The organism is Myxococcus eversor (assembly GCF_010894455.1).
GTDB classification, from domain to species: Bacteria; Myxococcota; Myxococcia; order Myxococcales; family Myxococcaceae; genus Myxococcus; species Myxococcus eversor.
This window is the reverse complement of record NZ_JAAIXY010000014.1, coordinates 1-57,671: the sequence shown is the minus strand read 5'-3', so window position 1 is coordinate 57,671 and position 57,671 is coordinate 1. Positions and strand designations below refer to the sequence as shown.

Below are 57,671 nucleotides of genomic sequence, written 5' to 3'. Positions count from 1 at the left end.
CGTGCTTGAGCGTCAGCGCCACTTCGTTCAACCGGTTGTGGTTGATGCGCGTGCCGATGTGCTCCTCCATCCACATGCGACCGCCACCGGCGCCGCAGCAGAAGCCCTCGCGCTTGCTGCGCTGCATCTCCACCACTTCCAGCCCGGGGATGGACTTGAGCACTTCGCGGGGCGCGTCATACACGCCGTTGTGCCGGCCCAGGTAGCAGGGGTCGTGGTACGTCAGCTTGGTGTTCATCACCGCGGACAGCTTGATGCGCTTTTCGCGCAGCAGCTCGTTGATGAGCTCCGTGTGATTGATGACGCGGTACTCGCCGCCGAACTCCGGGTACTCGTTCTTGATGGTGTTGAAGCAGTGCGGGCACTGGGTGATGACCGCCTTCACGCCCATCGAGTTCCACGACTCGACGTTCGTCTTCGCCATCGTCTGGTACAGGTACTCGTTGCCCATGCGGCGCGCGGAGTCGCCGTTGCACATCTCCTGCTTGGACAGCGTGGCGAAGCTCACGCCCCCCTCCCGCATGATTTTCACCAGCGAGCGGCTGACCTTCTTCTGCTTGTCGTCGTAGCTGCCCGCGCAGCCCACGAAGAACAGGTATTCGTACGGCCCGCCGTCGTCACCCCACGTGGGCAGCGCCAGGTCCTCGGCCCACTCGTCGCGACGGTCCTGGCCCAGACCCCAGGGGTTGCCCTGGCGCTCCATGCCTTCGAACACGCGCTGGATTTCGGGGGGGAAGTCCGCCTTCACCTGCACCTGGTAGCGGCGCATGTCGATGAGGCGCGGCACGTTCTCGATGAACACCGGACACGCCTGCTCGCACCAGCCGCAGCTGGTACAGGCCCAGATGGTCTCGGAGCTCAGCGCGCCGCCGACAATCTCCTGCAGCGGCTCCTTGATGCGGTTGGGGCCGTAGCCTTCCTCCACCCACTGCTCGTGGTCCCAGATCCAATGCTTCAGGTCCTGGTTGACGGCCTTGTGCGTGAGCGGCTTGCCGGTGATGTACGTGGGGCAGTGTGTCTGGCAGCGGCCGCACTCCGTGCAGGAGTACAAGTCCAGGCCCTGCTTCCAGGTGAGGTCCTTCACCGTGGCGGTGCCGAACTCCTCCTTCTCCAGATTCGGCGTGGGCAGCTTGCCGGTGGAGTGGGTGCGCTGGAAGAAGACGTTGGGCAGGCCGGTGATGATGTGGAAGTGCTTGCCGATGGGCAGGAAGTTCAGGAACGCCAGGACGATGACCAGGTGGAGCCAGAAACCACCGATGCCCAGCACGTGCGCGGCCGTGGGGCCCAGGGGCATCATCACCATGCCGACGAGGCTGGTGACAGGCTCCCACCACACCAGTGCTGACGGGGCCGCGGGCACCTGCGTGGCGCCCATGGGCACCTGCTGCGCCGCCGCTTGCGCCGCCACCATGTGGCTGCCGCCGAAGATGAACTCCGACACCATCAGCCCGGAGATGAAGCCCAGGATGAGGTACGCCTCCCAGGACTGGGACATGCGGTCCGGCTTCACCTTCCAGCGCGTCCACACGTAGTAGCCGCAGCCCACCAGGGCCAGCGCCGCCACCAGGTCCTTGATCAGCAGATATCCACGGTAGGCGCCCAGCAGCGCCCCGTTGTCCATCCAGAACGGGTGGCTCAGGTCGGTGAAGAGCTCCAGCGCGCCGGACGAGAAGCCCATCGCGAACATCATGATGGTGCGAATCTGCAGCACCATGAAGGCCGCGTAGATGAGCACGTGCATCAAACCCGGGGTGAACTCCTCCGGGTCGACCATGCGCTTCTGACCGAGCCCGAAGAGCACGAGCCGCTTGATGCGCAGCGGGATGTTGTCGAGCCGGTTCTCCGTCTTCTTCATCGCGAGCAACACGCCCACGCGACCAGACATGGTCATCACGAAGATGGGGATGGCGATGGCAAGCAATAGGCCGGTGATGATGGGACTCATTGGGACTCGGAGGACCTCTGGGGGGACGCGGCGGAAGGCCCGTTGCCGCGACGCGGCAAAACTGGAGTGCCCGTCAACCCTAACAGGGGTGATTCTCGAATCAAGCGCTGAGCGGGCGGGGTGTCCGGGACTGAAGCACGGAAGCGGCGCCACGAGCGAGCAAGCTTGCTCGCTCCACGGATTTACTGACACCCGCACTGTCAGGCTACCGCCTTGAAAATGCCGCGGTGTTGACTGCTGTGTGGTTCCCTCCGACGCCAGTCCGACCTACCTTGTACGACGGCCTCGCAGCCTGTCAGGCACTGAACTCCTTCTCAACCCACTGAAATAATTGGGACAAAGCTTGGAGGGCGGGCGGGCAGGCGAGGGGCCGGAACGAGGGATGGAACTTTGATGCCCCAAGGGCTTTACAACGCGGGGCGACATGGTCACCATGGTCGGTAAATCGGTCAACGAGTTTTGAGCCGGGCACCGCATCGTGCGGACCCACGCGGACCGAACAGGGGGGCGCCCACGAGGAGGCGAGCCGAAAGGCCGTCCACCTTCCCTGAAGCGGAGCGCCCAAAAGGAGTCGGACATGGTTCACGATGACACCACCTACATGGACGATGAAGGGCTGCCGTATGTGGACCTCGCCGAAGATGGTGAGAGTGAGTCCGTGATTTCCGTGGATGGTTCTCCTGGTGGCCGCATGTGGGGCTATTCCGAGGAGAAGTGGGGCGGCTGGAGCGCGGCGGAGTGATTCGCGGCCCCCGCGGCCCGCGGATGCGCGGGGGCGCTTCTTTCGTACTGGTGGTTCGGCTCGTGCGGTGGCGCCCTGAGTGGGTGGCTCCCGGGCCGGTGTTTTCCCGGTGACGCCCGGTGTCCGGGGCGCCCGTCATCTTCTCCTTCAGGCTGTCGTCGTTGAGCGCGCCCTGGCGTCGTGCGCGAAGCTTCCGCATGCGCGCGCGTGGGGCGGGAGGCTCGGATGAAGGTGCTGTGGTGCTGGCGCTGCAAGTTGGACGTGCCGATGCTCGACGAGGAGGAGTTCGCGCGGGTCGCCGGACTGTACCGGGCGGCGTTTTCTCCACGGAGCCCGGCGGAGGCGCCGAGCGCGGAGCGGCGCTTCATCATCGAGGAGCGGTTCCGGCCCGTGTGTGAGGAGTACGAGCGGCTCACCGGGTTTCGCGAGACGAACGCCAACGCGGTGATGCACCACCGGCTCAGTCAGTATGGGCCGCCCTGTGCGCACTGCGGCAAGCCGCTCCGGACGCCCGAAGCGCGGCACTGCGCGGCCTGTGGCGTGACTCGCTAGTCGCCCCCCCGCACGCGGTCAGGATCTACCCCCACGTCGGGTGTGAAGGGCGCTACCTCTTGCTTCCGAGGTGTATCTGCCCACATCCTCGACGTGGAAGCCTTCCCCTGCGGATGCATGCCTTCGGGTGTTGTGGCCCATGAGACTTCGGTCGTGAGGGACGTCGTCGCTCACGGGGCGGTTCGCGGCAGGATGTCTCGTGAGAGCGCGCGGGAGCACGGATGAAGCAGACGGCCTTGGCAGTGGAGCGCGACGGGGAGAACGGCCGCGAAGTCCTGCTGCTCGTCACGCTGGAGGCGGACGCGGACGCGCCTCGCGCCCCCGTGACGGCGAACCTGGTGCTGGACCGCAGCGCGTCCATGCGCGGTGTCCCGCTGCTCGCCGCCGTGCAGGCCGCGCAGTCCCTGGTGGAGCGCGCCAGTCCTCGCGACTACCTGGGCCTGCTGACTTTCGACGCGGAGCCGGAGCAGTTGTTGCCCGTGCGCGCGATGGACGCCGCCGCCAAGACGACGTTCCTCAAGGCGCTGTCACGGCTGGAGTCCGGTGAGGGCACCGCGCTGCACGAGGCCGTCGAGCGGGGCGCGGAGGCCGTGCGCCGCGTGCTCGTCCCCGGCGCGCGTCCGCAAGTGTTGATGCTCACGGATGGCGAGCCGTCCGTCGGCCCCTCGCACCTCTCCGAGTTCAAGACGCTGGGCGCGCGCGTCGTGGAGTCCGGCGTCGTGCTGCACGCGCTGGGACTGGGGCGGCACTACCTGCCCGACATCCTGGAGGCGCTCACTGGCCCCTCCGGCACCGGCTTTGTCCACGTGGATGACCCGGAGGGCCTGCCGCAGGCGGTGGGCTCGCTGTCCGCGGAGCTGTTCGGCGAGGTGGGCTCGGACGCGCGCGTGTATGTGTTGCCCTCGGGCTTCTCGGAGCTGCGCTGCCGCCACCGCTACTCCTCGCGCGTCGAGGGCGACGCCATGAGCGCGTCCCTGGGCGCGGTATCCCAGTCCTTCCCGCGCCGCGTCCTCTTCGCCGGCAAGCTGAACGCGGCCGACTGGAGCCTGGGCGTGACGACCTCGTACATGGAGGGCACCGATACACGGCGCCTGCCCGTACCGGTGGCGCGCGTGCTGCCCGACAGCGAAGAGGGCCGCTTCGTGCGCGCGGTGTCCGCGGAGCTGGAGCTGGTGGCCGCCGAGGCCGCCGCCTGGAAGGCCCTGGGCCGCCGCCAGCAGTCCGTCGCGGAGGCGGCGCTGGAGACCGCGGACCTCGCTCTCTACAAGCTCGCGCGACTGGGCTCGCAGGAAGTTCCGCCGCAGCGACACATGGAGCGACTGGCGGACCTGCGCCGCATCGTCGAGCGCCGCGCCGCGCAGCCCCAGGCGCTGGTGATGCGCCGCGCGCACTCCGAGGTCTCCCGCGTCACCCTGAGCCGCGTGGGCCCCGCGCTTCCGCTGCCCGCCCTGGCCCCCTGGAAGTCGGAGGACTGAGCCTCTCCTACACGGGTCGCCCGGCTGCCCACCTGTCCGGTGCGGCCTGGGTGTCCACGCCGCGTCACCCGGGGTGTCCCACGGTCCGTCGCACGCCCCAGGCGCGGGCGGGCGCGGGGAATGTCCCCCTGCCTGGAAGGTTCTCCCTCGGAAGCGGGGCCCGTCGGATGCTGGCGAGCCGGCTTCGGGTGGGTTAACGGGAGACGCATGAAGCACTCGGTGTCCAAGAGGCTCGCCCTGGCGGGCGGTATCGGCATGTGGCTGGTGGCGGCGGTGGCGCAGGCGGCGCTGCCTCCGTCCGCGGTGGCCACGGGCGCGCCCGACGAGGGCAACCCGCGCTTGGAGGCCGCGCTGCTGGTGGATGCCGCCCAGGTGAAGCCCGGAGACACCTTTCGCGTGGGAGTGCGCTTCCGGTTGGACCCGGGTTGGCACATCTACTGGAAGAACCCGGGCGACTCCGGCCTGGAGACAGACATCACCTGGGACACGCCGGGCACCACGGTGGGCGCGCTCCAGTGGCCCTTTCCGAACACCTTCCGCACGCCCGACGGCTTCATCGTCACCCACGGCTATGACGGCGAGGTGCTCCTCTTCGCGCAGGCCACGGCCTCCGAACAGGCCACCGGCGCGCTGAACCTGTCGGCCGCGGTGAATGCGCTGGTGTGCGAGGTGCACTGCATCCCCGCCGACCTGATGCTCACGCGCTCGATTCCCCTCGGGCCGACGACGCTCGTGGACGCGGAGTCGACGCCGACGTTCGACGCGGCGAAGGCGCGGGTGCCTCGCCCGGTGGCGGACACCGGCCACACCGCCGCGCTCGCGCTGGACGTGAAGCAGCTCACCGCGGGCCAGGAGTTCACCGGCACCTTCACGGTGTCGCTGCCCGGTGGCGCGGCGGTGCCCTCCTCGGAGACGGACGCCTTCGTCCCCGAGCGCATCCCCGGCGTGGACAAGTTGACGCTCACGCAGACTGCTCCGGGGCGCTTCGCGCTGAAGGGCAAGGCGGAGCCGGATGCACCGAAGGCCGAGCCTCGACTCAAGGGCGTGCTTCGCCTGGGGACCGCGGCCACCGGTTATCAGGCGCTGGAAGTCGACGTGCCCATGGCGCCCTTCGCGGCGACCGTGGGCGCGGCGGCTGCGCCCGTCGTGGCGAAGGCGCCCTCCATCAAGGATTCGCTCGCGGCGGTGAAGCCGGTGTCGAGCGCCACGAAGGCCGCGCCCGCGGAGTCGACGATGGGCCTGGGCATGGCGCTGTTGTTCGCGTTCCTGGGCGGCGCGCTGCTCAACCTGATGCCGTGCGTGTTCCCGGTGCTGGCGCTCAAGGCGTACGGCTTCACGCGCATGGTGCGCCAGGAGCAGGGCCGGGTGGGCGCGCACGCGGCGGCATACGCGGGTGGCATCGTCGCGAGCATGCTGGCGCTCGCGGGCGCGGTGCTGGCGGTGCGCGCGGGCGGCGCGGGTGTGGGCTGGGGCTTCCAGTTCCAGGAGCCGCTGTTCGTCGCGGCGGTGAGCGCGGTGCTGGTGGCGTTCGCCCTCAACCTCTTCGGTGTCTTCAACGTGGGCATGGATGGCACCGCGCTGGCGGGCAAGGTGGACCAGAGCCACGGCCTGCTTCACAGCGCGGGCGAGGGCGTGCTCGCGGTGGTGCTGGCCACGCCGTGCTCGGCGCCGCTGCTCGGCACGGCGGTGGGCTTCGCCTTCGCGGCGGGTCCGCTCACGGTGCTCGCTGTCTTCACCGCGCTGGGCCTGGGACTCGCGCTGCCCTTCTGTCTGTTGGTGCTGGTGCCGGGGCTCGCGAAGAAGCTGCCGAAGCCGGGCGCGTGGATGGAGCGCTTCAAGCAGGTGCTGGGCTTCGCGCTCCTGGGCACGACGGTGTGGCTCGTGTGGGTGATGGGCGGGCTGGCGGGGGTGGACGGCATGGCGCGGCTGTTGGCCTTCCTCGTCGCGGTGGGCCTGGGCACGTGGGTGTATGGCCAGTCGCAGCTCCAGGAGGGAGGGCGCCGGTGGGGCACGCTGGCGGTGGCCGCGCTGGTGCTGGTGGGCTCGGGTGTGGCGGCGCTGCGCTTCGAGGAGGCGGCGCCGGCGGCTCGGGCGTCTTCCACGGTGGCGCAGGCGCAGCCGTGGAGTGACGAGGCGGTGGCCTCCGCGCTGGCGGCGGGGCAGCCGGTGTTCATCGACTTCACGGCGGACTGGTGCCTCACCTGCAAGTTCAACGAGCGCACCGTGCTGTCGCGCGAGGAGGTTCGCGCGGCCTTCACCGAGCACCGGGTGGCGTTCTTCGTGGCGGACTGGACGCGCCGCGATGCGCGAATCACAGCGCGGCTGGCGGACCATGGCCGCGCGGGCGTGCCCATGTACCTGGTGCTCAGCCCCGGCGCGCCGGACAAGCCGGAGGTGTTGCAGGAGTTGTTGACGGTGGACGCGGTGGTGGACTCGGTGAAGCGCGCGTCGGAGTGCTCGCCGCTGCGCCGGCAGGACGGCTCGAAAGTGCTGTGCGCCGCTGGATTCCCTCGGCCTTGAAACGCAGTCATCCGCAGTCAAGCAGTGCCCAATCAGGAGGAACGCCATGAAGCAGGTCTTCACCGCTCTCGCGCTCGGCTCGGTTCTCGTGGGTGTCCCCGCTTTCGCGGACGCGGAGGTCGGCAAGCCGGCCCCGGCCTTCACGCTGAAGGACGAGACGGGCAAGGAGCATTCGCTGTCGCAGTACAAGGGCAAGGTGGTGGTGCTGGAGTGGACCAACCCCGAGTGCCCCTTCGTGCAGCGCCACTATCAGGCCGACACGATGGCCAACACGCTGAAGGGCTTCGACGCCAAGAAGGTGGTGTGGCTGGCGGTGGACTCGACGGCGCACAACACGCCGGAGAAGTCCGCCACGTGGAAGAAGACGGAGGGCTTCACGTACCCCGTGCTCCAGGACGCCAGCGGCGCGACGGGCAAGACGTACGGCGCCAAGACGACGCCGCACATGTACGTCATCGACACCGAGGGCGTGGTCCGCTACGCGGGCGCCATCGATGACGACCCGCGCGGCAAGAACGACAAGAAGGTCAACCACGTGCAGACGACCGTGGACGCGGTGCTCAACGGCAAGCCGGTGCCCGCCTCCACCACCACGCCGTATGGCTGCTCGGTGAAGTACAAGAGCTAGCGCACGACGGACACAGCCAGGCTGTGACGAGGGCTCTCTTCCCGCTGGGAAGGGGGCCCTTCGTGCGTCTGGAGTCGCGCGCTCGCGCGCGGGTAGCAGCACGGTGGGAGGACCGCGAAGTCCACTGACCGCGGAGCAACCATGCCCGGATGCGATTGCTCCGGCATGGATTGCAACTCGATGACCGTGGCAATGAAAGTGCGCCCTTGCCTGGCACCGCCGGGGGCAGGGCTGGGGTGTCTTCCCGTGTCTGGGGTTGGACGTGCCTCACTCCTTCTCCCGGTGTGGAGATGCACCGTCATGTGGAGATACGAATCCCCCGCGCGCCGCTCATGGGTGGCCGCTCTGGTCCTGGCCGCGTCACTGGGCATCGGATGCAGTGAGCCCCAGCGCACGCGCAACGGGCCCGAGGCACCGGGGTCCGCGATTGTCCTGGGCGAGGACTTCATCGAAGTTCCCCGCGAGCTGACCTCCGAGCAACACACGCAGGTGACGCAGAGGCTCGACGGAGTGGTGGACCCGACGGGGCGGACGTTCTACCTCGCCATCCGCAAGAGCGAGCTGAAGCAGCGCTGGTTCTTGTCCGCCACGCTCCGACAGCTCAACGCCGAACCCGATTTGTTCGGCTTCCCCGTGGTGCTCAATCCGCGCGTGGTGCGTTTCCACGAGCAGAATGGAAGGCTCTATCTCTTCGATGCCCGCGACGGGTTGGTGAGGAACGACATCTTCAAGCCGGACTCGTTGGTGGAGGCGTATCCCATCGTGACGAACCACACTCCGTTCAATCGCTTGCCGGGCTCGGACCAGTACGTGCTCATCGACCCAGCGGCGGGGCTCAACCGGGTCGGCATCCTCGGTGACCGTTGGTATGGGACCGCGGAAATCGGGTTCACGCTCGAGCTGCTCTTCTCCCAGCGCTTCCGTCGTGTCTCGGATGGAGTCCTGTTCGAGCAGGTCTTCACCGGGTACATGTCGCTCCCCGACGACCGCGGCGACTACCTGGAGCCGAATCACTTCCGTGGAGCGGGCACGTTGTCCATGGCACTGCGCAAGTACAGGGAGGGCGAGGGCTTCACGGAGATGCCAGCTCCGGAGCGACCGCACTACTTCCTCGGCGAGGGACGCTTCATCCCCAACACAGGGGAAGTGGAGCAGATGGCCGTCAAGTGGAACATCCGTCCTGGGATGAAGCCCATCCGCTGGTTCATCACCCCCACTTTCCTGTCGCTCAAGGAGGACGCTCGCTACCGGGATGCCGACATGGTGGGCGCAGTGAGGCGAGGCATCGAAGGCTGGAACGCGGTGTTCGGTTTCAAGGTCTTCGAGGCCGTGCTGGGCGACACCGGAATGGACATCGGAGAGGATGACAAGAACTTCGCCATCTACGACCCCGGGATCAGCGGCGGTGGGGCTGTCGCGGACTGGAGCTCGAATCCCAATACGGGCGAGGTCCGCAGGGCCACCATCTTGATCAACGCCGCCATGATTCATGATGCCGAGGCGTTCTTCGCGGGGACGCCGGAGGCCCGCTCTTCTCGAAACGCCCGTGAGGAAAGCTCGAGGCCTCGTCTGTCCTGGGGCGGATTCACCCACGAGCCCGCCTGTGAGCTGGACGCGGCGTCCTTCCACTCAGGCTTTTCCGCCCAGGTGTCCCCTGAGGAGGTCATCGCCGAGGGATCTCCGCTCACCACGCACGAGAAAGTGGAGCGCTACGTCACATACATCATGCTGCACGAGGTGGGGCACACGCTGGGCCTGCGTCACAACTTCAATGGGTCACGGGTGTACGACGGCACGCCCAATACGCCGCGCTCGAGCACCGTCATGGACTACGCCGCCATGCCCGATACCCTTCACGTGACGGCGCCTGGCACGTATGACGTGGCGGCGGTGCGTTACCTCTATGGACTGTCCACGGAGCTGCCCACGGACTTGTTCTGCACGGACCAGGACATCCTGGTCTGGGAGGACCCTGCCTGTTTCCACTACGACCGCTACGACGACCCGTTGACGCGCTTTCACACGCCCAACATGCGGGTCGTGGTGGGGCAGGTGCTGAGTGGTGCACCTGTTGGCGGCGAGTTCCGCTCGAACCTCTCCGCACTGGACCTCTTCGTCAGGGCTGGGGACGCGAGCGAGCAGGCCCAGGCCTACGACGTCCTCATGGAGCAGGTGCGGCCACCCCTCCAGATTCCCGCGGGCCAAGGTGCCGCGTACGCGGCCCGTGCCAATGACCTGGCTCGCCGCATCCTCAGCTACCTCTACCTGGATACGCGCAGTGGGCAGGTCCATCTGTTGAAGCCTCCTCCGACCACGCCCGCATACACGCAAGCCTTGTTCGCGGACGTGCGCGGCATCCTGTTGAACGTCGATGGGGTGCGGACCTTCTCCGTTCGCCGGGTCATGGTGGCTCTCCTGAAGACGCACCAGACGCTCGCGGCCTATGGCGTGTTGCAAGAGGTGCACACGGAGCTGACGGCGCGACTGCCGACGCTCAGTGGAGAGGAGAGACTCGGGACGATGGAGCTCTTGGGCCGCATCGAAGTGGCCAGCTCGCCCTACTTCCGTTGAGGTGAGCATGGTGCCGAGGGTCCTCTTTCCCCCAGGGAGGAGGGCCCTTCGTGTTCATGCCGGGCTTGCGCGGGTCTCTTGTCATGCCCAGCCGTCCGCCGGACCTTCTTCGGGAAGGGAGAAAAAGCGATGTCTGAGATAAAGAGCGACCCGCTGAAGAACGACGAACGCACTGAGGAAGAGGACGAGGAACTCCAACGCGAGGCCAGCGACGAGGAGGAGGGACCCGAACGCCGCGACGAGGATGAGGAACTCGAATACGAGCAGGTCAGCATCAGCGAGAAGGAGCGCTACGACGGCTAGGTCGTCAGCCTGCTCATGGTTGAAGCCTCGCTTCGGGTGATGACGCTGGACGAGACCCCACATCAGGCATGCAAGGGGTTCTTCGGGTGAGGCCGTCCGTGCCGATGCGCATCCTCGGCTCCAGGCGGCCCTCCCTTCACCCGGCCGACATCCCTGGGCAACAGCAGGAATGAGCACAGGGCGCCCAGCACGCACAGCCCCGCGGACACCCACAGCGCTTCACGAGTCCCCTGGAGGAACGCGTCACCCGTCTTGTTCGCGAGTCCTCCCAGGAGCGGCAGCAGCGCCACCGCCAGGAGTCCGGCGATGCGCGCCACGGCGTTGTTCACCCCCGAGGCGATGCCCGCGTGCCGGTCCTCCACCGCGCCGAGCACCACCGCCGTCAACGGCCCCACCGTGAGACTCAAGCCCAGGCCCAGCACGAGCACTCCCGGCAGCACCGTGCCCACGTAGCTTCCGTCGCGGTGGATGAGCGTGAGCAGCGCCATGCCCACGCCCGCGAGCAATGGACCCGCCGTCATCAACGGCCTGGCGCCGATGCGTCCCGCGAGCCTTCCCACCAAGGGTGAGAGCAACAGCAGCATCACGGTGATGGGCAGCAGGGACGCGCCCGCCGCGAGCGCCGAGTATCCGAGCTGTTGCTGCAGCGCGAGGATGAGCAGGAAGCCCACGCCGCCCAGCGCGAAGTACACCGTCAGCGTCGTGAGGTTCGCACCGGAGAAGGTCCGCGAGCGGAACAGCCCGAGCGGCAACATCGGGTTGGGTGCGCGCGACTCGATGAAGAGGAACGCGGCCAGCAGCACCGCGCCGAAGACGGCGGCGAGTACGGGGAACACGGACCAGCCATGCGCGGGTCCTTCGATGAGCGCGTAGATGACACCGCCGAGTCCCAGCGCGGCCGTCACCGAGCCGGCGATATCGAGCTTGCGTGCAGCGCCCGTGGGCCGGTCATCCGGCACGTGGCGCAAGGTCGCCCACGCGGTGAGCGCCGCCAGGGGGAGGTTGAGGAAGAACACCAGTCGCCAGGAGGCCACGTCCACCAGCCAGCCTCCGAGCAGTGGCCCCAGCGCGGTGGTGACGCCGGACAAACCCGCCCACGCGGCCACCGCGCGCTGTCGGTCCGCTTCGGGGAACGAGGTGCGCAGGAGCGCGAGACTCGCGGGCACCAGCAGCGCCGCGCCCATGCCCTGCACGGCCCGGAAGAGGGCGAGCGTCCAGGCGTTCGGCGCCAGGCCGCACAGCACGGACATGGCGGTGAAGCCCACCACGCCCAGCAGGAAGACGCGGCGCTGTCCCCACGCATCGCCGAGCGCGCCGCCGGTGAGCACCAGCGAACCGAGGGTGAGCAGGTAGGCATCCACGGCCCACTGAAGGCCGGTCATCCCCGTGTGGAGGTCTCGGCCCAGCGCGGGCAGCGCCACGTTGACGGCGGTGGAGTCGAGGAAGGCCATGCCGCTTCCGAGCACGCTCGCCAGGAGCACGCCGCGTCCCCGCGCACTGGCATAGGGCACGGTCGTTTCGCCGGGAGAAGTGTCGGAAGGCATACGGCTCAAGCGTGGGACGTGTGCCGCCGTCGCGCCACTCCGCTCGGTTGATGGGTACCAGCCACCCTGAGGGCGAGAGCCTGGTCGCATGGATGCCCGGCACGTGGATGGGTGGGGCCTTCGTGCACACCCTGTCCGCGGGCGATGGATGACCAGGGAGAGAGACGATGGCGACCGAGTGCAAGCACATCGAGCAGGCGGGCAACCCCGAGGCGAGGACCGACGGCTGCGAGGAGTGTCTGAAGATGGGGGCGCAGTGGGTCCACCTCCGGCGCTGCCTGGAGTGCGGCCACGTCGGGTGCTGCGACTCGTCGCCGAACAAGCACGCGACGAAGCACTTCCACCAGACGAAGCACCCCGTCATTCAATCGTTCGAGCCAGGGGAGACGTGGGTGTGGTGCTTCGAGGACAAGCTGATGATGGATGACCGTCCGGAGCAGGCGGACGCTCCACGGCTCTAGCCCTTCATCACCTCGACGCTCCGCTCGCGATTCGGTTACGGTGCGCGCCGTTTCGGCGAAGGCACTTCGGGACTGGAGTTGCCTGGCGGAGGGAGCGCGATGGGGGTGCGAAGTGAGGTGGCGACGACATCTCCCTTTCCAGGGGGATGGCGTCGGTTTGTTCCGTCCGGGGGACTCGTCCTGCTGGCGCTGCTCGCGGGCGGCATCGTCTTCGGTGCGATGAGGCTCACCTGGCCGGAGACCCCACTCCCCGTGCGTGAGCGAAGGTTGCTCCAGACGAGCGACATGCTGCTCGCGCTGGTGATGGCCGTGGGCACCTTCCTGGTTGCCTGGTGTCTGACCCTGGGTGCACGGCGAGAGGACCCGACGTCGGTGCGCCACCGGTGGCGGCTGTTCCTCGGGCTGTGGGCCGTGTTCGCCCTTCCCCTGCTGTTGTGGTGGGTGGGCGAATGGCCCGGCCACTTCCACAGTGACGCGCGTCAGTCGCTGCTCGTGTCCTCCCAGTATCACGTGGACCCCTGGCTGAGCTCCCTCTGGGGCATCTGGGCGCATGGGCTGCACCGTGCCACCGGGCAGTTCTCCGCCACCTCCCTCTTCAACGTCGTCATCCTCGCCGCGCTCCTGGCCGACTTCTTCTCCCTGCTGTTGCACCTGGGCCTGTCGCGCCGGGTGGGCACCCTCTTCATCGCGCTCGTGGTGACGTCGGTCCCCCTGGGCCTGATGGTCATCAATCTCTCGCACGACATCATCAACGCCCTGCTGCGGCTGGGCATCGCGCTCATCCTGCTGCGCGTCCTGACCCGGCGAAAGCTGACGGGGCGCTCCGGCCTCACGCCGGTGACGCTTCCCGTGCTGGCGCTGCTCACCGCCGTGGCGACGCTGTTCCGGGGCGACAGCATGGCGCTGGTGCTCTACGTCCCCGCCGCGTTGCTGTTCTCGCGACAGGTGCGCGTGGGCGCGGCGGTGGCGCTGCTGCTGGGCACGGTGGCCATCAACCAGGTGTTCCGTCGCGGCGTCGAACCCCGGCTGCTCCAGCCCTGGGTGGAGATGCCCCAGTACTATGCGATGTCGCTGCTGCTCAACCCGCTGGGGTTCATGGTGACCAACCACTACGTCACCCGCACTCCCGAGGAGGACAAGGCCGTCATCGAAGCCGTGGTGGCCCACTCCTGCCTGAAGGACCGCTACGTCATCGAGGAGTCCCCTTGCTACTGGGACTCGCTGCGTCCCCCCCTCCTGCCGGAGAAGATGGCCGCGCTGAGGAGCGTCTTCCTGCGCATGGTGCGGGACAACCCGGCGCTGATGCTCTCCAACCGGCTCATCACCTTCGCGGGCACCCTGGGGCTCAGCCCCCGGGCTGCCTTCCCCGTCCTCCCGGGACGGGAGGCGTACCCGCCGGAGCAGGTCTTCGGTATGGCGGGCGTGGAGCTCCTCCAGAAGCATGGCCAGGAGGCGTCGCGCGCGCCCCAGGCCGTGGCCCGCGTCACCCACTGGCTGCGTGACGCGAGCCTCCCCACTCATGGGGGGCGCAGCCTCTACTTTCCCTGGAATGGCCTGCCCGCGCTCCTGCTCACGCTGTGGCTGGTGTCACGGTGGCGCACCTGGCCCGTGTCGGCGGTGACCGCGGGCGCGGTGCTGGCCCCCGCGCTGCTCGTCTTCATCGCCGCGCCCGCCAGCCATCCGACCTATGTCGCCGACCTCTGGGTGTTCGGCTATCTCGCCGTGCCGCTGGCCTGGTTCGAGGCCCGCGTGCCACGCACGAAGTCGGCGGCCCCCTTGTCAGCGGACGGGGAAGGCGGGAGCGCGGGTGCGGTCGACCCGGCCGTCACGGACCTGCGCCACCACGGTTGAGGTGTAGGGGCGTCCCGGACGGCTGCTCCAGTCCTTCGCGAGGAAGGCGTCCGGACTCTTCGCGAACTCCAGCGCGATGCGGCCCGTCTGGAGTGACTGGCGCACCATGCGCACGTTGCTCACCTGGTCCTCCTCTCGCCAGCTCAGCGGGAAGAAGCCGAAGCGGGAGCGCTGGTGGATGCCCGCCAGGAGCAGGTGGATGTTGAACGTGAGGCTGTCCGGGAAGCCCAGGTAGAAGCGCGACTCCAGGTAGCGCACCGAGTACAGGTTGAGCCCCGCGCCCAGGTCATGCACGCGGTGCCGCGCCGCCGCGGAGAACAACAGGTTGAAGACGTGGTTGCCCAGGGTGCGGAAGCGCGAGTAGCCCTGGAGCCGTGAGCCACTCATGAAGCGGCTGCCCAGCAGGGAGTCCTGCTCCCGGTACTCACCCGAGTCCAGGTGCGGCGACAAGTCGTTGATGTCCGCCTGGTCATCGCCGTGCAGCACCACCACCCGGTCGAAGCCGTGCGCGAGCGCGTACTCGAAGGCCACCTTGTGGGAGCCACCCAGGTTGTAGTTGTCGTCGTTGGCGAGCACCTTGCCCGGCAGGTGGGCCAGCTTCGACAGGCCCTCCACCGCGGCCTCCACGCCGTTGTCGCGGCTGCCGTTGTCCACCACGATGATTTCGGCGAAGCGACGCTGGAGGGACTCGCCGAAGCGCGCGAGCACGCGAGGAATCTGCCGCTCGCAGTTGTACATGGGAATGAAGACGAGGATGCGTTCGGCGGCCACGCGAGGCTCCTTCGAGGGACGAGGTGCTGCGGTGCGCTCCCCTACCGTGCCCTCGTGGGTGGTTCAAGCGAGGGTGGGGCCTTCCACCTGGTACTGGCGCAGTTCCTCCGGCGTGCCAAAGGACGCGTAGCGCGACACCCGCGCGGCACGCACCGTGCCACCCGCCTCCAGGAGGAGGTTGTAGAGCAGCGACAAGTAGTACTCGCGCATGCCCTCCGAAATGGGCCGCTCCATGAGGTGCTGGCCCGCGGTGAGGAAGTGGCGCTCGGTGGCGAAGAAGTAGGCGCCCATGATGGCCGAATCGGAGATGACCACCTTCTCCGCCGTGCGCGTCACGCGCGCTCCCTCGCATTGCGCGTAGCTGTAGCGGGGAAGCTGGGAGGGGAAGGTCAGCAGCCCTCCCGCCAGGGGCGCGTCGTCGTCCTGGAGCGCGCCGCGGACCAGGTCGCGGTACGCCGGGCTGTCGAACCAGAGGTCGCAGTCCATGACCAGCAGGCCGCGCTCGCCCGTCATGCGGCCGGCGGCGGCCAGGGCGGTCTCCACCGCGCCCCGGGTCATCTCCTCCAGCATCACCACCTCCAGGCCGGGCACCGCCTCGCGCAGTCGCGTGGCCAACTGGAACTCCTCCTCGTGGGGGCGGCGCACCACCGCGGTGTGCACCACCTCCAGGCCCCAGTCCGACAGGCTGGAGAGGGCCTTGAGCACCATGGGGACGCCGTCCACGGGGATGAGGGGCTTGGGCGTGGTGAAGCCGGCGCTGGCGAAGCGGGAGCCGAGGCCGGCCATGGGCAGCAGGACGTGGAGCGGACGCATGGCGTGGGGACCTTCGTGGTGGGAGTGGCTCAGGCCAGCTGCCGGAGCGGAGGCGACTCGTCCGGCGGCGGCGCGGCGGAGGACCCGGCGTATTGGGCGTTGAACGCGTTGAGGAGCCGCACCGCGGTGGCGAAGAAGGCGGGCAGGCTGTCCGGGTTGATGCGGGCCCGGTAGGTGAGCATGCGGCAGTAATGCACCGCTTCGTGGAAGAGGATGGTGCGTCTCACCTCGGGAGCCAGCAGGGTCTCGAAGCGGCGCTGGAGGTGGGCGTACAGCTCCGCGTAGCGAGAGGACGTCGCCTCCTCGTACTCCACCAGGTCGCCCTGCGCCTTCGCGCTCGGGAGCTGGCACAGGAACTCGTAGCCGGAGTGCAGGGACTGGCACAGCTTGCCCAGGTCCACCACCGGGTCGCTGATGGCGTTCTCGTCGTTGGGGTCCAGCACCATGAAGTCTCCGTCCTCACGCCGCACGAGCAGGTTGTCCACCGTCAGGTCCCCGTGGATGGGCGTCTGCCGGGTGCTGGCCAGCTCCTCCATGGCGCGCGGGTTGGCGCGCAGTCGCGCGAGCGCGGGCCCGATGTTGTCGTAGCGCTGGCCGTTGATGCAGAGCGTGGGGTGCGCGAGGAGGGCCGCCAGGGCCGGGCTCAGGGCCGCCGCGTCGTGCACCTTGTCCTCCACCTTTTCGCGCAGGTAGCGCGCCAGCACGTCCGGTTGATGGCTGCGCTCCACGGGCTCGTAGATGTGGGCGCTGACGAAGTCGAGCACGCGGTCCAGGACCTGTCGGCTGCGCTCCACGTCCTCGGAGTGGAGGAACTGGAAGAAGGGGACGTACTCCTCGCGGTACTCGAGGTCGAACGCGTAGTAGCCCGCTGTGTCCACCTCCCGCAGGGGACGCGGCAGGTGCGGCACGTGGCGGCGCGCCTCCAGCCAGTCATGCTGGGCCTTCAGCTTCTGCGCGTACTGGGGCAGGGTCACCTTGCGTACGCGCAGGCTTCCGTCATCCCAGACGAGCAGGGTGCTGGCGTTGGAGCCGCCCTTGAAGGTCCGCACCATGCGGAAGTCTCCCCGCAGCTCGCCGGTGGACAGCACGTGGCTGAGGGCCTGTCCGGAGAAGTACGCGTCCAGGAAGTGGCTGAACTCGCGGCTGATGTCCGAGTCGCGATGCAGCTTGTTCTTCAGGGGCTCCAGGGAGGGGGCGCTGGCGGTGGCCTGCGCCCGGCCCCGCTCCAGCAGGAAGAAGAGCCCCACCAGCGAGAAGGGGCCGATGAGCACCGCCCAGGAGACCAGCGACAGGCCCAACGGGACACCGGAGATGCCCAGCAGGCCTCGCGCCAGCTCGGAGTAATAGTAGTGGAACGTCCCCAGGAAGCCCGGTCCTGAAGGCACGCCCACCGCGAGATAGGCGGAGGTCGCCGCGCCCACGGTGGCCAGGGCTCCGTGGCCCGGCGCGAAGCCCCAGACCAGCGCGGCCATGGAGCCCAGGTAGAGGAGCCACATGCCCATGGTGGTGGCGACGAAGCGGCCCAGGCGCGCGGAGCGGAAGATGACGTGGGTGCCGTAGATGAGGGACCAGAGCACGAAGCGGGTCCTGTCCCGCAGCCTGTCGTTGAGCAGCGCGGTGGTTTGGCCCAGCGCGCGCAAGAGGCGACGGTTCTGGGTGTAGAGCAACCAGATGAGGGCCGCCACCGCGAGGCTCGCGGCGACCACGCCCGCCGTGAGACGCAGCATCAGGGCCGTGGCCTCGGGGGCCCGCTCGCGCATCACCAGGGCCACGCCCAGGGCGCACAGCCCCAGGACGAAGCCATCCACCGCGCGCTCGAAGAGGATGGTGAAGAAGACCACCGCGCGGCTGATGCGCATCCGCCGGCCGATGAGGTGCGCGCGCACCAACTCCCCCAGGCGGAAGGGGAGCAGGGCGTTGAAGAGGAAGCCGATGGAGAGCCCGGAGAAGAGGATGCGCCAGGTGGTGGGGCGCACCACGCGCAACAGCCGCTGGGCATTCTTGGCGCGCAGCACGTGCGCGACGACCTGGCAGAGGACGGCGACGGGAATGGCCCATGTCGCCACGCCGCTCGCGGAGACCCACTGTCCGGACTGGCGCGACTCGGCCATGAAGCGCGCGAAGAAGACCGCGCTGACGAGCAGCCCCAGCGCCACCAGGGCCCACCCCCACCCCCGAGCGCGCGTCACGGGGTTCCCCGGATGCGGACCACGGCCATTCCCGCGCGCTCGGCGGCGGCCACGCCGCTGTCGCTGTCCTCGAAGGCGAGGCATTGCGCAGGGGGCACGTCGAGTCGCCGTGCCGCGTGGAGGTAGCCCTCCGGCTCGGGCTTGGGGCGCTCCACGTCCTCTCCGAAGACGGTGACGTCGAAGAGGTTCGCCAGGTCGAAGTGCTGGAGAAGGGCGCGGGCGTTGGCGGTGGCCGCCGTCGTCACCAGCCCGGTGGCGTGGTACGAGCGCACCGAGCGGAGCAACCCGATGAGCGGCAGGTTGGGGCGCACCTGGTCGAAGGACTCGGGGTAGAAGCGGGCCTTCGCCTCGCGGACACGTCGGGCCGCGTCCTCGTCCAGGTTCGCACCCACCGCCCGCACCATGGCATCGAAGCGCAGACCGAAGGCACGCTGGTAGGCCTGTCGCTCCAGGACGAAATCCGCTTCGGCGAAGGCACGTTGGTAGGCGACGAAGTTGGCCTCCTCGGTGAAAAGGAGGGTTCCATCCAAGTCGAACAACATGCAGCGGATCATTCGCCCCTCCACGTGCCATCGGGGCTGTTGCGGCACGCAATGGCTCGCGTCAGATACTGGGACCTGCCCGGAGGATGCAATCCCCGAGTGACGGAAGGGCTGATTTGACGGCTCGGCCCGAGCCGGGCTCCCTGGTTGCTCTCAGGCCCGGTTCAGGAGACGAGCGTCGGCTCGAACGCCCCCGCCCGGCGAGAGAGAATCCGCGGCGCCGTGAACCCCGGACACTCCGTCATGAGTGCACTCGGGCCAGGGTCGAACTGACAGCGCGTCCGTGGCTCCGGGCCGCGTGCACCCGGAGCCACATTGTGCTCATGCCGCCACGGGCTCGATGCGCGGCCGTGTGCGCGCGGAGACCTGCTTGCGCCGTCCCTTGCGCAGCACGTCCAGTGACACCTCTTCGTCGGTGGCCAGGGCCATCAATCGCTGGAGGTCATCCACGCTGCCGACGGCTCGACGGTTGATGGCCAGCAGCAGGTCCTCCGGCTGGAGCCCCGCGTCGTCCGCCGGTGTGCCGTCCTGCACCTTCAGGATGCGCACCGCTCGGGGTTGTCCCGTGTCGCGCGCATGCTCCGAGGCCAGGTTCACCGCCACCGCCGCGATGCCGAGGAATCGCCGCTCCACCTTTCCCCTCTGGATGAGCAGGCTGGCCACCCACGCCGCCGTGGTCGCGCTCACCGCGAAGCCGATGCCCTGCGCATAGGGCAACACCAGCGTGTTGAGCCCCACCACCTCGCCACGCGTGTTGATGAGCGGCCCTCCGGAGTTGCCCGGGTTGATGGCCGCGTCCGTCTGGAGCATGCCCTCCAGGATGACGCCGTCGGGCAGTGTGACGCTGCGGTTGACGGCGCTCACCACGCCGAGCGCCACCGACTGCTCCAGCCGGAAGGGATTGCCAATCGCCATGACGAGCTGACCCACTCGCACCGTCTCCGGCGCGGCCAGCGGCAGCGTCGGGAAGTCGCCTCCCTCCGCGCGCACCACCGCGAGGTCCGTGGGCGCGTCGCCGCCCACCAGCGAGCCACGCAACTCCTCGCCGTTGGACAACTGCACCGTCAGCTTGCGAGAGCCCCGCATGACGACGTGGCGGTTGGTGAGGACATAACCATCCGGCGTGAGGAAGAGGCCCGTGCCATGGCCCCGTGCGTGCTCCACGCCCACCACCGCGGGCGAGGCGCGCGACGCGAGCGTCTCCAGGTCATCCGAGAACTGTTGCAGCAGCTTCATCGCGTCACCTCTCTCCTCACGAGCGCTTTCCGATGGTGATGGGCACTTCGCGCACCTCGCCGGCTCGCAGCACGCGCGCCGGGACGGCGGTGCCCACCTTCTCGTCCCCCAGGTAGCCGAGCAGGTCCTCCACGCCGTGCAGCGACTGGCCACCCAGGCTCATCAGCACGTCGCCGAGCAGCAGTCCCGCCCGGTGCGCCGGTCCGTCCGGGTCCACCGAGAGGAAGATGAGTCCCGCCTCCGCGCCGGCTGAAGCCCACTGGTGCTGGGGCAGCTTCACGGGGTACGCCCCGACGCCCAGGTAGCCTCGACGGATGCCTCCGTGCTCGCGCAGCGACGCCGTCACCCGCGTCAGCGTGTCGTGCGGAATGACCACCGCCGAGGTGCGAGAGAAGGCCGCGGTGAGCAGCCCGACGAAGCGGCCCTCCACGTCCACCAGCGCGCCTCCGGAGAAGCCGGGCGGCAGGTCCGCGTCCGTCTCGAGGTAGCGGTCCACGCGTCCGCCCGCGTGGGTGCGCCAGCCCTCGCCATGCGTGCTCACCATGCCGAGCGTGGCGCGCGCCGTGCGCCCCGGCCGCGCCACCGTGACGACGAGGTTGCCCACCTTCACGCCGTCGAGGGGCGCGAGCGCGAGCGGGGTGAGGTTCGTTGCATCGATTTTGAGCAGGGCCACGTCCGTGCTGGCGTCGCGGCCGATGAGCTCCGCGGACACGGTGCGACCGTCGGACAGGCCTACCTGGAGGTGGCCCTCGTGTTCGACGGCGTGGCTGGTGGTGACGACGAGGCCCTCGGCGCTCCAGACGAGGCCGGTGGCGCCGCGACGGCGTCGAGCATCCACCCGGACGACGCTCGGTGAGGCGCGCTCCACGATGGAGGCGAGAGATTGGGAGAGGGCGGGGAGAAAGTCGGTGGACATGGCGTGTTCCTTTCGAGGTGGAAGGTAAAAGCCTCGAAGGCGCGCCACATCGGCGAACCGGGCAGGGTGCTCACCTGCCCGTTCGGGTAGGTCACCCCTCCTTTCGGGGGGCTCCTGGGACTACTCCTCGACGACGACGCGGATGGGAGGAGAGAGCCCTCCGCCAGGCCCGGGTGTCTCCAGCGTGACGTCCACGCCTCCGGGTTCCGCGAGCGCTTCGGCGGGGAGGAGCACCTCGTAGTGCGCCGGCTCCGGGTTCGAGATGAACACGGGCTTGAGGCTCGAACGGAAGTCCTTCCATCGCAACACCGTGGCGGAGTGGATGCCCTGCCCCTTGATTCGGAGCAGCAACGCGGGCGCCCCCATCGGGACGCTCATGGGCTCCACCTGGGTCAACAGCGGCACGGGTCGCTCGGAGACCACGTTGAGCAGCGCGGGCAGCGACACGCCACCGCCTTCCGCGGCGCGTGACACCGTCAGCGAGCGGATTCCCACCTGCTCCAGCTCCTGGCCCACCAGCCACGCTGGCCCAAGATATGAGAGGGATTGCGACTGGTCTCCCCAGTCCAGGGTGGTGCGCGAGGTCCTCTGCGAGTCGCTGTGGGGCCAGAAGAAGTTCCCGCCCGACACGACGAGGGGTCGCTTCTCCGTGGCGGACCACTCTCCCTGGGAGACGACACCCGGTGCCACCGTCCGAAGGTGCGGTGGGAGGGCGCCCTGGATTCGCAGATGGGCGGGGGCACTCATGCCATGGCCCTGGATGAGGGTCCGTATCTCGTAGACCCGTGGAGTCGACACCTCTTCGTCGCTCAGGCGCAGGCTCGGCTCGCCGCTGAACCCACGCTCCTCGCCATTCACGAAGAGGACCAAGGTCCGGGCGCTGGTCCCGAAGTCCCGCGCCCAGATGAGCACCTGGCGCCTGAAGTCGTCACGCATCCCCACATCCACCAAGGAAGGGCTCAGATGCAGCGTGGGCTGTCCCATCGCGGAGAGGACGAAGAACGCCTCCGCGCTCTCTCCGCCTCCAGGGCCCGGGTTGACCACCGTCACCCGACCGACGCCGGGTTGCGCCACCTGGTCGGCGGGGACCTCCACCGACAGGGTGGCCCGCTCGCCATGGCCCGCCGTGCAGCCGCCCCAGGCCTCGCACGTCCACCGGGTGGGAAGCGGTTGACCATTCCATCGGACAACCGAGAGGGGGCTGAAGCCCAGGCCCTCGACGCGCAGACGCAGGACGCCAGCCCCGGCGAGGGCATAGGGGAACCCGACGTCGCTCAAGACCTCGTCGATGACGGGCCTGGGCCGCTCCTCATGCACCGCGAGCAGCAAAGGCAGGCTGGTGCCTCCTCCTGGCGCGGGCGTGCTCACGGTGACGGTGCGCATGCCCTTCGTCGTCAGGTCCTCGGCCTGGAGCGGGGTGGACAGTCGCGACGGGCTGTGAAGGCGGGTGGTGCGTGCCTGTCCGTCCAGCAGGATGACGGACTGGGAGGTGAAGCCGGCGCCATCGACGAAGAGAGGGCCCGGCGCATCTCCGACGGACAACACCGAAGGCAGCAGAGAGCGGGCGATGGGCGCGGGGGCCTGGGCGAGCACCTGGACGAAGAGCGGCGCCGACACCGCGCCGTCGAACGTGCGCGTCACCGTCACGGGGAGGGTGCCGGACTGGGTCAGCAGGGCGGCGGGGACGATGAACTCCCAAATCCCCAGTGAGTCCGGACCGAAGAAGTGCTCCAGGCGGTGGCCGTTCCAGTGGACGACCTGCTGCCCGTGGAGCCCCTGTCCCATTCCTTCGCCCCGGAGCTGGAACCTGACCTCCCCCGAGCCCGCGAGGACCCAGGCCGGTGCCACGGTATGCAGCACGGGCTCGGACTTCACGCGAAGCGGATGGCGGGAGGACGCTTTTCCTCCGTCGGGGCCGGGAGTCTCCAGCGCCACCTGGACGGTGCCGGCCTGTACTCGAGCGGTGCGGGGAATGGTCGCATGGACCCGGTTCCTGTTGTCGTATGCCTCGGTGTGCAGGGGGATGCCATTCCACGTCACCACCGTATTGGCTCGCATCTGGAGCCCGCTGACGATGATGCGGTCGACGGAGGCGCTGCCCGCATTGCCATGGTGCAGGTCGACGGCGTTCAGCGTGGGTGGCCACACGCCCGTGATTTCCGGGACGGGGCTCGTCAACGTCAAGGGGAGTGGCTGTGAGCGCGCGGAGCGTGGGCGCGTGACTTCGATGACGAGAGCGTCCCGCTCCGCCTGGGCTTTCAGGGCCGACGGTGGAAGAAAGAAGCTTCCTGCGTGGAGGCTCGTCACCGTCAACGGATAGGCCTGGTCGCGGAAGATGGCGTGGCTGCCCTTCACGAGGTTCTTCCCCGTGACGGTGATTTGAACGGCCTCCGCGGGCTCCGAGTCGAGGGAGTCTGGAGTCACGGAGGTCAGCTCGGGAGCGGGCAGGGTGAACGGGACGCGGGCGGACCTGGCGCCTCCTTTGTAGGTGGGGTCGCCCCGGTAGATTCGCACCTCGAAGAAGAGCTCCGGTGTGGCGGTGGCGTACCAGGACGGAACCAGGGCCCTCAGCTCGGTGGCGTTCACGAACTGGGTCGTCATGGCCTGGCCGTTCACGAACACGATGCTGAACGGGGAGAAGGCGGCGCCGAGCACCCGCATGCTCAGCTCGGAGCCCTCCACGTCCGTCACGGCCACCTCTCCCAGGGTGACGGAGGGGAGCGCCACCTCCTCGGGCGGGGTCCCCGCGTCCGATTCAGGGCTGGGCACAGGGAGATCGAGGCCCGGTCCGCAGGCACAGAGGAGCCACAGCAGACACAGCCATCCTCGCGTCACATCCTGGCGCATCTGGAAGGAGTCCTTTCGCGTGCTACCGGACCGGCATCGTCACTGTGTAGGTGGGAGACGTCGCGCCCTGGAAGAAGGGTGGGGTGCCGGGCGCCACGCGGAGTTCGAGTGGGAAGGTCGCAAGGCCTTCCACGAGGTCGGAGTCCAGTTGCGCCCGCAGCTCCGTGCTGCTCACGAACTCGGTCGGAACGGCGACCTGTCGGACGTACACGGCGGTGGCGGGGATGAAGTCGATGCCCAGGATGATGAGCTCAAACTCCGGGTCCGCGCCGTTGTTGGCGATGGGCATCGCGACGACTGTGTGGGGCGCCCGAAGGAGGTACCCGGGCGGCGAGTCCCGTTCATCGATGCCCGGCCCACAGGCCAGGACCAGCCCCAACAGGCACAGCCATCTTCCCGCCGGCTCATGACGCATCTGGATGCTTCCTTTCTCCAGCCCTGCTCGTGACAAGCCACACCCGAGGACCGGTTCCTGCGCAAATCCACGTGGCCGGACGGATGAGGGTCAGCGTGTCGGCAGCTCGCGGAAGGTCATGCCTTCGAATCCGAGGCGATGTACGGCGTCCATGAACTGCTCGGTGCCGATGATCATCGTGGCGAAGTTGCCCACGCGGAAGAGGTCGAGGTCCTGAGGGAGCGAAGCTGCGTCGAGGATGGGTTCGTCGGGGCGTCCGAAGCCGTGCCTGCCACAGGTTGTGCACGGCGGGGGAACATCCGAGGGAATGCAGTCTGGATGAAACCGACCGCGCGGTTCGATCTGAAGTTCCAGCAGCTCCGGTGGGTTCTTCTTGCGGAATCGCAGCTCCGTGCGACAGCCCATCACTCCGCGCACTCCTTCTGCTTGCAGGCGCTCCAGCACGTCAGGGCGCAGAAGAAGTCTGGGTCCCAGCCAGGCCATGGGCCCGAACTCACCAACGGCGCTTCCCTTCAATGGACCGAAGCTCGTTCCAGGCGGCAGCTCGACATGGGACGGCACGAGGGGCCGGACCAATTCGCGAAGGCGCACGAACTCGGGGAAGGGTTCGGCTCTTGGCTTGAGGAACTCACGATTTGCTGGAAGCTGCGAGAGGTCAAGCGAGGGGAAGTCGTGGGCTACGGCACTCCAGGCGGCTCCGCACGCGTGACACCGTATTCCGGGAAGCCCCCACGTGTGCGCCGCGTCGAGGTAGCCCCCGTGCTTGGCCCTGGTGGTCTTGTCTTCATTGACCCAATAGAAACGACTCATTCGTGCCTACGCTCCTGGACGAGAATGGTAGGGCTGGATCGGACCGCCCAAGAGTTCGAATCGATGAATCAACTCTCCCGCGTGCCTGAAAATCTCTTCCGGAGAGGCGAACGGTTTGGCAATCATGTACTCCCGCCATGCATCGTTCCAGGCGCCTCCACGCGGGGTTCCGTCATGAATCCTTCGATGAATGGAGAGCGGGATGGGCATGGTGTAGTTGTGGATCTTCACTTGCTGGCGCGCGAACCACTCCGCCAGGTCCTTTGACTGAGGGAAGATATGATGCTTCTCCCAACGCCCTGGCGTGAGCTGCCGTGACGGAGGGATGCCTGCTGTCGGGGCGCCGTTCCAGTTGGGGAACGTCATGATGGAGCCCGGAGGCAGTTTCTGCGGTCCGCCCCAGTTCCTCCGAGGGCCGCTGCCCGGCGCCGCTGCTGCCGCGGGAGGACGCGAGGGAGGGAAGCGCGCCAGCTCGACTTCTACCGGCGTGTCCTCGCAGCGGTAGAAGCCACAGGTGTCTTCCAGGCAGAAGAGGGTGACGCACTGGTCTTTCCCAGGGTCGTCGCATTCCTGCTCCGCCTCTTCCCAGGCCTGCTGGATGGGCGGCTTGCTGGCAGTGGAGCAGCCCAGCCAGGACGCGGCGAACAGCGAAAGCCAGAGCGCGTGAGGGATTCGCATGGGCCGCGAAAGCTATCAGAACCAGGTCACCGAGCGGACGTCCTACTTGCCAGGTGATGTGGAAGTAATGAGCAGTGCTCCTCCCGGGCCGAAGCCCAGCGTGAGGCAGAGGATGCGACGGTGCTTGTGCTTTCGGAGCTCCATGCGCGCCGCCTCTGCTGCGAGTTCCGCGTCGTTGAGCACGAGCACCGTGCCACCACCTGGCAGGGCTGCTTCCTCCAGGATGTCGGCCACCAGTGATGCGTGACCTTCCCACCCATACGTGCAGCCTCCTGGAACGAGGGCCTCATCCAGGGGACAGGGAAGCGCGAGACACAGGCCCTCTACCGTCAGGTCACCGAGGTCTCGTGCACAGGTCCGCAGCGCGTTGGCGATGAAGCGCACCGCCACGACAATGTGGTGCCCATCCGTGGGACGCGGCATTCCGATGAAGAGGCGGGGCAGTTGGTTGAGGTCCCTCTCGAAGACATGCTGGGCTCCCGGGCTCGCGCACTTGATGCTCGTCTGGCCCACGTCGAGCACCAGCGGCGTTCGCGCCTCCACCAACCCGAGGCCCGCGTGCACGGGCGCGAAGCGCGGTGACTCCGACACATAGACGGGGCACCCGAGCTTGGAAGTCGCCTTCGCCACCCCGACCTCGAAGCCCTCCAGGCCGGCCAGTCCTCCACTCAGCCACACCGCGTCCACGGCATGCCGGTGCACCAGTTGTTCGAGGGCGCTCGTGAGCGCTGGAAACAATTGCTCCGCGAGCTGGGCCTCGGGCACTCCCGCGCGTCGGTCCGCCTCCACTCGTGGCGCTCCGAGCAACTCCCATAGCTCCCGTTCGAACACCGGGAGATTCCACACCTCCAGCGGTGTCACACCGGTCGCATGGTGACGGCGGGCCGTCCACGCTCGCGACAGCTCGCTCACTCGACGAGGCCCGCGATTCGCTCCGCCGCATCCTTCGCGCCGTCTCGGGATTGATACGACTCCGAGATGGCGGCCACCTTCGCGCGCAGCGGTGTGCCCGGCTCCAGAAGCTGGCGAAGCGCGGCGCGGCAGTCCTCCACCGTCAGCGTGTCCAGCTCCAGCGTGAGCCCCGCTCCCGATGCGCGGAGGAAGTGCGCCTGGATGGGCTGGTCATTGCAAACAGGCAGCAGCAACAGCGGCACGCCCGCCGTCAGCGCCTCCATCACGGAATTGGCGCCACCGTGCGAGACAAAGGCAGACGCTCGCGGAAGGAGCTGGCGTTGCGGCGTGTAGGGTACCGCCACCACGTCCCCGGGCAGCGAGCGCGAGAACTCCGTGTCCGCCAGCTCGCCCGCGCTCAACACCACCGTGACACCCAGGGGCGCGGCGGCCTCCGCGATGGTGCGGAACACCGTGGGCTGCCACGAAATCTGGCTGCCGAAGGACACGTACACCACGGGCTTCGAGCCCAATCGCTCCCACGGGAAGTCCACTTCGTCGCCCCGGGGCTCGGGCGGAATCGACGGGCCCACCAATCGCCCGGCGGGCGGAAGGTCCACGTCGGAGCCGAGGAACGCCTCCGTGGCGAAGAGGATGTTGAGCAGGGGCGAGAGGGCCTCGCAGTTGCGGAAGCTCGCCTCGAAGCCGTGTCGGGCGAACAGCTCAGCGCGCTCCTTCGCCAGGGCTCGCACGTTGCGGCGCAGCCCGTAGTCCTCCATGGGCTCCAGCAACGAGAGCGCCGAGGACACGCCCGCCCACGGTATCCGCTCCTGATGCGCGGCCAGCACCGCCGCGTACTGCATCCCATCCAGCGCCATGACGTCCGGACGGAAGCGACGCACCACCTCGCGCACGGGCTCGATGAGCGTGGGCACCGCATCCAGCAACAGACCCCGAATCCACTTCCCCAGCGCCACCTCGTCGCGCACCAGACGGGCGAGGGCTTCGCCACCGGTTTCGATGGAGGGGGCCTCTCTCGCGGAGTGGGGCAGGTGCAGCACCTCCACTCCGAGCGTCGCGAGCTGTGGCGCGGGCTCGGGGATGCAGAGCCAACCCACGGTGTGGCCCAGGCGGCGCAGCCACTGCGCGACGCCCATCATCGGGTTGATGTGGCCCTTCTCGGGCGAGGTCGCAATCAGGATTCGGGACATGGGGAACCGTGCACTGCGTGCGCGTGGAGCATGGCGAGGGAGCACAGCCGCATCAACAGGCGATCCACGCCACCCGCCTCCGGAGCCTCGGGCTCCATTCGCGTGTAGCGCTCCAGGAGCGTGAGCACCGCCTTGGGGTCGATGACCTCCAGCGGCTCCAGTCGAGCGGCCGACAGCCACGCTCGATACAGCTCCAGCCAGCGCGCACGCACGGGACTGGAGAGCGCCGTGTGCCCATAGCGTGGCGTCTTGCGCGCCAGCCGGACCTCATCGGGGACCAGTCCGCGCACCGCGTATCGGAAGAGCCACTTGCCCACTCCATCGCGCGAGAGGGAGGACTCGGGCAGCGCGAGCGCCACATCGGCGAAGCGCGAGTCGAGATAGGGCGTGTGCACGGTGAGTCCATGCGCCCGCGCGCCCCTCAGCTCCGGAGGCAGCACCAACTCGCGCAGCACCCACGCCGCGTAGCGGACCTCTTCGGAGACCTCCGGGCCGTCCTCCTGGGACCAGGGCCCGTCCGGAGTCCTCCCCAAGTTGTCCACAGCGGAGCGCAGCACCGTGCGTGCGAGTCGTCGGTCCTCCTCGATGCGTGCGAGTGCCGAATCACGTGCCTCGGGATTCCCCATCAACACTTCATCCGCGCCAGCACCGCTGAGCATCACCGAGGCCCCAAGCCTCTTCGCCTCCGCATAGAACGCGAAGCTCGCCACGGCCCGGGCATTGAGGATGGCGCTCTCGTTGGCCAGGACGGCGGGCTCGAACAGGTCCGGCAGCAGGGCATCCGGAATCGGAACGTCCACTCGCTCCGCTCCCGCGAGCCGGGCCACTGTCCTGGCGTTGCGGCGCTCCACCTCGTCAGCGAAGTGGACGTCCATGCTCCACGCCCGAACCCGGCCCTCCGCATGTCGGGCCGCCAGCATGCACAGCACCGCGCTGTCCACGCCGCCACTCAGGCTCACATCCCTTGCCCCCGAGCCCACCCGCGCGCCCACGGCGTCCGAGCACGCGGCCAGGAGCGCACGCGCTCGCGACTCGTCCTCTTCTTCGTCCGAACTCAACGGCATCGACTCGCGGTGCACGCGAGGCAGGAGCGGTGCGATGCGGCTCACATCTCGAAAGAGGCTCCGGGGCGACGGCAGGATATGCAGCAGGAACGCCGCGACAGACGCGGGCTCCAGGCCCTGGGTCGGCGCCATGCGCCACACCGACTCCACGGGAGCACCCGTCCGTGGCCCGGCTGTCGGCTGGTAGGAGGGCAGGACGGCGAGCGGGCCGCTCGGGTCGCCGGGGGCGTCGGACACGCGGGGACTGTCGCAAGCCCCGGGGGCCCCCGGCAACCCCGCTATAGTCCCTCCGTGCGTTACGAGCTGCACGACGGCCGAATCCTCACCTGGTCCCTGGAGACGCACGTCGTCACCCACTGCAACCTGCGCTGCGTGCAGTGTTGCCCCCTGTCGCCCCACCTGCCCGCCTGGGCCGTGGAGCCCTCCGTGCTCGGCGCGGACCTCACCCGGCTCGCGCGCGTGCTCAAGCCCAACATCTTCAAGCTCACCGGCGGCGAGCCCTTCCTCCACCCCGACCTCGCCAGCGTGCTCGACGCCGTCCGCGCCTCCGGCATCTCCGAGCAGCTCTCCGTCACCACCAACGGCTTCCTCGCCCAGAGCGCACCCGACGCCGTCTACGAGCGCCTGGACCGGATGACCCTGTCCGTCTACTCCTCCGCGCTCCTGCCGGAGAAGTCGCTCGCCCGCATCACCGAGCGCTGCGAGCGGCACGGCGTCCACCTCACCGTGAAGCACATCGACGCCTTCCAGCAGCTCACCCCCGACGCGCCCCTCGCCACGGACGCGCAGGTCCGCGACGTCCACGCGAAGTGCTGGCTCAAGGTCCGCTGCCACCTGGTCCACCAGGGCCACTTCTACACCTGCACCCGGCCACCCCACGTCGCCACGGTGCTCGGCCCCACGTACCCTGAGATGCCCGCGCTGGCCGAAGTCGACGGCGTGCGCCTCGACGCCCCGGAGCTGCTGGAGCGGATGCTCGGCCACCTGGAGCGGGACACGCCGCTCGCAACCTGTCGCTACTGCCTGGGCGCCAGTGGCCCGTGGCAGCCGCACGCGCAGCTCCCACGGGCCCGTGGCTGACTACTTGCGCGACTGCGGCAGCACGCGCTGCATCGCCGCCGGATATCGCTCTCCCACCGCGACGCCCGGAGGCGCCACGAGGTCGATGTCCTTCAAGTCATTCTCCGTGAGCTTCACGTCGAGCGCCCCCAGGTTCTCATCCAGGTACGTGCGCCGCTTGGTGCCCGGAATGGGGACCACGTCCTGGCCGCGCGCCATCACCCACGCGAGCGCGAGCTGCGCCGGCGTGCAGCCCTTGTCCTTCGCCAGCCGCTCCACCTTCACCACCAGCTCCAGGTTGCGCGTGAAGTTCTCCCCCTGGAAGCGCGGCGAGTTGCGGCGGTAGTCGTCCGCGGCCAGGTCCTCGTAGCGCTTGATTTGCCCCGTCAGGAAGCCGCGCCCCAGCGGGCTGTACGGCACGAAGCCGATGCCCAGCTCGCCGCAGGCCTGGAGCACTCCGTCCTCCGGCTCGCGGCTCCACAGCGAGTACTCACTCTGGAGCGCGGCGATGGGATGCACCTTCGACGCCCGGCGCAGCGTGTCCGCGTCCACCTCCGACAGCCCCAGGTGCCGCACCTTGCCCTCGCGCACCAGGTCCGCCATGGCCCCCACCGTGTCCTCGATGGGCGTCGCCGCGTCCAGCCGGTGCAGGTAGTACAGGTCGATGACCTCCATGCCCAGCCGACGCAGGCTGGCCTCGCACGCGCGCTTCACGTACTCCGGACTGCCATTGATGCCGCGCGCCTGGGGGTTGTTCGGGTCCCTGACGACGCCGAACTTGGTGGCCAGCACCACCTTCGCGCGGTGGGGCTTGAGCACCCGGCCCACCAGCTCCTCGTTGCTCCCGGAGCCGTACATGTCCGCCGTGTCGAAGAAGGTGATGCCCTTGTCCAACGCGTGCAGCAGCGTGGCCTCCGACTCCGCGTCGTCCCGCCCCGAGTAGAAATCCGACATCCCCATGCAGCCCAGGCCGATGGCGGACACCTGGAGGCCCTGCCTCCCAAGCGTACGTGTCTCCATGTCGACACCCCTTTCGCCGGTCGCCGGCATGGCGTCCGTTCTCGCGCGGGGCCTTTACTGTGGCTGGGATGCCGACACGTCAACAGGAAGCGTCCGCTCCCGGGGCAGGTCGACGGTGAAGACGGAGCCTCGGCCCTGCTCGCTCTCCACGCGCACCCGTCCCCCCATGGCCTCCACCAGCGTCCGGGTGATGTAGAGGCCCAGGCCCAGGCCGCCGTAGTGCCGCTCCGACACGGCCCGCTCGAACCGGCCGAAGAGCCGCGGCAGGTGCTCGGGAGCAATCCCGATGCCCTGGTCCCTTACCTTGAGACGCGCGCGGGTGGGGCCCTGCTCCAGGACCAGTTGGATGGGCTTGCCCGAGCCGTACTTCACCGCGTTGTCGATGAGGTTGGTGACCACCTGCTCCAGCCGGAGCCGGTCCCACCGTCCGACGAGGCCCGTCTCGCCGCCCTCCACCTCCAGCGTGGAGCCCGAGCGCGCCGCGTGGGGCTCGTAGCGCACCACCACCTCGCGGATGAGCGCGCCCAGGTCCACGTCCTCCAACTCCAGCGCCAGCCGGCCCGCGGCGATGCGCGACACGTCGAGCAAATCTCCCACGAGCTCCGCCAGCTTCTTCACCTGCCGCGCGCCCGTGTCCACGTAGTTCTTCACCACCGAGTAGGGGATGGAGTCGGGGTGCCGCTCCAGCTCTCGCGCGAGCGCCTGGAGCTTGAGGCTCAGCGGCGTCAGCGGCGTCTTCAGCTCGTGGCTGGCGATGGAGAGGAACTCGTCGCGCAGGCGGATGGCCTCCTGCGCCTCGCGGTACAGGCGCGCGTTCTCCATGGAGAGCGCGGCGCGGTACGCCAGCTCCAGCCCGAAGGCGAGGTCCGCCTGGGTGTAGCGCCGGTTGGAGAACGAGGTGAAGAAGCTGAAGACGCCCAGCGTGTGGCCGCGCACCACCAGCGGCACGGCGATGAAGGAGCGCAGCCCGGTGGCCAGCATCACCCGGGCGTGGTTCTCGCTGTGGGCGCTGCGCTTGATGTGCGCGGGCGTCATCTCCTCCAGCAGAATCGCCTCGCCGCGCAGGAGCGCCGCGGTGGGCGGGTGGCGCGGGTTGCCCTCCGGCATGAGCTGGAAGTTGAGGACCTCCGCGGCGGTGGCCGCGTCCTCGGGGCGCGCGTGGGCGACCTCCAATCGGTGGAAGTTGCCATCCGGTTTCGCCAGGTCCACGAAGCACCAGTCGGCGAGCGCGGGCACCACCAGCTTGGCCAGGTTGCGCATCGTCGCCTCGTAGTCGAGCGAGGACGCGAGCACCGTGCTCACCTCGGCGAGGACGCGGGTGCGGAACTCCGCCTGGCGCAGCTCCGTGGCCAGGGCCTCCGCGCGTTGACGCGCATGCACCAGGTCCGTCACGTCGAAGCCGAAGCCGGCGATGCCGTCCACCTGGCCCTGCGCGTCCCGGGTGGGCTGGTACACCAGGTTGTGGAAGGTCTCCTTCTCCATGCCGTCCGCCTGGAGGATGCGCAGCGGCACGGCGTTGCCCACGAAGGACTCACCCGTGGCGTAGACGCGGTCCAGCACGTCGCGCGCGTCCTCTTCCGCCACCTTCACCACGCCGTCCTGGAAGGGCTTGCCCAGGGTGTCCTTGTTCTTCAACAGCGCGCTGTTGCGCGCGTTGGTGAAGTCGAAGTCGTGCGAGGCGCCGCGCAGGAAGAAGATTTGCGCGGGGGCCTGCATGAAGATGGTGTGCAGGCGCGTCCGAGCGGCCTCTGAGGCGGCGCGGGCGCGGTGCTCACGCTCCAGCAGTCCGGCGCGCTCCTCCAGGGCCCGGCTGAGCGTCACGTTCAGCTTGGTGATGAAGATGGCGAGCAGGCAGAAGATGCCCAGGGACAGCACGTCCGCGGACCGCATCTGGAGCGTCAGGCGCGGCGGGAGGAACTGCTGGTCCACGGCCAGGAGCGACAGCGCCGTGACGAGGAGCGCCGGTCCCCACCCTCCCCACCATCCGGCCACCATGACGGCGCCGTAGAAGAAGAGGAAGGGGCTGGTGGACATCAGCTCCGACAGCTCCAGTTGCAGCAGCAACGCGAAGAGGAAGAAGAGCAGGGCCACGCCATATCGACCGAACCAGGACTTCTGCAGCCAGCTCCAGGCCCTCCGAGGGTCCGGCGTGAGCCGCTGCTCGAGCGGGGTCGACAGGGAGCGCGTGCTCCCCGACGGACGGGTGGGTTCCAGATACGAGATGGGCGTGCGCAAGGCGAGTGGCCTCCTCACGACGAGGTGGCACCGCGAGCGTTCGAAATCGAAACCCTCACGGCGCGAGGCGGGGAACTCGCATGATGGTCCGACTTGGAAGTCGTCTGCCTTCTTCTCGGATGCAAGTGATTGAAGGAACACGCTCGGAAGTTCAAAGCGCGACTTCTTGCTCCGACTTGTTGAGTGGACGGCGGCCCCGAGTGGGACGGGGCGCCACCGACCCGCCATTCCCTGACGCTGACGATGAAGTCTTTCAGGCGTGTTGTTTGTGAATGCCTGGCGCCAGTTCATTGGAGCTTCGAGCATCTGGGTGGGCGGTGTGCACCATTGCGGTGCACCCTCGCACACGCTGGCAGCGCGGCCGGCTGCGTCACTTCGCAGTGGGCGGATACGGGTTGTAGTCCCAGCGCCAGGGCATGTCCGTGGGGACCCTTCACGCTGTTGGAGAGCAGGACGACGCAGCGCGCGCCGCGCTCCAGGCAGAGGGCGAAGTTGTCGGTGTACTCGTCGTGGCCGCCCTTGAAGAAGGCGGGGCCAGGGGCGAGTGGATTCGAGATTACGCAGCGGCGACGCGGCTTCGGAACGGCAGGGGCTTGGCGCTGGTGGCCAGGTCCTCCGCGCTCACGTGCCGCACGTCCAGTCGCGGTGGCTCGCTCCAGCCGAGGTTTCGCAGGGCGGCGACGATGCGCTCACACAGCGGCGTCACTTCCGAGGCTTCCGCGCCGGCCAGCTCCAACTCGAAGCGCGAGCGCTCCACCTGCGTCAGCCGGAAGGCGCGCAGGGCGTGGTGCTTGAACACCCAGGCGAGGGCCCACGCGTCCACCGTCCGGCCCGTGGGTGTCGTGAAGTGGCACGCGCCCCGGCCGCCGAAGCGCTCCAACGTCCAGCCGTGGAAGCCGCAGGCACACGCGTCCCTGTCCACCGTGCCCGCATCCCCCGGCAGGTAGCGCAGCAGGGGCAGCACGCTGGGACGAAGCCGCGTCACCACCACCTCGTCGAGCCCCGGCTCCAGCCACACGTCGGGCGCGAGGACATGGAAGCGTCCCGGCCCGCCCAGGCACTCCCAGGCGAGCGGCCCCGTCTCCGTCGTCGCGTAGTAGTTCAAGAGCGGCGCGGGCACCGTGCGCGCCAGGGCCTCCCTCGTGTCCTGGGGCAGGTACTGCGCGGAGGTGAGAATCAGCGCGGGCGCGGGGAGGTCGCGCTGCTCGGAGAGCCAGCGCAGCCCCTCCGGGTCCGAGAACAGGACGGCGGGACGCACGCGGCACAGGCGCTCGCGCGCATCGTCTCGCAGCACGGAGATGCGGTGCAGCGCTCCGTCATGGAGGATGGGAAGCCGCACCGAGTACTCGAGTCCCCCCGGCAGCGCATCCAGCAGCACCACGCGGGGCCTCGGCGGCAACACGGCCCGCGCGCGCTCCAGCCAGAAGCGCAGCACCGCCCACATGTGCAGGCAGTCGAGCCTGTCTCGCACCACCTTCACCGGCTCGCCCGTGGAGCCGGAGCTCCTCACCACCACGCTCTCGTCCTCGCGGGACAGGGGCGTGGGCACCTCGTCCCAGTGTCGCGCCAGCGTGCCTCGCTCCAACTTGGGGAGGTGCCTCAGGTCCGCGAGCGTCTGGAGGTCTCCGGGGTGCAGCCCCGCGTCCCGCAGTCGCCGCGTGTAATAGGGCGAAGCGAGCAGCGCGGCACGCAGCCCCGCCAGTCGCGACTCCAGCTCCGCGCGGGCCGCTGTCTCGTCAGGGAGGGCGGCGAAGCGGGACAGGCCCCCGGCGATGGACTCCGCCCACGGGACATGGGGACGCTGGGTGCCCGTGTCCCGGCGGATGTTCGCGCGAGGCGCCACGCGTGCATCCGAGGGGAGGCCCAACGTCACTCGCGCCAACCTCGCGCGTCGGCGGCGCGCTGGGCCGCATCCGCGAGGTCCTTGGCGCGCTTGTCCGCTTCCTTGCGCCGGGCCGCCTCCGCCCGCTGCATCTCCTGGAGCGCCTCGCGGTAGTCGAGCTGCTTCAGTCGCGCGGCGGTCTCCCGGGTCGACTCGTCCTTCACCTGCCCGTCCACCGCGTGCACCCACTTGCGCAGGAACTCCTCCTGACGGAAGGCGTTGGAGCGAATCATCTCCGCCGTCAGCGGCTCCACCTGCACGAAGAAGCCCTTCATCACCGTGGCGGAGTCGGTGTTCTTCCTCAGCATCGCCGCCGTCTCCGCCCCCAGCGTGGAGGACGTCAGCACGTACGCGAGCATCACCACCTGCTCCCGCCACAGCGCGGGTGTCTTCGCCCTGCGCTCCAGGTCCTCCCAGTCCCCTCGCGACGGAGGACGCACTCCCGCGAGGCGGAAGGTGTCGCAGATGATGGCCACCGCGAGGTCGTGCGGATACGGCGACACGAGGGGCACGTCGGTGAGCTGTTTCTGGATGTTCTTGACGTCGAAGGCCATCACTTCTCCAGCAGAGCCTGGGACAAGGCCGCGGCGGCGGGGCCGAAGTCCGACAACCATTTCACCACCACCAGGCGGAAGTTGCGCTCCTTCAGCACGGGCGCCAGCACCTGCCTCGCATGATGCTCGTCCGCCAGGGACAGCAAGGCGACGAGCAGGCGAGAGCGTCGCGTCGCCTCCACGAGAATCTTCACGTGTTCGTCCGTCGCCACGTTCGACAGGAAGTCGCTGTCGGAGATGATGACGCGCATCGCGTCCGGTCGCTCCTTGGACAGCGTGCGCAGCACGTCGAAGGGGAACATCGTCCCTCCGCCGATGTAGTGCAGCAGGAACTCGCGCGCCGTCTCCTCGTCGTACATCCACGGGGAGACCTTGGGATGGGTGTGCGAGTAGATGATGCCGCGCACCTTCGCCTTTTTTCGCAGCGCCGAGGCGGACAGCACCTGCGCCGCCAGCGTCATCGTGTTGAGCTGCGCGTCCGGGTTCGGCATCGAGCCGCTGGTGTCCAGGTACAGCTCCACCGAGGGCACATCCAGCTCGGACGCGGGGGGCACGTCGGCCTCCAGCTCACGGCGCAGCGGCGACACGGCCGCGAGGTGTCCCTGCGCGAGCACCGTCAACGTCCAGTCGATGGTGGACGGGTCGTCGCCGTACTCCCACGCCTCGGGAGTGGTGCGCAGGTACGGCTCCGGCTTCGACGGCGCGGACGGGAGCTTCAGCAAGTGCTGGTCGACCAGCCGCCTGTAATGCCGAGCCACCAGCGCGCGGCGCAGCTTTCCACCTCCCTTGCCGGGCAGGTGCCGGGTGACGCGGTCGATGTGGTCCAGTGCGTCCGGCGCCTTCGTGTCGTGGGACTCGGCGAGCCAGCCCTTCTCGCGAGCCTCCTCCAGTGCATCTTCCCACCGGCCACCGCTCTGGAGCGCGGAGTCCCAGTCGTCCACGTCCGGCTGCGACACGTCGTCACCCAGCGGGAGCGTGTACGTCGTCTCCTCGAGCGTGCCGAGATAGCGGATGAAGGTGGCGCAGAAGTAGAGGAACTGGAGGCGCGGGTGCGGCAGCGCATAGAAGGTCTGCGCGAACATGCGCGCCTCCGTGCGCAGGCCGGGGAACCGCTCCTCCATCGGCGCGAGCGCCTCGAAGGGCACCAGGTCTCCAGGCTCGCGTCCCCACAGCTCCTCGTAGATGGCGAGGTAGAAGAAGAACAGCGGCGAGACTTCGCCTCCGCCCTTGGTGCGCTGGAAGCCGCGATACACCCGGCACAGGTCCTCGGGGTGCGTGCGGCCCACGAACTCGTTCACCTGGAGGTCGTAGAAGAGGTTGGTGAGGGACTGCTTCAGGCCCGGGAGCAGCCGCTGCTCCATGACGCGCAGCTCCGCGTCCCAGCCGAGCGTGTGTGGGAAGCGCGCGTGGTGGCCGATTTCGTGCGCGAGCACCGCCATCAAACTGTCGGCGGCGCCCATGGACTCGAGCAGCTCGAAGTGGACGAACACCTGACGCTTCGCGAGGTCGATGTACGCGAGCGGCTCGTTCGCGTGGTCCGCGTCTGGGTGGAAGGGGACGTGGGGCTCCGGTGGGCTGAGCCGCACCTGCACGTCCCACAGCGCCAGCGCGTCCCGCCAGCACCGCGCGATGTGCTCGGGCGTGAAGCGCGACGTGCTCATACGGGCACGAGCACCACGACGTGCTGCGAGGTGTCCAGCGTGCCCGCGGCGCGCCAGTCATTCGTCACGGTGGCGAACCACGAGTCCACGCGTGCGTCCCTCCACGTCACCGTGGACAGGTGCGGGCTCTGCTGAAGCGTCTTCTCGGGTGTCTCGCGACAGCCCATGGCGCCGAGGGGAATCGGCGTGTCCGACAGGAGCAGGCCCTGCGTGGCCGCCTCGCGCCCGGCGACGGCGTGGCGGTGACGGTCGTGCACGCACAGCACCGTGGGCGCGAGGAAGTGCAGCGGGCCGGGCAGGAAGCGGCCGTCCTCGCGGGACAGGTCCACGAGGAAGGGCTGGGCCTTGTCGCCGAGCTTCACCGAGGGAGGTTCCATCGCGAGCGCGGCGGTCTCTCTCAGGCGCTCTTCGATATCGGTGAGCGAGCCGAGCCGCTGGCTCACACGATAGAAGATGCGCTGCACCCACGGTGGGGCGGACTCGAGGTTCTCTCCCACGTTCCACAGCTGCGCGAGCACTCCGGCGCGCTGGGCCTCGGGGACTCCGGCGAGCAGGCGGGGGACCAGGTCCGTCCACGCGAGGGTGAAGAGGTTCTGCCGACCCGCGGTTGTCGGATACAGGTAGCCCAGGCCGATGGCCTCGGCGCCCAGGCGCAGGTACGCGCGCAGCAGCTCCTCTGCTTCGGAAGTGGAGGCGCCCGTCTGGGCCAGGGACGCTCCGAGCCGCTGCGCGGGCCCTTCGAGCAGCGCGCGCCACAGGTCCGAGTCCCACCGCACGAAGCGGCCCTTCGCGCTGGCTTCCAGCTCGTCCGCGAAGCCGCTCATGGCTGGCCGCCCGGGTTTTCCTTCAGCCACGTCGCGTAGTTCCGGTAGCGGCTGTACATGGACTTCAGGTGGATGAGGTCCTCGTAGATGGGGCCGGACAGCTCCTGCTTGGTGAGCAGCTCGTTCATCAGCGCGGTGACGGTGGTGAGGCGCTTCTCGGTGGTGCGCAGGTCGATGCCGGACAGGCCCTTGTCCAGCTCGGTGCGCAGCACGCCGACCTTGCGGCGGATGGGCTCGTGCTTGTCGTAGTGGCCCATGGCCATGTCGAACATGTTCCGAATCCAGGCGACGCGGTCCTGGAGGAGCATCTTGTTGCCGCGCACCTCGAAGAAGGCGCTGCGGGTGTTGGGGACGAGCTTCTCGTGCAGCACCCACGGGGCGATTTGACGGAAGTCCTCCAGCTCCACGGTGTCGTGGCCCCGGAAGAAGGCGAGCGCCTTCGCGTAGTGGAGGATGGTCTGGTAGGCGCGCACGCTGACGCCGTTCTCCGTCTGCGTGCAGAGGTGCACCTTCTTGTCGAGCGGGCACTGCTCGTTGCACACGGCGGCGACCGTCTGGCCCGCGAGCTTGAGGGTGTCCTTGTGCTTGAACTCGAAGCGGGGCGAGGCCATGCGGCAGAAGTCGAGCTGGCCCAGGAAGAAGGCGACGCGCTCCAGGACGGGACGTGGCACTTCGACTTCGAGGATGGAGGCGTAGGCGCGCTCCAACTCGCCGGGGGTGAAGACGACGTCCTTGGGGAGGAGCTCCTCGGGGGACTTGTCGGCTTCGATGCGCTGGAGGAGGGTGTCGATGAAGTTCGAGTTGAAGGGGACGGCGCGGACGACGACGTCGATGCGGTCCTTGAGGGCGTCGATGACCTGGAAGGTGCCGCCGCCCTGGTCGTCATTGGCGGTGAGGAACCAGGACGAGCGGCCGGTGTAGACGTACTGGTCCATCATCTCCGCGTAGCCCTCGGCGAGGAGGGAGAGGAGTGCGGACTGCGTCTTGGTGGGGATGCGGTTGTACTCGTCGATGATTTTGACGCGCTGGGTGATCCACTTGCGCCAGCTCACCTTGACGGCGGAGAGGTCCTCCGCCTTGAGCATGTCGGAGGGGAGGGGCGCGCCGAGCAGGTCGGCGATGGAGAGCTGGGGGTGGCCGCGCTGGATGGAGCGGTGGATGTCCTCGCGGGACATGCCGGACAGCAGGGCCATGAGGATGGCGGAGGTGGTTTTTCCGCGTCCGGGGCCGCCGATGAGGAGGGCTCGGCGGCAGGTGAAGAGGGTGAGCAGGGGGATGAGGACGAAGGAGCTGTAGCTCATGTCCTCGGGGAGATGGAGCTCGTCGCCGCTGGCGCTCTTGAGGGCGGCGGCCTGGCCGAACTCGATGTCGTAGTAGGGGCAGATGACGGCGTTGTTGGTGATCCACCAGTACGCCTGCCGCATCTTGTCGTGGAGGCTGCCGCCGTCACGCTCGGAGAGGTGGACGTTGAGCCCCTTGTCCACCGACGCGCGCCCGGAGAGCAGGCGCGACACCCAATCCTGATTGGCCATACGACGCGCAGCCTAGCATCCGGGACGCGGGGTGGGGTGGGGCTCCTGTGGCTACAGCGTGACGAGGCCCATTCGCGCGGCGCGGACGACGGCTTCGGTTCGACGCTGGACGCCCAGCTTTCCGAGCACCGCGTTCACGTGGAACTTGGCTGTGTGCTCGCTGATGGAGAGCCGGTCCGCGATGGCCTTGTTCGACAGGCCCTCCGCCAGCAAGGCGAGCACTTCCCGCTCGCGGGGCGTGAGCGCATCGGGGCCCAGGGTACTGCTTCCGGGTAAGGCCGTGGACCTCGTGGACGCTCTCAACTCCGAGAGTCCTGGGTCGAACACCACGAGCCCGCGCGCCACCGCGAGCAGGGCCGCCGTGAGCGGCATGGGCGCCACATCCCGGAACAGCAATCCCTTCGCACCCGCTGTCAGCGCCAGCTCGCCCGCTGCCTCGTCCGCCACCAGCGCGAGCACGGGCGCACCCAGGTCCGGTGCCTCCACGCGCGCCTCCGCCTCTGACAGGCGCAACCCCGTGTCCCAGAGCACCACGTCGAAGGCGTCGCCTCGCGTGGACTCCAGCTCGACCTGGGTGCCAGACGCCACCGTGAGCAGCTCGCTCCCCTGGTCGCCGAGCACCCGTGAGAGCGCACCCCGAGCGAGCGGGTCTTCCGCGACGAGCGCGAGACGCAGTGGGGCGAGGGGGGCATCCAACACGGGACCTCTTCATTAACGAGGGAGCCTGCACTCCGCTCGGGACGACGTCTCCAGCCGCTGGAGCGCACCCCTTGAGAGGTCACGCCCAGCCCGCTGCCTGTCCATGAAGTAGTTTGAAGAGATGCCGGGAGCTACGTTGTCCGCTCAGACTTCCTCGAACTTCGCCCCTGTGACTTTCGCGCGCTCCAGGGCCACCTTGAGGTCCTCGGAGATGACGAGGGCGATCTCCCATCCCCAGGTGCGGAAGACCTTCGCGCCGCCTACTTTCGTGCGGTCGATCCGCATCCCCGCCACGCTGCGGTACTGACCGAGCTTTTCCGGTCGCTCATCCTCGGGCTTCCAATACATTATCTCCTCCGAGGCTTCGTCATCGATGCAGCGGATCAGCTTTGTGGCGATGAGCAAGACATGCTGTTCCGGGCGACCTTCGACATCGACGGGTATCAATTGCACATCATCGGGCGCCAGCTCAGCGAAGATGTTGGCCACCCTGACGTGGACAACGGGAGCCATGCCAGCGCCCGCCGCGCAGTAGTCCAACCACCTTCCAGGCTCCTCGATGGGAAACGTCAGACGGCCCGTTATCTGGAGGGGCCGTCCCTCGGCGAATTGCCAGATGTCTTCGACCTCGTTGCCCGTCTCTTCCAGCGGGTCCCCCAGAGACCAGTTCCCGGCTTGTATGTCTGGCTTGAGCCTGAAGTATCGAGACGGATTCGGCATGGTGGACTTCCTAGAGTCCTCACGGGTCCCGAGTCAAAAGCCTGTGGATTTTTGTTCCTTGAGTCTGCGCTTCTCTGGCGAGCTTGCGTAGCTCCTCCGTGAGGGCCTTCCGGCAATCCTCCACCTTTCGGCACTGTCCCAAGGCCGACCTCAGGCGCTCGTAGACGTACTCGTGATACTGCTGCGGATGCGGCCCCTTGTGACCCACGACTTCGACGAGGTTCTCCTGGTCTTTCAGGTCCATCCCGGCCCTTCGGAAGAGCTTTCGGAACTCCGGCGTCCAGGGCCCGCCGCGCGCGGCGGAGACATCGTTCTTGTTCGTGGCGATGTGATGGCGCTCGCCACGCCCGCTCTGGCTCGCCATGGCCACGGCGTTCGGAGCGAGCGCGATGGTGAAGCCCTCCGCCGTCAAGGCGACTGAACTCACGCTGCCCACGGCCGCGTACTGGAGGCCCGCTTGGGACTCCACGGCCATGGCCGCCTGGGCGGAGCCCGGCAACCCCACTGACTTCGCCGCCAGCCCCGCCGTGTTCCCAATGGCCACCGTGGCCAGCATGACGAAGACGCGCGCCGCGTTCTCCCCGAGCACCTCGCCGTACGCCTCCCCCGCCGCCTGGAGTTGCTCGAAGCTCGTCGCCCGGTCCACCTGGCGCACCAGCGTCAGCCACCCGTCCAGCATGCTCCACACCGTGTCCACGCCCAGGTAGGCGATGAGGCAGGCCGTCAGGGTCGCCGCCACGCCTTTACTCACCGGCTCCGGCAGCGACCACAAGAGCAGGTACATCGTCGCGGAGGCGGCGATACCAGCCACGACTGCCTGGGGGTCCGTCATGCCCTCCAATGCTTCGGAGGTCTCCTCCCAGACCGAGTCCATGGCGATGGCCAGGGCCCAGGTGTACTTGCCATCGCTGGCCAGCAGCGGGCCCTCGTCCAGCAGGCGCAAGCAATCCCCGGGTCGGTTCTTCCTCTTGCACCACTGGCCGTAGGCGCGCGTCAGCGCCTCGTCCGCGTAGTCCTCCAACAGGCGGGGGCCGTCCACCTCCCCTCCTCGCTGGGGGATGAGTCGCGAGGACCCACGCTCATACCCATACACCCCACTCCGCGACGGAACGCCGAACCGGTCCCGCGCGACCTGCATGGGATTGCGAGAGGGGGGAACATCCCGTGCCAGCTCGGTGAGGGCCACCTCGAATTCGTCGTCTTCGAGTACCGCCGCACTCACTTCCGCGTCGGGCTCCTCGTGAGGAGTGACGAGGAAGGAGTCCTCCCCGGTCTCCAGCCGCACGACTCGACTCGTCGCGCAGCCGGTGGCGGCCATCAACAGGAGCAGCGACACCACCCAACGAAGCGTCATGGTAGGCCCCGGCAAGAGGCCCGCCGCGAGGCGGGCACACCCTGGCAGTACCAGACGACGCTGACAGGCGACTCAATGAGTCAGTACCCCAGGCCACCTGGGAGCTACGTGTCCGCTCGGACCTCGCCCCCGTGACTTTCGTGCGCTCCAGGGCCGCCTCTCCTCGACCATGAAGAAGTTTGGGTACTGTCCACGGTGGTGAAGGTGTCAGGAGGAACTCGAAGCCATGGTGAAGCGCCTCTATCCTCGAATTTTGTTGGTCGTCGCCCTGCTCACCACCGCGACCCACGCCGCGTCCCCGTTCCTGAAGCCCGGTGACGAAGTCGTCGAATATGTCCGCACGCGCTTCCATGACGCGAAGCGGGGTGAGGCCTGGGCCGCGAAGCACCAGGGCTATGGCGCCGCCGCCACCCACGCGGAGGACTTCGCCCGCCTCACGCGCACCGCCCTCGCCGAGCTCAACGCCTCCCACACCGCCCTCTACCCGCGCGGCAGCGAGGGCTTCGCCGGCCTGTCCTCCATCTTCCAGCGCCACCTCAAGCTCCCCAAGGTCGACGCCCCCAGCATCGGCGCCGATGTCACGGAGACCCCCGAAGGCTTCTTCGTCCGCCACGTCTTCGCCAACGGCCCCGCCGCCAAGGCCGGCCTGCTTCGCGGCGATCGCCTCATCTCCATCAATGACAAACCCCTCAAGTCACTGACCTCGCTCGCGAGCCGCGTCGGCAAGTCCACGCGCTTCTCCGTCGAGCGCACCCAAGGCGCCACGCCGCTCAACCTCACCATCACCCCGCGCATCATCAACCCCAAGACAGAGTGGCTCGACACCCAGAAGGCCAGCTCGCGCATCGTCGAACGTGGCGGCCGTCGCGTGGCCTACCAGCAGCTCTACTCGTGCGCCGGCCCCGAGCATCAGGACCTGCTCGAGGAGACCCTCGCCGGAGAGTTCTCCGACGCGGACGCACTGGTCATCGACTTCCGCGACGGCTGGGGCGGCTGCAATCCCACCCTCCTCAACCTCTTCAACCGCACCGTCCCCGTCTTCACCCGCATCAGCCGCGAGGGCCGCCGCAACGACTGGTCCGCCACCTGGCGAAAGCCCGTCGTCCTGCTCGTCAACGGCAACTCCCGCAGTGGCAAGGAGATGGTGGCCCTCGTCATGAAACAGCACGCCCTGGCCACCCTCGTCGGTCAACGCACCGCCGGCGCCGTCCTCGCCGGCACTCCGCTGCGCCTGTCCAACGGCGACCTGCTCTACCTCGCCGTGGAGGACATCGAAGTCGACGGCGTCCGCCTCGAAGGCCAGGGCGTCCCCGTGGACGTGGAGGTCCCCGACTCGCTCCCCTTCGCCGCCGGCAAGGACCCGCAGCTCGACAAGGCGCTCGACGTGGCGTCGGTCGCGCTCTCGCCGCGCTGAACCCGCTTCAGTGCTTCGAGGTGCCGTACAGGTACGCGAGCCCCGCCGCGAGCAGCACCAACATGCCCAGCATGCTCCACGTCACGATGGAGCAGCCCGGCGACGCGCGGGAGATGACGGGCAGCTTCTGCGTCTTCAGCTCCTCCACGAGCTGTGACATCTGCCCCGTGTCGTAGGTCACCGGCTCGCCCACCCGAATCTTCCGCCCGAACTCCTTCAGCGCCTCCTCGGAGTAGAACCGCTCCGAGAGCAGCAGGCTGCGCGCCTGGAGCATCCGGTCCGTCCCGCCGCGAGCGGGGTCCAGTCCGCAGCCGTCACACGGGTCGAAAGCGCCTTCCTTCGTCTCGCCGCATCCCACACAGACGGCCACGCTCATGGCTCCATCCTAGCTCGATGATTCACGCGCGAGTCACACCAGCGTGACGCCGTGCCCCACCGCATCCGCGTCCAGGTGCAGCCGCGCGCCCTCGTAGCGCAGCCCTCCCTGGAACGGATGCCGAGCGATGAACAGCGGCGTGTCCAGGTCCGCGTAAGTGAAGCCACCCAGCCCCGACGCCAGATGCGCCGACGCGCTCATCGCCAGCACGCTCTCCACCATCCCTCCCACCATCAGCTCCATCCCCGCCGCTCGCGCCAGGCTCCACATCGTCAGCGCCTCCACCACGCCGCACTTCATCGTCTTGATGTTGATGCCGTGCGCCGCCCCCTCGCGGATGAGCCGCAGCACGTCCTTCGCCGAGCGCGCTGACTCGTCCGCGCAGATGCGCACCTTGGAGCGCCGACAGACTTCCGCCATGCCCGCGAAGTCCGCCGCCGGCACCGGCTGCTCCAACAGCGCGAGCGGCACGTCCGCCCGCTCCAGCTCCTTCAAGAACGCCAGCGCCTCCGCCACGTCGTAACCGCCATTCGCATCCGCGAACAGCCGCGCCTGGGGCGCCACCTCGTGAATCGCCACCATCCGCGCCGCGTCCTCGTCCGGCGCGAGCGCCCCCACCTTCACCTTCAGCGTGGTGATGCCTCGCTTCAAGATGGCTCGCGCCGACTCCGCCGCGTGCGGCACATCACCCGCCGTCACCGTCATGTCGATGTCCAGCACCGTCCCCGCGCCGCCGAACATGACGTACAGCGGCACGCGGTGATGCCGCGCCAGCGCATCCAGCACCGCCATCTCCACCCCCGCGCGTCCCGCCGGCGCCAGCGCGAGCCCATCCCCGAGCGCCTCCGACAACGGCCGCCACGCACGCACGTCCTTGCCCAACAGCCCCGCCTGCATCGCCTCCAGCGCCGCGAGCGTGCCCGACTGCGTCTCCCCACTCACGGCGGGGAAGGGCGCCGCCTCGCCCAGCCCCACCGTGCCGTCCGCCAGCGTCAATCGCACCAGCACGTTCTGCGCGACGTGCTGCGCCCCCGTGGCGATGGCGAACGGCTCCGTCAACGGCAAGTCGAGCGGCGTGAAGCTGACGGAGGTGATGAGCGTGGGCGTCATGTCGAGTGGCGCATCCTGGTCCGCTCCCTGGAAAGAAGGGGACACGAGAGAGGTAGGTTCATCGTATTCAACCCGGTGCTCCAAGGTGTCAGGGAGGAGGATGTGTGCCTCGCAGCCTCGGCTTGTGCCTGCCGCCCTTTCATGGCGACATGCGGGGACTCCGGACGTTTCCAGGAATTGCCGCCCCGTGATGGGGTTCCGGAGCTTTTGCCTCCGGGTGTTGTGGATGTCCGGAGCGGGCGGGGCATGTCGGCGACGGACACGAGACAGGCAGTCCCGGGCGCGGATGCGCTGCTGGATGCACTGGAGGAGGCGGAGCGCCATGACTCGGAAGGGTGCATGGTGTTGCGCGCCGTGCGCGACGAGTCCGGCGTCATCACCGACTTCGAGTGGCTCTGGTCCAACCCCGCCGCGTCGCGCGCGCTGGGCCGGGGCACCGACTCGCTGCGCGGCCTGAGGCTGAAGGACATGTCCCCCGTCGCCGGCCTGGGCGGACGGCTGGCGGTGCTCAAGCAGGTGGTGGAGTCAGGCAGGCCCGCCGCGGACAGCTTCCCGGAAGGGGATGCGTGGTTGCTCGGCACCGCGGTGCCGCTGCGCGACGGTGTGCTGTTGCGCCTGCGCGACGTCACCAGCGCCCTGCGCATGGAAGAGGGTCTGCGCGACACGCTGGACTGGGTGCGCGACGTGCTGGAGAGCACGCCCGAGGCCTTCTTCACCGTGGACGCCGAGTGGCGCATCACCTACGTCAACCGGCAGGCCGCCGAAATCACCGGCCGCACGCAGGAGCAGGTCTTCCGCAAGCTGCTGTGGCAGGCCTGTCCGGAGCTGGTCGGCACGCTGTTCGAGCGAGAGCTGCGCCGTGTCGCCGCCGAAGGCTCCTCCACCATCTTCGAGGTGCGCACCTCCCCGGACCGGTGGCACGAGGTGCACGCCTGGTGCTCGGGCCAGAACGTCTCCGTCTTCTCGCGCGACGTCACCGGCAAGAAGCGCGCGGAGGCGGAGCGCGATGCCCTGCTGACGCGCGAGCACTCCGGACGACTCGAAGCGGAGGCCCTGGTGCGTGAGCGCACCGAGGAGCTGGTCGCCGCGCGCGAGCGCCTGGTGCAGTCGGAGAAGCTGGCCATGGCGGGGCAGCTCGCCGAGGGCGTGGGCCACGAAATCAACAACCCGCTCTCCTATGTCAGCGGCAACCTCCAGTTCGCGCTGGAGCAGTTGGAGCTGTCGATGGAGGGGGGCGTCCTCGGAAAGAACGCGCCCCTGGCCGAGGCGCTGGAGGCGCTGCGCGAGGCCCGCGAGGGCGCCGAGCGCATCCGCGTCATCGTCCGTGACTTGCAGACGTTCGCCCGCGCGGACGAGCCACACCTGTCCCCGGTGGACGTGCACGCGGCGCTGGAGTTCGGGCTCTCCATGGCCATGCCGCACCTGCGCTACCGCGCGGAGGTGGAGCGCCGCTTCGCCGAGGTGCCCACGGTGATGGCGCACGAGGCGCGGCTGGGGCAGGTGTTCCTGCACCTGCTCGTCAACGCGGCGCATGCGATTCCGGAGGGGGACTTCACCCGGCACCGCGTCACGCTCTCCACGCGAGTGGAGGGGCCGTGGGTGGTGGTGGAGGTGTCGGACACGGGCCACGGCATGACGCCCGAGGTCGCCGAGCGCGTCTTCGAGCCCTTCTTCACCACGCGCGCGGTGGGCGAGGGCAGCGGACTGGGCTTGTCCACGAGCCTGGGCATGGTGCGCAGCATGCGCGGGGAGCTCACCGTCAACACGACGCCGGGCCTGGGCAGCACCTTCAGCGTGCGCCTGCCGATGACGGAGGCGGTGCCGGACGCGGTGGCGAAGGGCGCGACGCAGGACGTGCCGGAGCGCAAGCGGGTGCTGGTGGTGGACGACGAGCCGCAGCTCGCGTCGCTCCTGCGGCGGCTGCTCGGCAAGCACCACGAGGTGGTGGTGACGCACAGCGGGCGGGAAGCGCTGGAGCTGCTGGAGCGGGACGCGGACTTCGACCGCGTCTTCTGCGACTTGATGATGGCGGATGTGACGGGGATGGACCTGCACGCGGAGCTGCTGTCGCGCGGGCCGGAGCTGCTGTCGCGCTTCGTCTTCATGACGGGCGGCGCGTTCACCGAGCGGGCGCGCACCTTCCTGCAGACGGTGCCGCTGCCTCGAATCGAGAAGCCGTTCGACCCGGGGACGCTGCGGGCGCTGGTGGAGGGAGCACCTCCGCGCGCCAGGGCCCTGGGGCCGCTGGCGCGCGTGGCTCGGAGCGGGTGACTACAGCTTCACTTCCTCGCGGTCCGGGTGGGTGATGTACCCGGTGCCGGCGGCAATCAGCCTCTCCATCAGCTTGTCCAGGCCGTTGGAGCGCGCGAAGGCCATCTCGTTCTTGGTGACGCCCACGAGCGTGAGCAGCTCCACCCTGCCGCTGGGCAGGATGAAGTGGTCGGGGCGGGACGGGTCCTTGACGAAGACGAAGCCGCCCAGCTTGGAGTCTCCGCCGTCGAGCGCGCCTTCCACCGGGTAGCGGTGGTTGAGGGCGAAGGCGCGCAACGTCACGAGGTTGTAGGCCATCATGTCCAGCAGCCGGAACACGGGCCACTTGGCCTGCTCCGGCGTGTGGATGACCATCTCGTAACCGAGGCCACTGGGTGACTCGTCGGGGAACTCCTCACCAGGGACCACGGTGAAGGGGTTGGACAGCCCGCTGGTGACATAGGTCCAGTAGGGGTAGTCCGGGCTCGGCGACGCGACGCGCACGCCCATGGGGCCCCAGTTGGGGTCCGCTTCACCTTCTACCTGTGCGAGGTCGCTCTCCATCCAGGCTTGGATGGCATCCGTCTGGTCGAGGGTGAAGACGCCTTCATCAATGGCGCCGAACGTCTTGGGGTACTCGACTTCATCGCGGTCCGCCCAGCAGTCCTCGTACCACTGCAGGAAGTCTTCGTTCGTCTCCGGTGCTTTCATGACGGCCCCACTCTAGAGGGTCACCCCGGTTTCACAACTTCCACGTGAGGGTCCCCCCTCGCGGCTGGCGGATGGGAAACAGGGGCCCTCCCTCCCGGCTGCCCTCCGGAGCCTCGGAAAGGGTGGGGGCGCTGGCCTGTCTCCCCCTGGTGGGATAGGCGGGGAGCCGAGGTTTCCGCCTGGGAGGGGCCGCGTGGAGCATGCGTTTCGGGGCGTCGTGTCGGGAGGCTGCATCCGTGACGCGCAGGAGCTGATGCTGGTCGTCAGCCACCCCCATCCGGACAATGACTTCGGAGGCGGTCCGGGCCCGGTCGAGGAGTGGAACCAGCCCGTGGACGCGGAGGCGTACTGGGGCCTGGTCGACTCCGACTCCGACCCGGACGACGCCAGGTTCGAGGTGGATGATTACCAGCATGTAGCGGTGCGCACGGCGGGCGCGTGGACCCTGGAGAGGGCAGTGGTGGTGGGGACCATCGACGCCCTGTGTCGACTGGGAGCCAACCGCCATGGGGCGTTGGTCTCGTATGGCGGCTCGGCGCACTTCCTGGCCATCCGTTCGAGCGAAAGCGGGAAGTGGGAGTCGCTGGAGTACGAGGGCGTTCCGGTGGGTCTGGTGGAGACGCGGGTGTGCTTCAGCGGTGAGGACATCGTGATGGCGGGGAGCCGGGGTTTCGAGCTCGACTCGCCCGCGGAGGTAGGGCTGCTCGTGCGCGCCGAGGGGGCCCTGCGCTGGACGCAGTCGCTGGGGCAGTTGCCGGGGCGGGTGCTCGCGCTGGACAGCTGTCCAGGGGCGGATGGGGCGCGGGTGCTCTACGCGGGCGGCCGGAGCATCTGGATGCATGGGGAGGGCGGCTGGCGCGAGGTCCATTCGTTCCCGCGCGGGGAGGTGTCGTTCGTGCGGTGTTTCCCCTCGGGCGATGTGGTCGCCGGGACGACGCAGGGGGACGTCATCCTGGGCACGGCGGAGGCGTGTCGCGTCGTCGCTCGCGTCGGGCGCATCCACTCGGCCGAGCGGTGGAATGGCGAGTTCTTCGTGGCGGATGAGGACAACGTCTACCGCGTGGATGCCTCGGGCTTCGAGCGGTGTGCCGTTCCCAAGGAGTCGTCCGTGGCGAGGAACGTGTCGGACGTGGGCCGGCTCGTCGTGGGAGATGACCGGCTGTGGCTGGCCGGAAGCCACGTGCTGGCCTCGAGTGTGGACGGGAAGCGTTGGACGACACACCCGGTCCGGTGAGCCAGGTGTCTGTCTGGGATTGGGCCCGAGCGGTCCCTGTCTAGGTTTTCGGCAGGGGCCAGGGCTTGAGACCGGAGATCTGCTCCGCCTCTTCCACCGCCATGCTCAATCGTGCGCGCTCGCGTCTCACGTAGTCGCGCACCGCGCTGTCCAACCGGCGGTCGAAAATCACGTGCGCGCTGTGCACCGCCGTGGGCTCGAAGCCCCGGGACACCTTGTGCTCGCCACCCGCGCCCGGCTCGAACACCTTGCGCCCCGCTCGGATGCAGTCGTCCACCGAGTGGTACAGGCACACGTGGAAGTGCAGGAACGGATGCGTCTCGGTGCTCCCCCAATAGCGTCCGTACAGCCGCTCCTTCGTCGCCAGGTTGAAGGCCCCCGCGATGACCCGTCCCTCGCGCACCGCCTCCACCATCTCCACCGTGTCCGGCATCGCCTTGAACACTCGCGAGAAGAACCCCGGTGTGAGCTGTATCCGGCCCCAGGAGTGTCGCTCGCACGTGGCCTCGTAGAACGCATACGCGCGCTTCGCGTGCGCCGGTGTCAGCTCCTCGCTTCGCACCGTGCGCAGCGTGATTCCCTGCGTGGCCGCCGCCGCCCGCTCGCGCTTGAACTGATTGCGTCGCTTGGAGTCGAAGCGCGACAGGTATTCGTCGTAGCTGGCGTAGCCCGGGTTCTTCCACTGGAACTGGAGCGTCACCCGCCGCGCCAGCCCCTGCTCCTCCAGGAAGTCCGCCTCCTCGTCCGTCGGATACAGGATGTGCACGGAGGAGCACCCCGTCTCCTGCGCGCTCTCCACCGCCGCGGACAGCAGCGCCTTGCGCAACGCCGGCACGTCCTCCCCCTGGGCGATGAGCATGCGCGGCACCGTGGCCGGGGACAGCGGCCCTCCGACGATGAGCTTCGGGTAGTACTCCACCCCGAGCCGGGCCGCCGCATCCGCCCACCCGAAGTCGTAGATGTACTCACCCATGCTGTGGAACTTCCGGTACGCGGGCGCTGCCGCCACCAGCTTCTTGCCTCGCCACAGCGTCAGGTGGTGCGGCGCCCAACCCGTTTCCTCGGTCGCGCTGCCGCTCTCCTCCATCGCCGCCAGCCAGGCGTGGCGCGCGAAGGGCGGCGCGTCCGGACCGGCGAGCGCGTCCCAGTCAGCGGCCGGGACGTCTGTCACTGCGTCGAGGATGCGGAGGCGGAGTGAGGTGTCTGTGGGCACGGGGGTGGGTTTTAACGCGCGCCCCGCGTTCGCGCCGCCTGGCCGTGGGCTTGTGTCGGCCTCCGGCCCGCCTACCCGCCAGCTCGCTCTGATCCGCGCGCCCCTGCCGGGCTCGGGCTCGGCTCGCGGCCTCTCGGAGGCGCGGCGCTCGCGTGTCCTGGCTGCCAGGAGGCCCGTTCACCGAGGAGCCTCCTCGGTTCGGCGCGCTGGCGGTCCTTCCAGCCAGGCGGCCCGTTCGCCGGGGGAGGAGGCTTCGGGGCCTCTTCCCTCCGGTTCGGTCCACTCAGGGGACGACGGACTCAGGCCGCCCGGGCGGCGCCCGCGTCGTGCGCGGCCTCTCGCCGAGGCTCCGGCCACACCGCCCGCTGCGGCGTCGCGATGCGGATGACCCCCAGCTTCGCCAGCACGCGCATCACCTGCCACGTGGGGTCGATTTCGAACTTGCGCGCCGCGAAGTTGGGGCTGCTGCCGAACTTGTGGTGGTTGTTCTGGAACAGCTCACCCATGCAGAGCACCTCGATGGGCAGCGTGTTGCGCGACTTGTCGCCGCCTTCGAAGTTCCGGTAGCCGTACTTGTGCCCGCACCAGTTCACGATGGCCCCGTGCACAGGTCCCATCAGGAAGTGCACCGGCAACAGCAGGAACTGCCAGGGCGCCGTCGCGAAGGCCACGTAGAACGACGTGTACAGCCCCACCCAGAACACCGTCGCCGCCCAGGACGTGCGCAGCGTGTCGTCCACCAACGGCCACTCGGGATAGCCGCCGAGGAACCGGGCCTCCGGCTGCCCCCGGCCCGCCGTGTAGTCCTCGTAGCGCTTCTTCGTGTGCAACATCATCCGGAACACGTCCGTGAAGAAGTGCGGCGAGTGCGGGTCCTTCTCCGTGTCCGAGAAGGCATGGTGCTCGCGGTGCAGAATCGCGTAGGCCTTGGGCGACAGGTACGACGAGCCCTGCACCAGGTACGTGAGCAGGTGCATCACCCGCTCCGTGCGCGGACCCATGGTGTACATGCGGTGCGCGGAGTACCGGTGCTGGAAGAAGCTCTGGAAGAAGACACAGAGCAGCCAGTGCGAAACGAAGAAGACGAGGACGGCCATGGCGCTTTCCCGGGTCGGTGTCAGAGCCAGGAAAACACCGGCCATGTCATGGCCACGTCATCCCCGGCCGGAAGTTGCCCCCGGAAGGCGGCCGGGTGGGCCCTGACTTCAGGCCCCCATCAGTCGGACGCACCGCGCCAGGGCATGACGCGCGATGACAGGGGCTCGATTTCCGGTACGGAGCACCTCCTCACACTCGTCGAGAAGGGGTGCACACGTGGAGCGGGCCGACATCGTCAAGCTGGACAAGGGGCACGTCTGGCACCCGTACACCGCCATGGAGGCGTACATCGCGGGGACCGACCCGCTGGTCATCTCCCGCGCGGAGGGGCCCTACCTCTTCGACGTGGATGGCCGGCGCTACCTCGACGCGAATGGCTCCTGGTGGGTGTCCACCCTGGGCCACCGCCACCCGCGCCTCCTGCGCGCCCTCACCGAGCAGGCGGGCAGGCTGCCGCATGTCTCGCTCGCGGGCATCACCCACGAGCCCGCCGCGGCGCTCGCCTCGGAGCTGGCGGCGATTGCGCCTGGCGCGGACCGGCCGGAGCTGCCCGCCGGTGAGCGGCTGACGCGCGCCTTCTTCTCCGACAACGGCAGCACCGCGGTGGAGGTGGCCATCAAGATGACCGCCCAGTACTGGGCGCAGAACGGCCAGCCTGGGCGCACGCGCTTCATCACCCTCTCCGGCGCGTTCCACGGGGAGACCATCGGCTCCACCAGCGTGGGCGGCGTGCCCCTGTTCCGCGAGGTCTTCGGACCGCTCCTCTTCGACGTGGTGCACGTGCCGTCTCCGGCGGAGGAGGGTGGCTGGGAGCGCGCCTTCGCCCAGGTCCAGGCCGCGCTGCGCGAGCACCCGGACGAAATCGCCGGCGTCATCGTCGAGCCCATCATCCAGGGCGCCGCCGGCATGCAGATGTACTCGCCGGACTTCCTGCGCGCGGTGCGCGAGGCCACCCGCGCGGTGGACACCTTCCTCATCGCCGACGAGGTCTTCACCGGCCTGGGCCGCACGGGGGCTCGCTTCGCCGTGGACCTGGCGGGCGTGGTGCCGGACCTGCTCTGTCTGGCCAAGGCCCTCTCGGGCGGACTGATGCCGTTCGCCGTGACGCTCGCGTCCGAGCGCATCTTCTCGGGCTTCCTCGGGGCCGCGTCGCGCGCGCTGTACTACGGGCACTCGTACTGCGGCAACCCGCTGGGCGCGGCCGTCGCCCGCGAAGTGCTGGCCGTGTATCGCGACGAGGACGTGCTGGGGCAGGTGGCTCGCAAGGCGCCGAAGGTGAAGGCCGCCTTCGAGCGCATGGCGGCGACGCTCCCCGGGCTCGTGCGTCCGCGCGCCATCGGCATGGTGGGCGCGGTGGACCTGGGCGGCGGAGGGTATCTCGCGAGCAGCGGGTGGCGCGTGTACGAGGCGGCGCGGCGACGCGGGCTCTACCTGCGCCCGCTCGGGGACACCGTGTACATCGCGCCCGCGCTCAACATCCCCGACGCCGCGCTCGACGAGCTGCTGGCCGGCGTGGAGGAGTCGCTGCGAGAGGTGGCGCGCGGCTGACGGAAGCTCGTCAGGACGGCCCGGGTGGCAACACGGAGGAGCCCACGCGGGCGAGGCTGCGCTCCTGTCGGAACAGGAGCATCTCCCGGATGAGAATCTGCACCGTGGCCGCGACGGGCACCGCCACCACCGCGCCGACGACGCCCGCCAGCTCCGCGCAGAACAGCACCGCCAGCAGGATGAGCAGCGGGTTGACGTGCACCGTGCGCCGGAACACGAGCGGCGCCAGCACGTTGCCCTCCAACTGCCCGTACAGCACGAAGTACGTCAGCACCCCCAGCGCCATCCACATCCCGCCCGTCGCCCACGTCAGCAGCGTGATGAGGCTTCCCGCCATCACCGGCCCCGCGTAGGGCACCATGCTGGAGAAGCCACTCACGATGCCCAGCGGCAGGAAGTACGGCACCCCCAGCACCGCCAGCACCGTGGACGTGAGCAGCGCGTTGAAGGTGCAGATGAGCGTGAGCCCCATCAGGTACCCACCCGTGGCCCGGTACACGTTGCGCAGCACGCGCACGTAGCGCATCCGGTGCTCCGGCGTCGGCAAATCCAGCAGCCGCTTCAACAGTCCCCCTCCGAAGACGAGCATGAAGACGACGAGGAAGAAGACGCTGAGCGCCCCTCCCACCAGCCCCACCATGCTGCCGATGGCCTGCACCACCAGCCTCGGCAACGTCCCCGTGGCGAGCTCCGGCGTGGCGTCCTCGAGCTGCCGCGCCCACCCCAGGTTCTGCAGCCGCTCGCTCAGCCCCCGGAAGGGACGTGACTCGCGCACCTCCTGCCAGAGGTGGGGCCACTGCACCACCAGCGCATCCACCTGCGCCGCCGCCGCCGGAATCACCAGCAACGCCAGCAGCGCCAGCACCGTCAGCGCGGCGAGCAACATCGTCGCGATGGCCAGCGCCCGCGGCATCTTCCACCGCTCCAGCCGCGAGACGCCGTGCTCCAGCGCCAGCGCCAGCAGCGCCGCGATGCCCGTCAGCGTCAGGGCGACCCGCGTGCGCACCACCAGCACCACGAGCGCCAGCACCGCCAGCACCACGAAGCACACGGTGAGCACCGTCTTCGGTGTCACCTGGGAGCCCTGCCTCGTATCCCCCTGCTCCGCCACCGGACCCCCACGCGACGCGCGCCTCGCCTCGTGGGGTATGCAGTGCCGCGCCTGGATGCCAGCCTCCCCGCACCGAGGCGCCGGTGGATGTCAGGTCCGCCTCACCCGTGCCCCGGACTCCAGGCACGGCGTGTTCAGGCGCGGACACTGACGATGCCGCACGCGCCCCGCTCCAAGAGGCGCGTCTCGCCCGTGAACTCCGGCGTCAGTTGCGCGAGGGGAAGACGCCTTCCATCGCGATGATGAAGTTGAGGCACAGGAACGGCGACATGTTGTTGTGCGGCTGGTTGCCGCCCGCGATTCCGATGGCGGCCGGGTTCATCGTCCCGTCGATGGGCGCGGCCCGGTAGTTGAGGACCGTCGCCGTGCTGTCCGTCGCCAGCACCACGCCGATGGGGGTCTCCGTGTCGCCCTGCTGCGAGCTGACGTTGAGCGTGTGGTTGTGCGCCGGCATCTGCGTCGAAACCAGCGTCACCGTCTCAGTACCGCCCTGCTCACCCAGCGTCCGCGGCGACAGGCCCGGCCCCTGGCCTGGCTGCATGGGATAGCGACCGCGCAGGTCCGGCAGCGCGAAGGTCGTCGTCCCATTGCCTCCATACGTCGTGCCCAGGATGGAGAAGAGCGCGGTGTTCTGCGCGATGGGGAGAATCTGGCCCTGGCAGAACTGCCAACCCCGCGGAGCAAAGTTTCCCGCGAAAAGCTTGATTTCACCGATATAGGGCTCGGACACGTGTACGCCTTTCGTTGCTTGAGTGTGTGTGTTTCACGCGAAACTCAGCACGCGTTTGTGTCCTGAGCAAAGCATCGGCCACTCTTCATACGTGGGTCACTTTGGAGTCGGGGCGCGCTGTGGGGCGCCTGCTTCCAGAGTGGGCGTGAAGACTTCGCGTCATGTGCCTTGTCGCGTCATGCGTTCCGGCGTGACGCGAGTCGCGTTCGCACGGAACGCGAGGGGAGGGCTATTTCACGCGAGCCCTTTCAGGTCACAATCCCTCACGCCCTGCTGAGTGGGGCGCACACCCCAAGCAAATCCATCCTGGCTCGTGACTTGCTCTGCGCTGCGGCCCTGAGTTGCACGACGAGGAGAACCACCCCATGGCTCATATGAACTGGCGACACCCCACGTACTGGACGCGGGGCCTGCGCGCGCTACCGATGACGGCGCTGTTGCTGTTGTCCGCCTGCAAAGAAGGCTCGGAGGGCCCTCAAGGTCCCCAGGGGCCGCAAGGTCCCGCGGGTCCCGCCGGTCCAACGGGCACTCAAGGTCCCGCCGGTTCAGAAGGCGCGCAGGGCGAGGTGGGCCCCAAGGGAGACAACGGTGACGTGGGTCCAGTCGGCCCAGTGGGGCCGCAAGGTCCCGAGGGTCCCGCGGGTCCCGCCAACGGGCCTCGGGGTGAGGAAGGAAAGCCCGCCGTGGCCCGTACGACCGTGGAGCCCGCGGGTGCCAACTGCGCCACCGGCGGCGTGAAGCTGGAGGCGGGCGTCGACGACAACGAGGACGACGACCTGGATGACGAAGAGGTGGATGTCACCAGCTACGTGTGCAACGGCGCGCAGGGTCCGCAGGGTGTCGAAGGTCCTCGTGGCGCCGAGGGTCCTCGTGGCGCCGAGGGTCCGCAGGGGCCGCAGGGACAGCAGGGCGTCCAGGGTCCGCAGGGTGAGGTCGGCGCGACGGGCGGCGTGGGCCCCGTGGGTCCGGTGGGGCCCGTGGGCCCGGTGGGGCCTCAAGGGCCTCAGGGCGGGACGGGGCCGGAGGGGCAGCAGGGACAGCAGGGCGCCACGGGCTTGAGCGCGCTGGTGCGCACGTCGGCCGAAGGGGCCGGAGCGAACTGCGCCACCGGTGGCGTGAAGCTGGAAGTGGGCGTGGACACCAACCGCAATGGCACGCTGGACACCGCCGAGGTCAACGATGCGCTGACGCGCTTCGTGTGCGCGGGGCCCCAGGGTCCGCAGGGCGTGCAAGGGCAGACGGGTCCGCAGGGTCTGCAAGGGCAGACGGGTCCGCAGGGCGCCGCGGGCCTCCACTCGGTGGCGGCGACGGCCGCCGAGCCGGCGGGCGCCAACTGCGCCACGGGCGGTGTGCGGCTCCAGTTCGGGCAGGACGCCAACGGCAACGGCGCGCTGGACGCGGGTGAGGTCAATGCGGCGCTGACGCGGTACGTGTGCGCGGGGGCCCAGGGTCCCCAGGGCGTTCCCGGTGCGACGGGCGCGCAGGGTACGCCGGGCACCCCCGGTGCAACGGGTGCGACGGGCGCGACGGGTGCAACCGGCGCGACGGGTCCGCAGGGGCCGGCGGGTTCGACGGGCGTCTATGGTGACGGCTCGGGTGGCGCGCTGACCGTCGCCTCCGGCAACACGTTGGACCTCACCACGGCCGGTGGCTTCAACACCCTGGCGGGGCGGCAGCACCTCCAGTTCACGACGGTGACTGTCACCGGCACCCTCATCGTTCCGAGCGGCACGGTCATCCGCGCCACGGGGGACGTCACCATCAACGGCACCATCATCGTGGACCAGGGCACCGAGGACAGCGGCGCGGGTCCCGCGACGGCGGGCGTGTCCCGGTCCGCCGCTGGCGAGCCGCAGAAGGGCCTGGGCCTGCAGCCGCTCCAGGCCGCGCAGCTCCTGCGGCCGGGTCCCACGGGCGGTGGCTCAGGCGCGAAGGTCGCGGGGGTGACGGGCTCCGGAGGTGGCGGCTCGCTGGTCATCCTCTCGCAGGGCACGGTGCGGGTGCCATCGGGCGGCGTCATCAACGCGAATGGCGATGCGGGCGGTCCCGCGGTGAGCAACACCGTCGGCGCTGGCGGTGGCGCGGGTGGAGTCGTCGTCATCGTGGGCAAGGTCAACGTGACGGTGGGGGGATTCATCCGCGCGGTGGGCGCTCGCGGTGGAGATGCCAACAACGCGGGCGGCGCGGGCAAGGGCGGTGGCGGCGGTGGCGGTGGCGGCATCATCCACCTGCTCTCCAGCGCCAGTCCCGCCATCACGGGCACCCTCGACGTGAGTGGCGGCGCGGCGGGCACCACGGCTCCTCCCCAGGGCGCGAGCACCGCCACCACGGCGGGCGGCGGCGGCGGCGCGATGGGTGGTG

Annotated in this window: 47 protein-coding genes (1 of these 47 running past the window's edge); 15 read left to right on the top strand and 32 right to left on the bottom strand. The window is 69.0% G+C overall.

Translation table 11 applies throughout. The annotated features are described in order from the left end of the window. Positions 1-1,945: the 5' portion of a (Fe-S)-binding protein gene (locus tag G4D83_RS26605; RefSeq protein WP_163867649.1), read on the bottom strand. The gene continues 272 nt to the left of window position 1, outside the view; the window shows 1,945 of its 2,217 coding nt (coding positions 1-1,945); it begins with the start codon at positions 1,943-1,945; its stop codon lies off the left edge, out of view. A 577-nt stretch (positions 1,946-2,522) separates the two neighbouring features. Here G4D83_RS26605 and G4D83_RS45645 point away from each other — a divergent pair. The 7 genes from G4D83_RS45645 to G4D83_RS26575 all read left to right on the top strand — a co-directional run bounded on the left by G4D83_RS45645 (position 2,523) and on the right by G4D83_RS26575 (position 10,736). Then, entirely contained in the window at positions 2,523-2,687 is a 165-nt protein-coding gene (locus tag G4D83_RS45645; protein ID WP_176434057.1) for a hypothetical protein, read from the top strand. A 225-nt stretch (positions 2,688-2,912) separates the two neighbouring features. After that, complete coding sequence (locus G4D83_RS26600) at positions 2,913-3,239, top strand: C1 domain-containing protein (protein ID WP_163867648.1); 327 nt, start codon at positions 2,913-2,915, stop codon at positions 3,237-3,239. 221 nt (positions 3,240-3,460) lie between these two features. Then, the gene (locus G4D83_RS26595; RefSeq protein WP_163867647.1) at positions 3,461-4,714 is read left to right on the top strand and encodes a vWA domain-containing protein; all 1,254 of its coding nucleotides are present in this window, start codon (positions 3,461-3,463) and stop codon (positions 4,712-4,714) included. A gap of 207 nt (positions 4,715-4,921) precedes the next feature. Further along, positions 4,922-7,234 carry a protein-disulfide reductase DsbD family protein gene (locus G4D83_RS26590; protein WP_163867646.1) on the top strand — a complete coding sequence of 771 codons (2,313 nt, stop codon included), beginning with the start codon at positions 4,922-4,924 and terminating at the stop codon, positions 7,232-7,234. 46 nt (positions 7,235-7,280) lie between these two features. Further along, positions 7,281-7,862, top strand: a complete 582-nt coding sequence (locus tag G4D83_RS26585) for a thioredoxin family protein (protein WP_163867645.1) — start codon at positions 7,281-7,283, stop codon at positions 7,860-7,862. A 300-nt stretch (positions 7,863-8,162) separates the two neighbouring features. After that, positions 8,163-10,433: a zinc-dependent metalloprotease gene (locus G4D83_RS26580; RefSeq protein ID WP_163867644.1), complete on the top strand. Its 2,271-nt coding sequence runs from the start codon at positions 8,163-8,165 to the stop codon at positions 10,431-10,433. 129 nt (positions 10,434-10,562) lie between these two features. Beyond that, positions 10,563-10,736, top strand: coding sequence for a hypothetical protein (locus G4D83_RS26575; RefSeq protein ID WP_163867643.1), 174 nt, complete (start codon positions 10,563-10,565; stop codon positions 10,734-10,736). A gap of 62 nt (positions 10,737-10,798) precedes the next feature. Here the strand turns inward: G4D83_RS26575 and G4D83_RS26570 are convergent, their stop codons facing one another. Further along, positions 10,799-12,247: an MFS transporter gene (locus G4D83_RS26570; RefSeq protein ID WP_240356614.1), complete on the bottom strand. Its 1,449-nt coding sequence runs from the start codon at positions 12,245-12,247 to the stop codon at positions 10,799-10,801. Positions 12,248-12,447: 200 nt separating this feature from the next. On the opposite strand from G4D83_RS26570, the gene G4D83_RS26565 reads away from it, so the two are divergent. Beyond that, positions 12,448-12,741: a ubiquitin carboxyl-terminal hydrolase 14 gene (locus tag G4D83_RS26565; protein ID WP_163867641.1), complete on the top strand. Its 294-nt coding sequence runs from the start codon at positions 12,448-12,450 to the stop codon at positions 12,739-12,741. A gap of 99 nt (positions 12,742-12,840) precedes the next feature. After that, positions 12,841-14,592 (top strand): hypothetical protein, encoded by a 1,752-nt coding sequence (locus G4D83_RS26560; RefSeq protein WP_163867640.1) that lies wholly within the window; start codon positions 12,841-12,843, stop codon positions 14,590-14,592. On the opposite strand, the gene G4D83_RS26555 is transcribed toward G4D83_RS26560, so the two are convergent. The 13 genes from G4D83_RS26555 to G4D83_RS26495 form a co-directional block, all read right to left on the bottom strand. Next, complete coding sequence (locus tag G4D83_RS26555; protein WP_205522717.1) at positions 14,521-15,363, bottom strand: glycosyltransferase family 2 protein; 843 nt, start codon at positions 15,361-15,363, stop codon at positions 14,521-14,523. The genes G4D83_RS26560 and G4D83_RS26555 overlap by 72 nt on opposite strands. A gap of 63 nt (positions 15,364-15,426) precedes the next feature. Next, positions 15,427-16,176, bottom strand: a complete 750-nt coding sequence (locus tag G4D83_RS26550) for an NTP transferase domain-containing protein (RefSeq protein WP_163867639.1) — start codon at positions 16,174-16,176, stop codon at positions 15,427-15,429. A gap of 29 nt (positions 16,177-16,205) precedes the next feature. Further along, positions 16,206-18,365 (bottom strand): lysylphosphatidylglycerol synthase domain-containing protein, encoded by a 2,160-nt coding sequence (locus G4D83_RS26545; RefSeq protein ID WP_163867638.1) that lies wholly within the window; start codon positions 18,363-18,365, stop codon positions 16,206-16,208. Next, the gene (locus tag G4D83_RS26540; protein ID WP_163867637.1) at positions 18,362-18,919 is read right to left on the bottom strand and encodes an HAD family hydrolase; all 558 of its coding nucleotides are present in this window, start codon (positions 18,917-18,919) and stop codon (positions 18,362-18,364) included. The genes G4D83_RS26545 and G4D83_RS26540 overlap by 4 nt, the downstream gene beginning before the upstream one ends. A 309-nt stretch (positions 18,920-19,228) precedes the next feature. Continuing rightward, positions 19,229-20,143, bottom strand: coding sequence for a S1C family serine protease (locus G4D83_RS26535; protein ID WP_163867636.1), 915 nt, complete (start codon positions 20,141-20,143; stop codon positions 19,229-19,231). 16 nt (positions 20,144-20,159) lie between these two features. Further along, positions 20,160-21,059 carry a S1C family serine protease gene (locus tag G4D83_RS26530; protein ID WP_205522716.1) on the bottom strand — a complete coding sequence of 300 codons (900 nt, stop codon included), beginning with the start codon at positions 21,057-21,059 and terminating at the stop codon, positions 20,160-20,162. Between the two features lie 120 nt (positions 21,060-21,179). Continuing rightward, positions 21,180-23,828: a hypothetical protein gene (locus G4D83_RS26525; protein WP_163867634.1), complete on the bottom strand. Its 2,649-nt coding sequence runs from the start codon at positions 23,826-23,828 to the stop codon at positions 21,180-21,182. A gap of 100 nt (positions 23,829-23,928) precedes the next feature. Beyond that, positions 23,929-24,321 (bottom strand): hypothetical protein, encoded by a 393-nt coding sequence (locus G4D83_RS26520; protein WP_163867633.1) that lies wholly within the window; start codon positions 24,319-24,321, stop codon positions 23,929-23,931. Between the two features lie 90 nt (positions 24,322-24,411). Next, complete coding sequence (gene sitI6 / locus G4D83_RS26515) at positions 24,412-25,131, bottom strand: SitI6 family double-CXXCG motif immunity protein (protein ID WP_163867632.1); 720 nt, start codon at positions 25,129-25,131, stop codon at positions 24,412-24,414. 6 nt (positions 25,132-25,137) lie between these two features. After that, on the bottom strand, positions 25,138-25,809 hold the full coding sequence (gene sitA6 / locus G4D83_RS26510; protein WP_163867631.1) for a SitA6 family polymorphic toxin lipoprotein: 672 nt from the start codon (positions 25,807-25,809) through the stop codon (positions 25,138-25,140). Between the two features lie 42 nt (positions 25,810-25,851). Next, a complete protein-coding gene (locus G4D83_RS26505; RefSeq protein WP_240356612.1) occupies positions 25,852-26,640 on the bottom strand; it encodes an ROK family protein in 789 nt (262 codons plus the stop codon). A 77-nt stretch (positions 26,641-26,717) separates the two neighbouring features. Further along, a complete protein-coding gene (locus G4D83_RS26500; RefSeq protein ID WP_163867629.1) occupies positions 26,718-27,911 on the bottom strand; it encodes a glycosyltransferase in 1,194 nt (397 codons plus the stop codon). Continuing rightward, complete coding sequence (locus tag G4D83_RS26495) at positions 27,896-29,107, bottom strand: asparagine synthase-related protein (protein WP_163867628.1); 1,212 nt, start codon at positions 29,105-29,107, stop codon at positions 27,896-27,898. The genes G4D83_RS26500 and G4D83_RS26495 overlap by 16 nt, the downstream gene beginning before the upstream one ends. A 159-nt stretch (positions 29,108-29,266) precedes the next feature. On the opposite strand from G4D83_RS26495, the gene G4D83_RS26490 reads away from it, so the two are divergent. Then, complete coding sequence (locus G4D83_RS26490) at positions 29,267-30,055, top strand: GTP 3',8-cyclase MoaA family protein (protein WP_163867627.1); 789 nt, start codon at positions 29,267-29,269, stop codon at positions 30,053-30,055. On the opposite strand, the gene G4D83_RS26485 is transcribed toward G4D83_RS26490, so the two are convergent. The 10 genes from G4D83_RS26485 to G4D83_RS26440 form a co-directional block, all read right to left on the bottom strand. Further along, a complete protein-coding gene (locus G4D83_RS26485) occupies positions 30,056-31,054 on the bottom strand; it encodes an aldo/keto reductase (RefSeq protein ID WP_163867626.1) in 999 nt (332 codons plus the stop codon). 54 nt (positions 31,055-31,108) lie between these two features. Further along, positions 31,109-33,289: a sensor histidine kinase gene (locus tag G4D83_RS26480; RefSeq protein WP_240356610.1), complete on the bottom strand. Its 2,181-nt coding sequence runs from the start codon at positions 33,287-33,289 to the stop codon at positions 31,109-31,111. Between the two features lie 556 nt (positions 33,290-33,845). After that, positions 33,846-35,162: a phenylacetate--CoA ligase family protein gene (locus tag G4D83_RS26475; protein ID WP_240356609.1), complete on the bottom strand. Its 1,317-nt coding sequence runs from the start codon at positions 35,160-35,162 to the stop codon at positions 33,846-33,848. Continuing rightward, positions 35,159-35,725, bottom strand: coding sequence for a hypothetical protein (locus G4D83_RS26470; protein WP_163867623.1), 567 nt, complete (start codon positions 35,723-35,725; stop codon positions 35,159-35,161). Before G4D83_RS26470 ends, G4D83_RS26475 begins: the two co-directional genes overlap by 4 nt. Next, positions 35,725-37,386 (bottom strand): M48 family metalloprotease, encoded by a 1,662-nt coding sequence (locus tag G4D83_RS26465; RefSeq protein ID WP_163867622.1) that lies wholly within the window; start codon positions 37,384-37,386, stop codon positions 35,725-35,727. The genes G4D83_RS26470 and G4D83_RS26465 overlap by 1 nt, the downstream gene beginning before the upstream one ends. After that, positions 37,383-38,210 (bottom strand): hypothetical protein, encoded by an 828-nt coding sequence (locus tag G4D83_RS26460; protein ID WP_205522715.1) that lies wholly within the window; start codon positions 38,208-38,210, stop codon positions 37,383-37,385. Before G4D83_RS26460 ends, G4D83_RS26465 begins: the two co-directional genes overlap by 4 nt. Next, a complete protein-coding gene (locus tag G4D83_RS26455; protein ID WP_163867620.1) occupies positions 38,207-39,742 on the bottom strand; it encodes a MoxR family ATPase in 1,536 nt (511 codons plus the stop codon). The genes G4D83_RS26460 and G4D83_RS26455 overlap by 4 nt, the downstream gene beginning before the upstream one ends. Before the next feature lie 51 nt (positions 39,743-39,793). Next, entirely contained in the window at positions 39,794-40,441 is a 648-nt protein-coding gene (locus G4D83_RS26450; RefSeq protein ID WP_163867619.1) for a response regulator transcription factor, read from the bottom strand. A gap of 144 nt (positions 40,442-40,585) precedes the next feature. Further along, positions 40,586-41,161 carry an imm11 family protein gene (locus G4D83_RS26445; protein WP_163867618.1) on the bottom strand — a complete coding sequence of 192 codons (576 nt, stop codon included), beginning with the start codon at positions 41,159-41,161 and terminating at the stop codon, positions 40,586-40,588. A 19-nt stretch (positions 41,162-41,180) separates the two neighbouring features. Then, on the bottom strand, positions 41,181-42,515 hold the full coding sequence (locus tag G4D83_RS26440; RefSeq protein WP_163867617.1) for an AHH domain-containing protein: 1,335 nt from the start codon (positions 42,513-42,515) through the stop codon (positions 41,181-41,183). Between the two features lie 226 nt (positions 42,516-42,741). Here G4D83_RS26440 and G4D83_RS26435 point away from each other — a divergent pair, with 226 nt between their 5' ends. Continuing rightward, positions 42,742-43,929: a S41 family peptidase gene (locus tag G4D83_RS26435; RefSeq protein WP_163867616.1), complete on the top strand. Its 1,188-nt coding sequence runs from the start codon at positions 42,742-42,744 to the stop codon at positions 43,927-43,929. 7 nt (positions 43,930-43,936) lie between these two features. Here G4D83_RS26435 and G4D83_RS26430 read toward each other — a convergent pair whose 3' ends face one another. Next, positions 43,937-44,305 carry a hypothetical protein gene (locus tag G4D83_RS26430; RefSeq protein ID WP_163867615.1) on the bottom strand — a complete coding sequence of 123 codons (369 nt, stop codon included), beginning with the start codon at positions 44,303-44,305 and terminating at the stop codon, positions 43,937-43,939. Positions 44,306-44,338: 33 nt separating this feature from the next. Beyond that, on the bottom strand, positions 44,339-45,415 hold the full coding sequence (locus tag G4D83_RS26425) for a dipeptide epimerase (protein WP_163867614.1): 1,077 nt from the start codon (positions 45,413-45,415) through the stop codon (positions 44,339-44,341). A 246-nt stretch (positions 45,416-45,661) separates the two neighbouring features. Between G4D83_RS26425 and G4D83_RS26420 the strand changes: the two genes are divergently transcribed. Further along, positions 45,662-47,686: an ATP-binding protein gene (locus G4D83_RS26420; RefSeq protein ID WP_163867613.1), complete on the top strand. Its 2,025-nt coding sequence runs from the start codon at positions 45,662-45,664 to the stop codon at positions 47,684-47,686. Here the strand turns inward: G4D83_RS26420 and G4D83_RS26415 are convergent, their stop codons facing one another. After that, entirely contained in the window at positions 47,687-48,376 is a 690-nt protein-coding gene (locus tag G4D83_RS26415; protein WP_163867612.1) for a suppressor of fused domain protein, read from the bottom strand. It lies immediately after the preceding gene. Between the two features lie 193 nt (positions 48,377-48,569). Here G4D83_RS26415 and G4D83_RS26410 point away from each other — a divergent pair, with 193 nt between their 5' ends. After that, positions 48,570-49,610, top strand: coding sequence for a hypothetical protein (locus G4D83_RS26410; RefSeq protein WP_163867611.1), 1,041 nt, complete (start codon positions 48,570-48,572; stop codon positions 49,608-49,610). Positions 49,611-49,650: 40 nt separating this feature from the next. On the opposite strand, the gene G4D83_RS26405 is transcribed toward G4D83_RS26410, so the two are convergent. Both G4D83_RS26405 and G4D83_RS26400 read right to left on the bottom strand, forming a co-directional pair. Then, positions 49,651-50,823 carry a GNAT family N-acetyltransferase gene (locus tag G4D83_RS26405; protein WP_163867610.1) on the bottom strand — a complete coding sequence of 391 codons (1,173 nt, stop codon included), beginning with the start codon at positions 50,821-50,823 and terminating at the stop codon, positions 49,651-49,653. 299 nt (positions 50,824-51,122) lie between these two features. Further along, positions 51,123-51,920 carry an acyl-CoA desaturase gene (locus G4D83_RS26400; RefSeq protein ID WP_163867609.1) on the bottom strand — a complete coding sequence of 266 codons (798 nt, stop codon included), beginning with the start codon at positions 51,918-51,920 and terminating at the stop codon, positions 51,123-51,125. Between the two features lie 217 nt (positions 51,921-52,137). On the opposite strand from G4D83_RS26400, the gene bioA reads away from it, so the two are divergent. Continuing rightward, positions 52,138-53,469, top strand: coding sequence for an adenosylmethionine--8-amino-7-oxononanoate transaminase (bioA, locus tag G4D83_RS26395; RefSeq protein WP_163867608.1), 1,332 nt, complete (start codon positions 52,138-52,140; stop codon positions 53,467-53,469). A 10-nt stretch (positions 53,470-53,479) separates the two neighbouring features. Here the strand turns inward: bioA and G4D83_RS26390 are convergent, their stop codons facing one another. Together G4D83_RS26390 and G4D83_RS26385 are read right to left on the bottom strand one after the other, a co-directional pair. Next, positions 53,480-54,544 carry an AI-2E family transporter gene (locus tag G4D83_RS26390; RefSeq protein ID WP_240356607.1) on the bottom strand — a complete coding sequence of 355 codons (1,065 nt, stop codon included), beginning with the start codon at positions 54,542-54,544 and terminating at the stop codon, positions 53,480-53,482. Between the two features lie 241 nt (positions 54,545-54,785). Next, complete coding sequence (locus G4D83_RS26385) at positions 54,786-55,310, bottom strand: phage tail protein (RefSeq protein WP_163867607.1); 525 nt, start codon at positions 55,308-55,310, stop codon at positions 54,786-54,788. A 683-nt stretch (positions 55,311-55,993) separates the two neighbouring features. Here G4D83_RS26385 and G4D83_RS26380 point away from each other — a divergent pair. Next, positions 55,994-57,671 (top strand): DUF7151 family protein (locus tag G4D83_RS26380; protein ID WP_240356605.1); only part of this gene is annotated, 1,678 nt, incomplete at its 3' end.

What these genes read in the sequence shown, in the direction of transcription:
- G4D83_RS45645 (WP_176434057.1), top strand. Translation starts at nt 2,523, where the DNA reads ATGGTTCACGATGACACCACCTACATGGACGATGAAGGGCTGCCGTAT.
- G4D83_RS26600 (WP_163867648.1), top strand. Translation starts at nt 2,913, where the DNA reads ATGAAGGTGCTGTGGTGCTGGCGCTGCAAGTTGGACGTGCCGATGCTC.
- G4D83_RS26595 (WP_163867647.1), top strand. Translation starts at nt 3,461, where the DNA reads ATGAAGCAGACGGCCTTGGCAGTGGAGCGCGACGGGGAGAACGGCCGC.
- G4D83_RS26590 (WP_163867646.1), top strand. Translation starts at nt 4,922, where the DNA reads ATGAAGCACTCGGTGTCCAAGAGGCTCGCCCTGGCGGGCGGTATCGGC.
- G4D83_RS26585 (WP_163867645.1), top strand. Translation starts at nt 7,281, where the DNA reads ATGAAGCAGGTCTTCACCGCTCTCGCGCTCGGCTCGGTTCTCGTGGGT.
- G4D83_RS26580 (WP_163867644.1), top strand. Translation starts at nt 8,163, where the DNA reads ATGTGGAGATACGAATCCCCCGCGCGCCGCTCATGGGTGGCCGCTCTG.
- G4D83_RS26575 (WP_163867643.1), top strand. Translation starts at nt 10,563, where the DNA reads ATGTCTGAGATAAAGAGCGACCCGCTGAAGAACGACGAACGCACTGAG.
- G4D83_RS26565 (WP_163867641.1), top strand. Translation starts at nt 12,448, where the DNA reads ATGGCGACCGAGTGCAAGCACATCGAGCAGGCGGGCAACCCCGAGGCG.
- G4D83_RS26560 (WP_163867640.1), top strand. Translation starts at nt 12,841, where the DNA reads ATGGGGGTGCGAAGTGAGGTGGCGACGACATCTCCCTTTCCAGGGGGA.
- G4D83_RS26550 (WP_163867639.1), bottom strand. Translation starts at nt 16,176, where the DNA reads ATGCGTCCGCTCCACGTCCTGCTGCCCATGGCCGGCCTCGGCTCCCGC.
- G4D83_RS26540 (WP_163867637.1), bottom strand. Translation starts at nt 18,919, where the DNA reads ATGATCCGCTGCATGTTGTTCGACTTGGATGGAACCCTCCTTTTCACC.
- G4D83_RS26535 (WP_163867636.1), bottom strand. Translation starts at nt 20,143, where the DNA reads ATGAAGCTGCTGCAACAGTTCTCGGATGACCTGGAGACGCTCGCGTCG.
- G4D83_RS26530 (WP_205522716.1), bottom strand. Translation starts at nt 21,059, where the DNA reads ATGTCCACCGACTTTCTCCCCGCCCTCTCCCAATCTCTCGCCTCCATC.
- G4D83_RS26520 (WP_163867633.1), bottom strand. Translation starts at nt 24,321, where the DNA reads ATGCGTCATGAGCCGGCGGGAAGATGGCTGTGCCTGTTGGGGCTGGTC.
- sitI6 (WP_163867632.1), bottom strand. Translation starts at nt 25,131, where the DNA reads ATGAGTCGTTTCTATTGGGTCAATGAAGACAAGACCACCAGGGCCAAG.
- sitA6 (WP_163867631.1), bottom strand. Translation starts at nt 25,809, where the DNA reads ATGCGAATCCCTCACGCGCTCTGGCTTTCGCTGTTCGCCGCGTCCTGG.
- G4D83_RS26500 (WP_163867629.1), bottom strand. Translation starts at nt 27,911, where the DNA reads ATGTCCCGAATCCTGATTGCGACCTCGCCCGAGAAGGGCCACATCAAC.
- G4D83_RS26495 (WP_163867628.1), bottom strand. Translation starts at nt 29,107, where the DNA reads ATGGCGCCGACCCAGGGCCTGGAGCCCGCGTCTGTCGCGGCGTTCCTG.
- G4D83_RS26485 (WP_163867626.1), bottom strand. Translation starts at nt 31,054, where the DNA reads ATGGAGACACGTACGCTTGGGAGGCAGGGCCTCCAGGTGTCCGCCATC.
- G4D83_RS26470 (WP_163867623.1), bottom strand. Translation starts at nt 35,725, where the DNA reads ATGGCCTTCGACGTCAAGAACATCCAGAAACAGCTCACCGACGTGCCC.
- G4D83_RS26465 (WP_163867622.1), bottom strand. Translation starts at nt 37,386, where the DNA reads ATGAGCACGTCGCGCTTCACGCCCGAGCACATCGCGCGGTGCTGGCGG.
- G4D83_RS26460 (WP_205522715.1), bottom strand. Translation starts at nt 38,210, where the DNA reads ATGAGCGGCTTCGCGGACGAGCTGGAAGCCAGCGCGAAGGGCCGCTTC.
- G4D83_RS26455 (WP_163867620.1), bottom strand. Translation starts at nt 39,742, where the DNA reads ATGGCCAATCAGGATTGGGTGTCGCGCCTGCTCTCCGGGCGCGCGTCG.
- G4D83_RS26445 (WP_163867618.1), bottom strand. Translation starts at nt 41,161, where the DNA reads ATGCCGAATCCGTCTCGATACTTCAGGCTCAAGCCAGACATACAAGCC.
- G4D83_RS26440 (WP_163867617.1), bottom strand. Translation starts at nt 42,515, where the DNA reads ATGACGCTTCGTTGGGTGGTGTCGCTGCTCCTGTTGATGGCCGCCACC.
- G4D83_RS26435 (WP_163867616.1), top strand. Translation starts at nt 42,742, where the DNA reads ATGGTGAAGCGCCTCTATCCTCGAATTTTGTTGGTCGTCGCCCTGCTC.
- G4D83_RS26430 (WP_163867615.1), bottom strand. Translation starts at nt 44,305, where the DNA reads ATGAGCGTGGCCGTCTGTGTGGGATGCGGCGAGACGAAGGAAGGCGCT.
- G4D83_RS26425 (WP_163867614.1), bottom strand. Translation starts at nt 45,415, where the DNA reads ATGACGCCCACGCTCATCACCTCCGTCAGCTTCACGCCGCTCGACTTG.
- G4D83_RS26420 (WP_163867613.1), top strand. Translation starts at nt 45,662, where the DNA reads ATGTCGGCGACGGACACGAGACAGGCAGTCCCGGGCGCGGATGCGCTG.
- G4D83_RS26415 (WP_163867612.1), bottom strand. Translation starts at nt 48,376, where the DNA reads ATGAAAGCACCGGAGACGAACGAAGACTTCCTGCAGTGGTACGAGGAC.
- G4D83_RS26400 (WP_163867609.1), bottom strand. Translation starts at nt 51,920, where the DNA reads ATGGCCGTCCTCGTCTTCTTCGTTTCGCACTGGCTGCTCTGTGTCTTC.